This window comes from Flavobacterium sp., assembly GCF_039595935.1.
In the GTDB taxonomy this organism is placed as follows: Bacteria; Bacteroidota; Bacteroidia; order Flavobacteriales; family Flavobacteriaceae; genus Flavobacterium.
This window is the reverse complement of record NZ_JBCNKR010000004.1, coordinates 415,687-473,357: the sequence shown is the minus strand read 5'-3', so window position 1 is coordinate 473,357 and position 57,671 is coordinate 415,687. Positions and strand designations below refer to the sequence as shown.

General features: G+C 35.6%; 33 protein-coding genes (2 of these 33 only partly in view). 22 read left to right on the top strand and 11 right to left on the bottom strand.

Going from position 1 to position 57,671, the window contains the following annotated elements; translation table 11 throughout:
• From ABDW27_RS02315 to ABDW27_RS02245, 15 genes are all read left to right on the top strand, one after another.
• Nucleotides 1-455, top strand: partial view of a glycoside hydrolase family 140 protein gene (locus ABDW27_RS02315; RefSeq protein ID WP_343694443.1) — the 3' end only. Its footprint begins 943 nt before the window's first position; the window shows 455 of its 1,398 coding nt (coding positions 944-1,398); its start codon lies off the left edge, out of view; it ends in the stop codon at nucleotides 453-455.
• 173 nt (nucleotides 456-628) lie between these two features.
• Nucleotides 629-2,203 (top strand): glycoside hydrolase family 28 protein, encoded by a 1,575-nt coding sequence (locus ABDW27_RS02310; protein WP_343694442.1) that lies wholly within the window; start codon nucleotides 629-631, stop codon nucleotides 2,201-2,203.
• Nucleotides 2,204-2,470: 267 nt separating this feature from the next.
• Complete coding sequence (locus ABDW27_RS02305; protein WP_343694441.1) at nucleotides 2,471-3,388, top strand: glycoside hydrolase family 43 protein; 918 nt, start codon at nucleotides 2,471-2,473, stop codon at nucleotides 3,386-3,388.
• 85 nt (nucleotides 3,389-3,473) lie between these two features.
• Entirely contained in the window at nucleotides 3,474-5,339 is a 1,866-nt protein-coding gene (locus tag ABDW27_RS02300) for a six-hairpin glycosidase (RefSeq protein WP_343694440.1), read from the top strand.
• A 157-nt stretch (nucleotides 5,340-5,496) separates the two neighbouring features.
• Entirely contained in the window at nucleotides 5,497-8,277 is a 2,781-nt protein-coding gene (locus tag ABDW27_RS02295; protein ID WP_343694439.1) for a glycoside hydrolase family 78 protein, read from the top strand.
• Between the two features lie 300 nt (nucleotides 8,278-8,577).
• On the top strand, nucleotides 8,578-9,996 hold the full coding sequence (locus tag ABDW27_RS02290) for an acetylxylan esterase (RefSeq protein WP_343694438.1): 1,419 nt from the start codon (nucleotides 8,578-8,580) through the stop codon (nucleotides 9,994-9,996).
• Between the two features lie 268 nt (nucleotides 9,997-10,264).
• Complete coding sequence (locus ABDW27_RS02285) at nucleotides 10,265-12,715, top strand: glycoside hydrolase family 95 protein (protein WP_343694437.1); 2,451 nt, start codon at nucleotides 10,265-10,267, stop codon at nucleotides 12,713-12,715.
• 118 nt (nucleotides 12,716-12,833) lie between these two features.
• Entirely contained in the window at nucleotides 12,834-14,435 is a 1,602-nt protein-coding gene (locus ABDW27_RS02280; protein WP_343694436.1) for a glycosyl hydrolase family 65 protein, read from the top strand.
• A 172-nt stretch (nucleotides 14,436-14,607) separates the two neighbouring features.
• Nucleotides 14,608-17,358 carry a glycoside hydrolase family 78 protein gene (locus tag ABDW27_RS02275; RefSeq protein ID WP_343694435.1) on the top strand — a complete coding sequence of 917 codons (2,751 nt, stop codon included), beginning with the start codon at nucleotides 14,608-14,610 and terminating at the stop codon, nucleotides 17,356-17,358.
• A 143-nt stretch (nucleotides 17,359-17,501) separates the two neighbouring features.
• Nucleotides 17,502-18,647 (top strand): sialidase family protein, encoded by a 1,146-nt coding sequence (locus ABDW27_RS02270; RefSeq protein ID WP_343694434.1) that lies wholly within the window; start codon nucleotides 17,502-17,504, stop codon nucleotides 18,645-18,647.
• A 159-nt stretch (nucleotides 18,648-18,806) separates the two neighbouring features.
• On the top strand, nucleotides 18,807-19,691 hold the full coding sequence (locus tag ABDW27_RS02265; protein WP_343694433.1) for a TIM barrel protein: 885 nt from the start codon (nucleotides 18,807-18,809) through the stop codon (nucleotides 19,689-19,691).
• A 108-nt stretch (nucleotides 19,692-19,799) separates the two neighbouring features.
• Complete coding sequence (locus tag ABDW27_RS02260; protein WP_343694432.1) at nucleotides 19,800-22,529, top strand: glycoside hydrolase family 20 zincin-like fold domain-containing protein; 2,730 nt, start codon at nucleotides 19,800-19,802, stop codon at nucleotides 22,527-22,529.
• Between the two features lie 380 nt (nucleotides 22,530-22,909).
• Nucleotides 22,910-26,431: a malectin domain-containing carbohydrate-binding protein gene (locus ABDW27_RS02255; RefSeq protein WP_343694431.1), complete on the top strand. Its 3,522-nt coding sequence runs from the start codon at nucleotides 22,910-22,912 to the stop codon at nucleotides 26,429-26,431.
• A gap of 161 nt (nucleotides 26,432-26,592) precedes the next feature.
• Nucleotides 26,593-29,034 carry a sugar-binding domain-containing protein gene (locus ABDW27_RS02250; protein WP_343694430.1) on the top strand — a complete coding sequence of 814 codons (2,442 nt, stop codon included), beginning with the start codon at nucleotides 26,593-26,595 and terminating at the stop codon, nucleotides 29,032-29,034.
• Nucleotides 29,035-29,152: 118 nt separating this feature from the next.
• Nucleotides 29,153-29,794, top strand: a complete 642-nt coding sequence (locus tag ABDW27_RS02245; RefSeq protein ID WP_343694429.1) for a Pr6Pr family membrane protein — start codon at nucleotides 29,153-29,155, stop codon at nucleotides 29,792-29,794.
• Nucleotides 29,795-29,800: 6 nt separating this feature from the next.
• Here the strand turns inward: ABDW27_RS02245 and ABDW27_RS02240 are convergent, their stop codons facing one another.
• From ABDW27_RS02240 to ABDW27_RS02225, 4 genes are all read right to left on the bottom strand, one after another.
• Nucleotides 29,801-30,790, bottom strand: a complete 990-nt coding sequence (locus ABDW27_RS02240; RefSeq protein WP_343694428.1) for an FAD:protein FMN transferase — start codon at nucleotides 30,788-30,790, stop codon at nucleotides 29,801-29,803.
• Between the two features lie 199 nt (nucleotides 30,791-30,989).
• Nucleotides 30,990-33,173, bottom strand: a complete 2,184-nt coding sequence (locus ABDW27_RS02235; RefSeq protein ID WP_343694427.1) for a PepSY domain-containing protein — start codon at nucleotides 33,171-33,173, stop codon at nucleotides 30,990-30,992.
• A gap of 138 nt (nucleotides 33,174-33,311) precedes the next feature.
• Nucleotides 33,312-33,794 (bottom strand): DUF2271 domain-containing protein, encoded by a 483-nt coding sequence (locus ABDW27_RS02230; RefSeq protein ID WP_343694426.1) that lies wholly within the window; start codon nucleotides 33,792-33,794, stop codon nucleotides 33,312-33,314.
• Nucleotides 33,795-34,098: 304 nt separating this feature from the next.
• Nucleotides 34,099-35,583, bottom strand: a complete 1,485-nt coding sequence (locus ABDW27_RS02225; RefSeq protein WP_343694425.1) for an ankyrin repeat domain-containing protein — start codon at nucleotides 35,581-35,583, stop codon at nucleotides 34,099-34,101.
• Between the two features lie 736 nt (nucleotides 35,584-36,319).
• On the opposite strand from ABDW27_RS02225, the gene ABDW27_RS02220 reads away from it, so the two are divergent.
• From ABDW27_RS02220 to ABDW27_RS02205, 4 genes are all read left to right on the top strand, one after another.
• Nucleotides 36,320-37,294: a ribonucleotide-diphosphate reductase subunit beta gene (locus ABDW27_RS02220; protein WP_343694424.1), complete on the top strand. Its 975-nt coding sequence runs from the start codon at nucleotides 36,320-36,322 to the stop codon at nucleotides 37,292-37,294.
• A gap of 9 nt (nucleotides 37,295-37,303) precedes the next feature.
• Nucleotides 37,304-39,001 carry a ribonucleoside-diphosphate reductase subunit alpha gene (locus ABDW27_RS02215; RefSeq protein ID WP_343694423.1) on the top strand — a complete coding sequence of 566 codons (1,698 nt, stop codon included), beginning with the start codon at nucleotides 37,304-37,306 and terminating at the stop codon, nucleotides 38,999-39,001.
• Between the two features lie 166 nt (nucleotides 39,002-39,167).
• Nucleotides 39,168-40,769, top strand: coding sequence for a Na+/H+ antiporter (locus tag ABDW27_RS02210; protein WP_343694422.1), 1,602 nt, complete (start codon nucleotides 39,168-39,170; stop codon nucleotides 40,767-40,769).
• Nucleotides 40,770-40,878: 109 nt separating this feature from the next.
• Nucleotides 40,879-41,079, top strand: coding sequence for a hypothetical protein (locus tag ABDW27_RS02205; protein WP_343694421.1), 201 nt, complete (start codon nucleotides 40,879-40,881; stop codon nucleotides 41,077-41,079).
• A 72-nt stretch (nucleotides 41,080-41,151) separates the two neighbouring features.
• Here the strand turns inward: ABDW27_RS02205 and ABDW27_RS02200 are convergent, their stop codons facing one another.
• The 6 genes from ABDW27_RS02200 to ABDW27_RS02175 form a co-directional block, all read right to left on the bottom strand.
• Entirely contained in the window at nucleotides 41,152-42,006 is an 855-nt protein-coding gene (locus ABDW27_RS02200) for an outer membrane beta-barrel protein (protein ID WP_343694420.1), read from the bottom strand.
• 53 nt (nucleotides 42,007-42,059) lie between these two features.
• Nucleotides 42,060-50,912, bottom strand: a complete 8,853-nt coding sequence (locus ABDW27_RS02195) for a T9SS type A sorting domain-containing protein (protein WP_343694419.1) — start codon at nucleotides 50,910-50,912, stop codon at nucleotides 42,060-42,062.
• Nucleotides 50,913-50,926: 14 nt separating this feature from the next.
• Nucleotides 50,927-52,060, bottom strand: a complete 1,134-nt coding sequence (locus ABDW27_RS02190; RefSeq protein ID WP_343694418.1) for an ABC transporter substrate-binding protein — start codon at nucleotides 52,058-52,060, stop codon at nucleotides 50,927-50,929.
• Nucleotides 52,061-52,120: 60 nt separating this feature from the next.
• Nucleotides 52,121-52,714 carry a tail fiber protein gene (locus ABDW27_RS02185; RefSeq protein WP_343694417.1) on the bottom strand — a complete coding sequence of 198 codons (594 nt, stop codon included), beginning with the start codon at nucleotides 52,712-52,714 and terminating at the stop codon, nucleotides 52,121-52,123.
• Nucleotides 52,715-53,345: 631 nt separating this feature from the next.
• Complete coding sequence (locus ABDW27_RS02180) at nucleotides 53,346-53,603, bottom strand: hypothetical protein (protein WP_343694416.1); 258 nt, start codon at nucleotides 53,601-53,603, stop codon at nucleotides 53,346-53,348.
• Nucleotides 53,604-54,057: 454 nt separating this feature from the next.
• The gene (locus ABDW27_RS02175) at nucleotides 54,058-54,396 is read right to left on the bottom strand and encodes a helix-turn-helix domain-containing protein (RefSeq protein WP_343694415.1); all 339 of its coding nucleotides are present in this window, start codon (nucleotides 54,394-54,396) and stop codon (nucleotides 54,058-54,060) included.
• 278 nt (nucleotides 54,397-54,674) lie between these two features.
• On the opposite strand from ABDW27_RS02175, the gene ABDW27_RS02170 reads away from it, so the two are divergent.
• The 3 genes from ABDW27_RS02170 to ABDW27_RS02160 all read left to right on the top strand — a co-directional run bounded on the left by ABDW27_RS02170 (nucleotide 54,675) and on the right by ABDW27_RS02160 (nucleotide 56,945).
• Entirely contained in the window at nucleotides 54,675-55,166 is a 492-nt protein-coding gene (locus ABDW27_RS02170; RefSeq protein WP_343694414.1) for a GNAT family N-acetyltransferase, read from the top strand.
• Between the two features lie 2 nt (nucleotides 55,167-55,168).
• Nucleotides 55,169-55,654: a MarR family transcriptional regulator gene (locus ABDW27_RS02165; RefSeq protein ID WP_343694413.1), complete on the top strand. Its 486-nt coding sequence runs from the start codon at nucleotides 55,169-55,171 to the stop codon at nucleotides 55,652-55,654.
• Between the two features lie 319 nt (nucleotides 55,655-55,973).
• A complete protein-coding gene (locus ABDW27_RS02160) occupies nucleotides 55,974-56,945 on the top strand; it encodes a LysR substrate-binding domain-containing protein (protein ID WP_343694412.1) in 972 nt (323 codons plus the stop codon).
• Nucleotides 56,946-57,168: 223 nt separating this feature from the next.
• Here the strand turns inward: ABDW27_RS02160 and ABDW27_RS02155 are convergent, their stop codons facing one another.
• Nucleotides 57,169-57,671, bottom strand: partial view of an alpha/beta hydrolase gene (locus ABDW27_RS02155; RefSeq protein WP_343694411.1) — the 3' portion only. The gene runs 271 nt beyond the window's last position; only the last 503 of its 774 coding nucleotides appear in the window; the start codon falls outside the window, past its right edge; the stop codon is at nucleotides 57,169-57,171.

Here is a 57,671-nt window from a genome sequence, read left to right as displayed (position 1 = left end):
CAGGTGGAGCTGGATACACATATGGGCACAATGCCGTAATGCAAATGTTCAGAAAAGGCGATAAACCCGCTTACGGAAACAAAGAATTATGGACATCTGCAATAAATGCTCCTGGAGCAAAACAGATGGTTTATATTAAGAAATTAATGGAAGAGTTTCCGTTTTTAGAAGGAGTTCCAGATGTTTCTTTAGTGGTTAATCAAGGCGAGAAATACGATTATATTTCGGCCATAAGAGGAGAAAAATACGCTTTATTATATACTTACAACGGAAGAATAATAGAAGTAAAACTAGGAAAAATCGCTGGAGATAAATTCGAAGCAACTTGGTACAATCCGAGAAACGGAAAGAAAACAAAAATCGGAACATTTGATAACAAAGGAACTCAAAACTTTCAGCCAAAAGGAAAAAAAGAAGATGGTAATGACTGGGTTTTGATTTTGAGATCTATTTAAGTGATTAGTGAAAAGTAATTTATAAAAGATTTTGGGGTTACCCGCAATCTTGTCATCCTGAGGAACGAAGGATCCTCGCAAGTAACTCTACAAAGTTGCTCAAGCATGCGGAGCTACTAACGGAGATCCTTCGTTCCTCAGGATGACAAAAATGAGGATAAAATAATGCAATTATGAAAATTAAAAACATACTAATAATACTCTGCTTCATAATAGGTTTAAACACCACTTTTGCACAAGACGGTTGGATAAACATCCTAAAAGAAGGCGGAAACAACAAAGGAATAAAATGTACCCAAGCCATTCAGAATGCTATTGAAAAAGCATCTAAAAACGGTGGAGGAACTATCTTTTTCCCTGCTGGAGAATATTTAACGGGAGCTTTAACATTAAGAAGCAACATTACAATTCACTTAGATTCTGGAGCACTTTTAAAGTTCTCAGAAAACTTTGATGATTTTCTTCCTTATGTAGAAATGCGTTACGAAGGAATTGTAATGAAAAGTTTCCAGCCTTTATTTTATGCAAAAGACGCAGAAAATATCACCATAAAAGGAAGAGGCGTAATCGACGGACAAGGAAAAGCGTGGTGGAATGAAGTTTACCGAATCGAAACGGCAAAAGAACCGCTTCCTCCAACGAAATACCAAACTATGTGGGAAGAGCAAAACAAAGGGCTTTACACAGAACCATACTACAAAAGAACGGTAGATAAGAGATTTTTTAGACCCTCTTTCTTTCAGGCTTACAACTGCAAAAACATTTTGATTGAAGGTGTAACTTTTAAAAATTCGCCGTTCTGGACCATCAATCCAGAATTTTGTGATAATGTGACTGTAACTGGAATTTCTATTTTCAATCCGCATTCGCCAAATACAGACGGAATCAATCCTTCTTCTTGTACCAATGTTCATATTTCAAACTGCCATATTAGTGTTGGAGATGATTGCATCACGATTAAATCAGGAAGAGACGGCGACGGACGTAAATATGGAAAAGCAACAGAAAATGTAACGATAACAAACTGTACGATGTTAAGCGGTCACGGTGGAGTGGTTATCGGTAGCGAAATGTCGGGTGGAATCAAAAAAATCACGATTTCAAACTGTGTTTTTGACGGAACAGATCGCGGAATCCGTATTAAGTCGGCTCGTGGAAGAGGAGGAGTTGTAGAAGATATTCGTGTCGATAATATTGTCATGAAAAACATCAAAGAAGAAGCTATTGTTTTGAGTCTTTTCTACGATAAAGGAACTACGGTTGAACCAGTAACTGAGAAAACACCGATTTTCAGAAACATCCACATGAGCAACATCACGGCCTCAAACGTAAACAAAGCTGGACAGATTTTAGGTATTACCGAAATGCCAATTCAAAACATCACTTTCTCCAACATCAATATGGACGGAAAAGAAGGTTTTACCGTAAGCACGGCAACAGATGTTGAATTTCACGATGTAAAAGTGAACGCAACTGTAGGTTCGTCTTTCAAAATCTCAGATTCAAAAAATGTGATTTTAGACAACGTTGGATCTTCAACAGCGATAAAAGAAGTTCCAGTTATCAAATTAGATAATGTTTCAAATGCATTGATCAATAATAATTTTCCATTCAATCCAACCGATATTTTTATTGAGGCAAATGGAAAAGACACTAAAAATATTTTCCTGAAAAATAATGTGTTCAACAACGTAACAACAGCGATTAAAAAAGGAAAAGATTTAGATAAAAAAGCGATTACAGAATAGTTTGTTCCTGCAAGGTTTTCAAAAACTTGTAGGTATTTAATAATTATATTTAGAAGCAGAAATATCAGGCTTTTTTGGAAACAACATCCCGCTTTCCGTTACAATCTTTTGTACTGAACCCCAGTACAAAAGGATTTCCACTGCAATCGGGGCTAAAGAGAAAGACTAGGCTTGATCCTGCAAGGTTTTCAAAACCTTGTAGGTTTAGATTAAAAGTATAGAAATACCTACAAGGTTTTGAAAACCTTGCAGGAGAAAAAAGAAGAAATGAAAAAAATATTCATCATATTAACCCTTTCGCTTTTTGCTGTGAGTTATTCACAAAAAAAGAAAGATTTATATCTTTTTACGTCGTTTAGAGAACCCGCAACAGAAGGTTTATATTTGGCATACAGCGAAGACGGGTACAATTGGAAAGGATTGGAAGGCTCATTTTTAAAGCCAGAAATCGGAGCGAGTAAAATTATTCGTGATCCGTCAATCACAAAAGGAGCAGACGGAACCTATCACATGGTTTGGACAACCGACTGGAAAGGCGGAAATGGTTTTGGCTATTCAAGTTCAAAGGACTTAATTCATTGGTCAGAACAGCAATATATTCCGGTAATGAAAAACGAACCAGAAGTCGTAAACGTTTGGGCGCCTGAGATTTTTTATGATGATGTGAAAAAAGAATACATTATTATTTGGGCATCTACAATTCCGTTCCGATTTGAAAAAGGAGTGGAGGAAGAGAAAAACAACCACAGAATGTATTACGTAACGACAAAAGATTTCAAAACGTTTTCGGATACAAAATTATATTACGATCCAGGTTTCAGCGTAATTGACTGCGTGATTGTCAAAAAAGGAAAGAAAGAGTATGTTTTGGTTTTGAAAGACAACACAAGACCTATGCGAAACATAAAAGTAGCTTTCGGAAAATCGCCTTTAGGGCCGTTTCAAAAAAGTTCTGAGCCTCTGACAGAATATTTATCGGAAGGTCCAACGGTAGTGAAAGTCGGTAAAAATTGGCTTTTATATTATGATAATTACGGTTCAAAAAATTATAAAGCGTTAAGCACAACAGATTTTGTTCATTTTGAAGATGTATCTTCTAAAATTAGTCTTCCAGAAGGACACAAACACGGAACGATTACAACAATTTCAGCAGACGTTTTAAAAGGATTAATTGATAAAAAATAAAAATCAGCTAAATCTGCAAAATCTGCGAGAGTAATTTTTTTCTCCCGCAGATTTGCAGATCAAGCAGATAAAAATATAAATTGCAATGGTTATTTTCCAAAACATAAAAACCAACGTCATCACAACGGCCACAATTCTTCTGGCTTGCACCGCTCTAAATGCACAAAACGACACGGTACGTTACGTTGGTAAAACACTTTCAAACATCGATTATCATCATGGACAATTGAGTCCAGCAGTTGGAGTTCACGCCACACAAATCATGCGTGCCAGCCGTGAACATCCAGAAAAAGCAGATGGTTTTGGATGGACGTACAACCACCAGCCGATGATGGCGTATTGGAACAATACCTTTTATCTGCATTATTTAAGCGATCCTTCGGGAGAACATATTCCGCCAAGCCAGACTTTATTAATGACTTCTAAAGACGGTGTAACGTGGACAAAACCAGAAGTGATTTTCCCAATTTATCGTATTCCTGACGGATGGAAAAAAGAAGGCGTTGAAGGCGTTGCCAAAAATCTAGATGCGATTATGCACCAAAGAATGGGATTTTATACGTCAAAAGACAAACGACTTTTTGCTTTAGCGTATTACGGAATCGCAATGGATGAAAAAGACGATCCAAACGACGGAAAAGGTATTGGGCGTGTCATTCGTGAAATCAAGAAAGACGGAAGTTTCGGCGAAATCTATTTCATCAGATATAACAAAACATGGGATAAGTCGAAATCGAAATTCCCATTTTATACTGCATCAAAAGATAAAGGTTTGAAAAAAGCCTGCGAAGAAATTTTATCAGAACCATTGGTTTTACAACAATGGGTGGAAGAAGCCGATCGTGATGATGAATTAATTCCGTTACAGAAACCATACAAAGCATTTAGTTATTATCATTTACCAAACGGAAATGTAGTCGGGTTATGGAAACATGCTTTAACTTCGATCAGTAAAGATGGCGGAAAATCTTGGGATTATATGCCATTGCGCGCACCAGGATTTGTAAACAGCAATGCTAAAATCTGGGGACAAAAAACATCAGACAATCGTTATGCTACACTTTACAATCCGTCAGAATATCGCTGGCCTTTGGCGATTTCGACAAGTGACGACGGTTTAAATTACAAAGATTTATTATTGGTTCATGGAGAAGTAAGTCCGATGCGATATGGAGGAAACTACAAATCTGCAGGTCCTCAATACGTTCGTGGAATCACAGAAAAAAACGGAACTCCGCCAGACGGAAAAATCTGGGTAGGTTATAGTGTAAATAAAGAAGATATTTGGGTTGCTTCGATTCCTGTTCCAGTAACTTCAGTTGTAACCGAAAATGTAAATGACGTTTTCAATACTCTTCCTGATGGAGAAGAATTAAAATTATGGAATACGTATGATCTTTCTTGGGCATCAACCAAAATCGAAAAGAAAGCCGATGGTAAAAAATGGTTAACGTTAAGAGATCAGGATTATTTTGATTATTCTCGTGCCGAAAGAGTCATTCCTTTTGCTTCAAAAATGGAAGCCGTTTTCACCGTAAAACCAGAGCAAAATAATCATGGTTTATTACAAGTTGAATTCCAAAACAAACAAGGTTTGCCTTCTGTAAGATTAATTTTTGATTCGGATGGAGAATTAAAGGTGAAAAATGGTGCGCGTTTGAGTTCGGTTACAAAGTACGAAGCAAACAAAGCATATACAATCACAGTTAAATTAGATGCTAAAAACCGTCAGTACACTATAAAAGTAAACGATGGAAAAGAATCAACAAAGATATTCTATGCGCCAACAGATGGTTTTGAGCGAATTATGTTCCGCACAGGAGAGCAGAGACATTCACCAGATCCAGATACAGCGCCAGATACAGACGATTACGACGACCTGCCTCAAACCGGAAAATTAATCCCAGAAGCAGTATTCAATATCGAATCGTTGATAACTAAAAAGTTGTAAAGAAAAATAGCCACGAATTCACGAATTATTTTTATAATCGATACGTGTTTTTTGTCATAAATTAATCGAATTAAACTTTCGGTAAAAATTAGAGAAATAAAACGCAAAGAATAATTAGAGAAAATTCGTGTATTCGTGGCGAAAAAAAATATACAAAGTGAAGTTTTTTAAAAGCATATTATTATCCGTTTGTCTTCTAGGAACTGTAGTTTCTAATGCGCAAGTTCTGCCAGTACGTTTGACCACGGAAATGGCAGAAAACCCGTTAGCAGTGGTTCAAAATCAGCCAAGATTAAGCTGGCAATTGATTTCAAAAGAATCTGATGCCTCACAAGTCGCTTATTTGATTTTAGTAGCTTCATCAGAAGAAAAACTAAATAATGACGATGGAGATATTTGGAATTCGGGAAGAGTAAATTCCGATAAAAACCTGCATATTCTTTATAGCGGAAAACCATTAAAAAGCGAAACCAAATATTTCTGGAAAGTTAAAGTTTGGAATCAATCAGGAAAAGTTTCAAAATGGAGTAAAACTGCTTCATTCAGAACCGCTTCACTAGAATCAGATTTAAATCCAACTTGGATTGGTGCCATTACCAAAGCTGATAGTCATTTACCAGAAGGAAGAACGTATCATACAGCGACTTTCAACAGAGAAAAAAAGATGTCCTTTATCAATGCTTCCGATTCTTTGGCGCGCAGAAGTATTATGCTTCGTAAACCTTTCGAAATAGAGAAAACAGTCAAAGAAGCCGTTGTTTATATTTCTGGTTTAGGACATTACGAATTGACTATCAATGGGAAAAAAGTTGGAAATAGTCAATTTGCGCCTTTGTGGACCGATTATGATAAAACGGTTAATTACAATGTTTACGAATTAAGTCCAAAAGAATTTCAAAAAGGCGATAACGTAATTGGTGTTTTGTTAGGAAACGGAATGTACAATACACTTGCAGAAAGATATACGAAATTCTTCGTGAGTTTTGGTCCGCCGACTTTATTCTTTAAGATGAAAATCAAGTATAATGACGGTTCAGAAGAAATTATAAAGTCAGATGGATCTTGGAAATACAGCAAAAGTCCGATTACTTATAATAGCATTTTTGGAGGAGAAGATTACAATGCCAATTTAGAACAAAAAGACTGGAATCGTAAAGGTTTCAAAGATAGAGAGTGGAAAAAAGTAGTCGTTCAGGAAGCGCCAAAAGGAGTTCTTAGACCACAGACAGCACCTCCAGTTACGATTCAGAAACAATACGAGGTGAAAACCGTAAAAGAGCTGAAACCCAATTTCTATGTTTTTGATATGGGACAGAATCTTTCGGGATTTCCAACCATCAAAGTAAAAGGAAAAAGAGGGCAAACAATTCGTGTTTGGGTTGCTGAAGGATTAAATGAAGAAGGCACAATCGCGCAAGGAAGATCTGGAAAACCGTATTATTACGATTACACTTTAAAAGGTGATGGTGTGGAAGAATGGACACCAAAATTTAGTTTCTACGGTTATCAATATGTTCAGATAGAAAACATTAATTACAAAGAAGATAAGAATAAAGAGTTTCCAACTTTGGTTGATTTAAAATCGAATTTTATTTACAATTCGGCTGGAGAAGCGGGAAGTTTTGCTTGTTCGAACGAGATTTTCAACAAAACTCATGAACTGATAAATAACTCGATAAAAAGTAATTTCCAAAGTGTTTTTACCGATTGTCCGCAACGTGAAAAATTAGGCTGGTTGGAAGAAATTCAGTTGAATGGCCCAGGTTTGATGTTCAATTACAACTTGCAGAATTTCCTTCCTGCAACGATGCAGAATATTTCTGATTCACAACGTGATAACGGATTAATTCCCACAATCGTTCCAGAATATGTCATTTTTGGAGGTGATTTTACCGATTCTCCGGAATGGGGCGTAACAGGCGTAATTTTGCCTTGGATGTATTATGAATATTATGGAGATGCTTCATTATTAGAAAAATATTATCCAGTAATGAAAAAGTATGTTGATTATTTAGCAACCAAAGCGACAAACAATATCGTTTCACATGGATTAGGCGATTGGTACGATTACGGAACACATCCTGCAGGGTATTCTAAAAATAGTCCGATTGCGCTTTCTGCCACTTCGCACTATTATTATGGAGCGTATTTGACGGCTAAAGCAGGAAAATTATTGGGCAAAACTGAGGATTTTGAGAAATACAATACGTTGGCTTCAGAAATTAAAACAGCTTTCAACAAAGAGTTTTTCAACGAAGAAACCAAGAAATACGGTACCAATAGTCAGTTTAGCAACGCTGTTCCGATTTTTATGGATATTGTAGAAGCGCAATATAAAGATGCGGTAATGCAGAGCCTTTTAGCCGATATCAAAGAAAAAGGAGATCGTTTGACAACAGGTGATGTTGGAAATCGTTACTTATTTCAAACATTGGCAAGAAATGGCGAAAACGAAACGATGTATAGAATGCACAATCATTACGATGCGCCGGGTTATGGTTTTCAGATTAAATTTGGCTTGACCACTTTAACCGAACAATGGGATCCGAGGAAAGGAAATTCTTGGAATCACTTTATGTTAGGGCAAATTGAAGAATGGTTTTATCAGAGTTTAGCCGGAATTATGTCTGATCCTGAAAAACCTGGATTCAAACATTTCTTTATTCAGCCAGAAGTGGTTGGCGATATGACTTTCGCGAAAGCGGACTATCAATCCGTTTACGGAAAAATTGCTTCTTCTTGGGAAAAGAAAGACGGCAAATTTATTCTGACCGTTCAGATTCCGGTAAATACAACAGCAACAATTAAATTGCCAGTTGCTAAAAAATCAGAAATAAAAATCGATAATAAAAGAGTTGGAGCAGGTTTTAATGAAAAAGCGCAAAAGCCTGTTTTAGAATTAGGATCAGGAATTTATACAATAGAATGTACAATATAATGGAACACGGATGAAACGGATTCGCTATCGCGAAGACGCTGATTTATACGGATTTTTGATTTTATTATAAAATGTAAAATTGAATTGCCTCCAGTTTTAACTGGAGGTTAAAAAATAACACAGGTTACAGGGCTTTAGCCAAATAAATAAGTTAGGCTAAAGCCAATTGTAGAAATCAATAATGTTTTCCTCCAGTTAAAACTGGAGGCAATTAAAAAAAAATAAAAAAATCCGCTTTGATCTGCGTCTTCGCGATAGAGAATCCGTCTCATCAGCGTCCCAACACACAACAATATCAAAATGAAAAAAATAAAATACATCTTCTTAGTTTCCATTTTTGCTTTGACATTTGCCAATGCGCAAAGCACTTCCGATACGAATTTTAGAAAGCCAGTATCAGAAACGCTTAAAAAAATCGAGACTATTTTTAACGTAACCATCAACGATGACAGAGGTTTATTAAAGGGAAAAGAACTCGACTATGCCGACTGGAGAATTGAACCCGGAAATCTGCCACTTTCGCTGACTAATATTTTAGCGCCGTTTGAATTGATGTATTTTAAACAACCCGATGGAACCTACATCATACGCAAGTATGAAAACCATAAAGTTTCGGTAGATAAAGGAAAAGAACGCTTGTTTTACTTAGAAAGCCTTTATTCGACCAAAGAAGAATGGGAGAAACGCAAAACGGAGTTAAAAGCTTGTATGATTGCATCATTTGGATTAGAAAAGGCACCCCCAATGCCGAAGTCTAAACCACTTTTAACTCCAAAAAGAATTTACAAAGACTACAGTGTAGAAAATATTGCTTTGGAAATTCTTCCGGGAGTTTATGCCACAGGATCGATTTATAAACCGTATCCTTTCAATAAAAAATCGGCTGTAATTATTACGCCAGACGGGCATTTCGGCGACGGAAGATACAGAAAAGACGAGCAGTACCGTTGTGCCATGATGGCCAAAATCGGCGCAATTGTAGTTGGTTACGATTTATTTGCGTGGGGCGAATCGTTATTACAGTTTCCAGAAGAAACACATAGAAACAGCATTGCATCGACTGTACAGTTGCTGACAGGAATTCGTTTACTGGATTATTTATCAACCGTAAAAAATGCCGATATGTCAAGAGTTGGTGTTACAGGTGGTTCTGGCGGAGGATCGCACACGATGTTTTTAGCAGCGGTTGACGATCGTGTAAAAGTTTCGGCTCCGGTTGTAATGGTTTCGTCACATTTCTCAGGCGGTTGTCCTTGCGAAAGCGGACGTGGAATTCACTTGTGCGGAAACGGAACTAACAACGCCGAAATCTCTGCAATGATGGCGCCAAAACCACAATTGATTGTTTCTGACGGAAAAGACTGGACATTGGCGGTTCCGGAACTGGAATTTCCTTTTATCCAAAGAACATACGAATTGTACGGAAAGAAAGATTTAGTAGAGAATGCCCATTTTGCAAAAGAAGGACATGACTTCGGAATCTCAAAACGTATGGCTTTGTATCCGTTTATGGCGAAATATTTAAATTTAGATTTGGATAAAGTCAAGAACGACAAAGGCGAAATCGACGAATCGACTTGTGTGATTGAACCAAAAGAAAAGTTACTTGTTTTTGGAGATAAAGGCGAAAAATTGCCGAAAAATGCCCTGAAAGATATCAACAAATTATATGAAATGTTCGGAGAAAAAAATCTGAAAGTATATGAAGTTAAGAAATGATATTTGGGCGTGACCCAATTTGAAAAAGGGGGCACTTTTGTAACCGCTCATTTCGCCCCCTTTCTCAAATTGCGTCGGGCTATCCGCGCTACTTCGGTAGCCAGCTTCTATCCCTCACGCACTCTCGTCATTTAAGAACATTTAATTTTTGATTAGAAGTTTAAGAAATAAAGAAATATGAATTTAATAATTGATCTGTTGAAATCGTGGAATATACTCTTATGAGAATAACCAACAACAATTAACTATTAACCATCAACGATAAAGTATGAAGTTAAAAATTAAAATAACCGCAATCTGTTTTGGACTTTTTTCCTTAACAGCAACGGCTCAAAGCGACCTAAAATTATGGTACGATAAACCAGCTTCTATCTGGAACGAAGCTTTGCCTTTAGGTAACGGACGTTTGGGCGCAATGGTTTTTGGCGACCCAGCAGTAGAACGTTTGCAACTGAACGAAGAAACCATTTGGGCAGGATCTCCAAACAGCAATGCACACACTAAATCGATAAAAGCATTACCAATTGTTCGTCAGCTAATTTTTGACGGAAAATTTGATGAAGCGCAGGATCTAGCAACGCAGGATATCATGTCGCAAACCAATGATGGAATGCCATATCAAACTTTCGGAAGCGTTTATATTTCATTCAACGGACATCAAAAATATACCGATTATTACCGTGATTTAGACATCAGCAATGCTACGGCTAAAGTAAAATACAAAGTAAACGGCGTTGAATTTACAAGAGAAATTCTAACCGCATTTTCAGATCAGGTCATTGTGGTAAAACTTACTGCGAGTCAGCCTGGACAGATTACTTGTAACGTTTTCATGAATAGCCCGATTGATAAAACGGTAGCTTCGACAGAAGGAAACCAGATAATACTTTCGGGAGTTGGAACTAATTTTGAAGGCGTAAAAGGAAAAGTAAAATTTCAAGGCCGATTAACAGCTAAAAACAAAGGCGGGCAAATCGATGCCAGCAATGGCGTTTTAAGCATCAACAAAGCAGATGAAGTGATTTTATACATTTCGATTGCTACCAATTTCAAAAACTATCAGGATATTTCAGGTGATGAAATTGCGAAAAGCAAAGATTATTTAGCGAAAGCGGAAACAAAAGATTTTGAAACCATAAAGAAAGCCCACGTTGATTATTACCAAAAATTCTTCAACAGACTTGCCTTAGATTTAGGTTCAAACGAATTGACAAAGAAACCAACAAACGAAAGAATCAGGGATTTTTCGAAACAATTTGATCCGCAATTAGCTTCGTTGTATTTCCAGTTTGGGCGTTATCTTTTAATTTCGAGTTCACAACCAGGCGGACAGCCAGCCAATTTACAAGGAATTTGGAACGATATGGTAACACCACCCTGGGATAGTAAATACACGACAAACATCAATGCCGAAATGAATTACTGGCCGGCACAAGTAACCAATTTGCAGGAAATGCACGAGCCATTTGTGCAAATGGCAAAAGAGTTAGCTGTGACAGGCGCAGAAACGGCAAAAACAATGTACAATGCCAGCGGATGGGTTTTACACCACAATACCGATATTTGGCGTGTAACCGCTCCGGTAGATTCAGCTGCTTCAGGAATGTGGCCGACTGGTGGTGCTTGGGTTTGTCAGGATTTATGGGAAAGATATTTATATACTGGGGATAAAAAATATTTAGCAGAAATTTATCCAATCATGAAAGGCGCTGCCGATTTCTTTTTGGATTTTATGGTAATTGATCCAAATACAAAATATTTAGTGGTTGTGCCGTCAAGTTCTCCTGAAAATACACACGCAGGCGGAACTGGAAAAGCAACGATTGCATCGGGAACGACAATGGACAATCAGCTGGTTTTTGATTTGTTTGCGCATGTAATTGAGGCTTCGGCTTTGGTTTCGCCAGATGCTATTTATGTGAAAAAAGTAAGCGAGGCTTTGGCAAAAATGCCTCCAATGAAAGTGGGTAAACACAATCAGTTGCAGGAATGGCAGGACGATTGGGACAATCCAAAAGACAATCATAGACACGTTTCGCATTTGTACGGATTGTATCCAAGTAATCAGATTTCGCCAATTAAAACGCCTGAATTATTTGAAGCAGCAAAACAATCCCTGATTTACAGAACAGACGAATCTACAGGCTGGTCAATGGGGTGGAAAGTGAATTTATGGGCGAGATTATTAGACGGAAATCATGCGTATAAACTGATTCAGGATCAATTGCATTTGGTAACAGCAGATCAAAGAAAAGGTGGCGGAACGTATCCAAATATGTTAGATGCACATCAGCCATTTCAAATTGACGGTAACTTTGGATGTACTGCCGGTTTTGCCGAAATGCTGATGCAGAGTCAGGAAGATGCTATTCATTTATTGCCAGCTTTACCAACTGTCTGGAAAGACGGAAGCATAAAAGGTTTGGTTGCAAGAGGTGGTTTTGTAATTGATATGACCTGGAAAAATAATAAAGTTTCAACGCTTAAAATCTATTCAAAAATTGGTGGAAATTGCCGATTGAAAGTAGAGAACACTCTAAAAGGTTCTTCAATCAAAAAAACAAAAGGGAAAAATTTAAACCCGTTGTTTTATGATGTGGAAGTGAAGAAACCGATTATTTCTAATGAAGCAAAATTGCCTAAAGTTCAATTGCCAACATACAATATTTACGATGTGAATATGAAAGCAGGGCAGACGTATACTTTTACTGGGAATTAATTGCGATTAGTAAAACGTCCTATTTGTCATTCTGAGGAACGAAGAATCTTCGTTGCAAAATCGACAAAGATTGTGGAGTTACTTGCGAGGATTCTTCGTTCCTCAGAATGACAAAACGATGAGAAAAGAAAAAAAATCAGAATTTAAAAAGATGCTAAAAAATTTCAAACATAAAATAATAACACTTTCAATTGTAATTGCTTCTATAAGTAGCGGTTGCAAATCTGGTGCAGGACATTCTCAAAAAGGAAAAGCGGTTATTTTAAAAGAAAAAAACTTCAAACATTATGTTGATTATTTCAATACGATGGAAGATGAAAATTTGAAGTTTGCGATTCCAAATGACAGTGCTTGGGCGTGGATGGAAAATAATATTCCGTTGTTTGAATGTCCACAGCAGAATTTTGAGGAAATCTATTATTTCAGATGGTGGAGCGTTCGAAAACATATTAAGAATACACCACAAGGATTTGCGATCACAGAGTTTTTGGTAGACCGTTCGTATGCCGATAAATACAATATGATCAGTTGTGCTTTGGGACATCATATCAATGAATTCAGATGGGTTCATGATCCGAAATATATTGAGCAGGATGTGAAAATCTGGTATCGAGGAAATGATGGAAAACCAATGAATAAATTGTATAAATTCAGCAGTTGGACAGCCGATGCTTTATACAATCGTTATTTGGTGAATAAAGATGAAAAATTCTTATTGGATTTGTATCCAGACATGGTTACCGATTATACTGTTTGGGAAAAAGACCGTCAGCGTAAAGATGGATTGTTTTGGCAACATGATGTAAAAGACGGGATGGAAGAATCCTTAAGTGGCGGGCGAAAAGTGCAAAATGCAAGACCAACGATTAACAGTTATATGTACGGAAATGCTGTGGCGATTTCTAAAATGGCAGAAATGAAAGGCGATAAAGATGTTGAAGCAAAATTCAAAGCTAAAGCTGATGTTCTGCAAAAATTAGTGGAAACGAAATTATGGAATCAGAAAAGCGAATTTTTTGAGACCTTTACAGAAAAAGATACTTTGGCGCAGGTTCGAGAAGCCATCGGATTTATTCCGTGGTATTTTAATCTGCCGGAGCAAAATAAAGGTTTTGAAAAAGCTTGGGAGCAAATTAAAGATGAAAAAGGATTTTCGGCTCCGTTTGGTTTAACAACGGCGGAAAGAAGAAGTCCGCGTTTTAGAACACACGGAACAGGAACCTGCGAATGGGATGGTGCGATCTGGCCATTTGCAAGTTCGCAGACATTAACTGCTTTGGCGAATGTTCTGAATAATTACAATCAGAATTATGTAGCAAAACCTGATTATTTCAAACAAATGGAATTATACGTTCAGTCGCAATATTACAGAGGGAAACCTTATCTTGGTGAATATTTGGACGAAACAACGGGTTATTGGTTAATGGGCGACAGGGAAAGAAGCCGTTATTATAATCATTCAACTTTCAATGATTTAGTGATTACTGGCTTGGTTGGTTTACGTCCGAGAGCTGATGAAAAGATTGAAGTAAATCCGTTGATTCCACAAGAAAAATGGGATTGGTTTTGTTTGGATAATGTCCTGTATCACGGCAATATTATTACCATTCTTTGGGATAAAACTGGAGAAAAATATAAAAAAGGGAAAGGTTTTAGAATCTTTAAAAACGGAAAAGAAATTGCGGTTTCTGAGAGATTGGAGAAGTTGGTTTCTGAATAGATGTTTCAATGCTTCGGAGAAGCATAATATTTATAGCAAAATATACACCCAAAAGATAAAAAGCTCCAGCGGAGCGATACCTTTAGAAAATTATGTCGCCCCTCTGGGGCTTAAGGAAATACGATTATAAAATCTATAAATATATCGTCCCTCTGGGACTGAAAATAAAATCATGAAAAAGTTTTTTTTACATCTTACCTTAATAATTTTACTTTTCACCATTTCGGCGAAAGCCCAAAACAAAATCAGTGTAAGTGATTTAAAATGCGAAATGCTGACCAATCCGGAAGGAATTGATGTTTTACAGCCGAGATTGAGCTGGAAAATAAAAGCTGTTATTAATGATGTAAAACAAACTTCATATCAGATTACTGCTTCATCAAGTTTAGAGAAATTAAGTGCAGGAAACGGAGATTTATGGGATAGCGGAAAAGTTCAAAGTGACGCTTCTATCAATGTGATTTATAACGGAAAAAAACTAAAAGACCGACAAGATGTTTATTGGAAAGTAACGGTTTTTACGAATAAAGGCGAAGTTCAATCAAAAGAAACGGCACATTTCAGCATCGGAATTTTGACTTATGCAGATTGGAAATCGACACGTTGGATTGGTTATGAAAAATTGTCGAAAGATGACAGCATTTCGCAGTATTCAAAATTGTCAGCACGTTATCTGCGAAAAGAAATCAACCTGAAAAAACAAGTCAAAAGCGCCAAAGTTTATATTATGGGAATGGGCTTGTACGAGTTGTACATTAATGGAAATAAAATTGGTGATCAAGTTTTAGCACCTGTTCCTACCGATTATACCAAAAATATAAAATACAATGTTTTTGATGTGACTTCGCAATTGAAAGAAGGTAAAAACATGCTGGGAACGATTTTAGGAAACGGACGATTTTTTGCTATGCGCCAAGACTATAAACCCTATAAAATCAAGTCATTTGGTTTGCCGAAAATGGCTCTGCAATTATTTGTAGAATATACCGATGGAAGCAAAGACGTTATCAGAACTGATGATACTTGGAAACTAACAACCGACGGCCCGATTTTGGCTAACAATGAATACGATGGCGAAGAATATGACGCCCGCAAGGAAATGAAAGGCTGGAGCACGACCAATTTTGATGATAAAAACTGGATAAACGCCAGATACGTTCAAGAACCGGGAGGATTCTATGAAGGACAGATGTCGGCGAATATGAAGATTAAACGCGAAGTAAAACCGATTTCAATCAAACAAACGCCAAAAGGAACTTATATCTTGGATATGGGGCAAAATATGGTGGGCTGGTTACAGTTGAAAGTAAAAGGGAACGCTGGCGACAAAATCGCGATGAAATTTGCTGAATCGTTACAACCAGATGGTTCGTTGTATATTGCCAATCTTCGTGATGCGAAAACAACTGATATTTATACGTTAAAAGGCGAAGGCGAAGAAGTTTGGGAACCTCGTTTTATTTTTCACGGATTCAGATTTGTGGAAATCTCAGGATTTAAAACAAAACCAGCTTTAGAAAATTTTGTTGGAAAAGTCGTTTATGATGATATTCAGACCACAGGAACTTTCGATTCTTCAAACCCAATCATAAATCAGATTTTTAAGAATGCATGGTGGGGAATCAGCGGAAATTATAAAGGAATGCCAATTGATTGTCCGCAAAGAAATGAACGTCAGCCTTGGTTAGGAGATAGAACAACAGGAGCTTACGGAGAAAGTTTCTTATTTGATAATCAGACTTTATATGCGAAATGGTTAGACGATATTAAAAACTCACAAACTATTGATGGTGGAATTCCAGATGTGGCACCAGCTTTTTGGCGTTATTACGGCGATAATGTAACTTGGCCGGGAACGTATATTACAGTTGCAGATATGTTATATCAGCAATTTGGAGATACAAAAGTGGTAGAAAAACAATATCCATATATGAAAAAATGGATGGATTATATGGAAGAAAACTATTTGGTTGATGATATTATGACCAAAGACAAATATGGCGATTGGTGCGTTCCGCCAGAATCTTTGGAATTAATTCGTTCCAAAGATCCTTCTCGTTTAACGGATGGCGAATTGATTTCGAGTGCGTTTTATTATCAGCTTTTAAATATCATGAAAAAGTTTGCGGTAATCGCGAATGCACAAAATGACATTAAACATTATGATGAATTAGCTTCAAGAATTAAAAAAGCATTCAATGCTAAATATTTCAATGCATCAAAAAACAGCTACGCGAATAATACCGTAACGGCCAATTTATTGCCTTTGACTTTCGGAATGGTTCCAGAAGAATTAAAACAAAAGGTTTTCGAAAATCTGGTACATGAAGTTGAAGTGACTAAAAATGGTCACGTAAGTACAGGAGTAATCGGAACTCAGTTTTTAATGCGAACGCTGACTAATTTTGGTCGTGGCGATTTGGCTTTCAAACTGGCATCAAATAAAACATATCCAAGTTGGGGGTATATGGTCGAAAATGGCGCTACAACAATCTGGGAACTTTGGAATGGAAACACGGCAGATCCTGCAATGAATTCGCAAAATCACGTCATGCTTTTAGGCGATTTATTGATTTGGTATTACGAAAATATGGCAGGAATTAAAAGCAACCCTGAAACTCCTGGTTTTAAACAAATTATTATGAAACCAGATTTTAATGCAGGATTGACTTACGTAAATGCGTCATACGAATCAATTTACGGAACAATTAAAAGCGATTGGAAAAAAGATAAAAAAGCATTGGTTTGGAATATTACTATTCCGGCTAATACTTCTGCAATTGTGTATCTTCCTGCCACTAATGTTTCAGCCATTTCAATCAATAAACAGAAGCTGGATAAGACTTCTTACACTTATTCGGTAGAAAAAAATCAAACAATTGTCACACTTTCGTCAGGAAATTTTGCTATTAGCGTTAAATAATCTGCATTTTTAATAATTCGGGACAGTACAGGATACATTGTTAATTTTTTGGTGTTATTTTTACACTTATTAAATATTTTTACCTAAAAAAATGTTAGGTATGTATTTATAGTCAGAAAAAATAATTCATAATTTAATTAAGAATGAAGATAACAAAATTAGCATTTGTCTTGTTTGGACTTTTCCTTTTAGGAAGTTGTAAATCGGCTTTAGAGAAAAAGACTTGGAAAGAAGGAATTTTAGTAGATCAGTTTATTTACGATAAAGCGCCTTATCCGTCTTGCCACGCCGTTACAATTGTCGAAGCTACAAATGGTGATTTAGTTGCCTCATGGTTTGGAGGAACTCACGAAAGACATCCTGATGTTTGCATTTACGTAGCTATCAAACCCAAAGAAAGTGATACTTGGAATGAAGGTGTAAAAGTTGCAGATGGTGTCATGAAAGAAGGCCCAAGATTACCAACTTGGAACCCTGTTTTATATCAGATTCCAGGTGGCGATTTAATGTTATTCTACAAAATAGGACCAAAACCATCAGAATGGTGGGGCGTAATCAGAACTTCATCTGATGGCGGAAAAACTTGGTCTGAGGCTCAAAAAATGCCAGATGGTTTCTTAGGACCAATCAAAAATAAACCAGTTTTATTAAGCAACGGAACTCTATTATGTCCGTCAAGTATCGAAGGTGATGGTTGGAGATTACGCATGGAATCTACTCCAGATTTCGGAAAAACTTGGGTAATGGGAGACACGCTTCCAAGAGGAAAACAAAAAATCAATGCGATTCAGCCAAGTATTTTGTTTCATAAGGACGGAAGTATTCAGGCAATTGGAAGAACCAGAAACAGAGCAATTTTCAGTACATTTTCAAAAGACAACGGAAAAACTTGGTCGGACGTAGAGTTAATCGGATTACCAAATAACAACTCAGGAACAGATGCTGTTACACTTAAAGACGGCAGGCATTTACTGGTTTACAATCACGTTTTGCCTCCAGGAAAAGAAGCAAAAGGACCAAGAACGCCTTTGAATGTTTCGGTTTCTAAAGATGGAATTCATTGGAATGCCGCTTTGGTTTTAGAAGATTCAAAAATCAGTCAATATTCTTATCCTTCAATGATTCAAAGTTCAGACGGTATGGTTCATATTGTTTACACTTGGAGAAGAGAAAAACTGAAATATGTAAAAGTTGATCCAAGTAAATTAGTGGCACTTCCAATTAAAAACGGAATCTGGCCAGGTGAAGAAGGAAAAGTTGTTACAGCAGTAAAAGCGGAAGAAGAGTAAAATAAATTGAACAATTAAGAGATTAAGAAAGTTAAGTTGCTGTATCTATTTATTCTTTTAAAAAGAACATTAAGCTTAATTTTCTTCATCTTCTAATGATAATTATTAAAAGTATTGAAGCTTAATTTCCTTAATGCCTTAATGGTAAAACCAATTAACATGAAGCTAAATAAAAACTTAATTGTTGCAATACTTATTCTTGTAGCAACAACATTCAATAGCTGTGCAACAGCTCAGTCTTCAAACAAAAAACAAAAATATAAAGTTGCGGTTTGCGACTGGATGATTTTGAAAAGACAAAAATTAGGTGCTTTTGGGTTAGCATCTGAAATCAAAGCAGACGGGATCGAACTCGATATGGGAGGTTTAGGAAACCGCCCAACTTTTGACAGCAAATTGGGCGACCCAGTCGAAAGACAAAAATTCTTAGATAAATCAAAAGAAACTGGCGTTGGAATCAGTTCGATTGCGATGTCTGGATTTTATGCACAATCTTTTGCTACGAGAGAAATCACGCCCATGATTACGGATTGTATTCAGGCGATGAAAAACATGAAAGTAAAAGTGGCATATCTTCCATTAGGAACTCAGACCGATTTAGTTAAAAATCCGGAATTGCGTCCAGAAGTAATTAAAAGATTACAATGGGCAGGAAAAGAAGTCGGGAAAATTGGTGGTGTAATTGCAATTGAAACTTCTTTGGACGCGACAGAAGAGAAAAAACTTTTAGACGAAGTCGGTTCAAAATACATTAAAAGTTCATTCAATTTTGCGAATGCTTTAGACAATAAAAGAGATATTTCGTCAGAATTAAAAATCTTAGGCAAGAAATATCTAGCGCAGATCCATGCTTCAAATACTGATCAATTTTGGTTAGAAAACGACCCCGCGATTGACATGCTTAAAATCAAAGCAACATTAGATGAAATGAAATGGAGCGGATGGCTGATTGTAGAGCGTTCTCGTGATGTAATACAAGTTCATAATGTAAAAGCTAATTACGGAGCAAATGTGACGTATTTAAAACGCATTTTCCAAAACTAAAATCAAAAAAATATCTGCTAAATCTGCTAGATCTGCGGGAAAAAAATACTCTCGCAGATTTAGCAGATCAAGCAGATTAATTCATTTTCAAGAATAAATCATATTACCATGAAATATTTACAATTACTTTTTTTATGTTTTTTCATTTCTTTCGCGACAGCGCAGAACATCACAGTTGTAAGTGATGCCAATTCGCCGAGAGTAAAATTTGGAGCAGAGAAATTATCAGAAACGCTTACAGCAAAAGGTTTCAGCGTAACTTCTTCTGATAAATTCAAAAAATCAAAAGATAAAGTAATTGTAATAGGAGAAAAAGGAACCGATTTCTGGAAACAGACTGCTAAAAGCGCTAAAATTGACGACAGCAAATTAACTAAGAAAGAAGGTTTTCAGATTCGTACTCAAAATAATGTAATTTATATTGAAGGAACAGATGCTTCAGGAGCTTTGTATGGAGCATTAGAATTAACAGATAAAATTAAAGCTTCAGGAAAACTTCCTTCAGAAATTAGTATTGATGACAGTCCGGAAATGGTTTTGAGAGGCGCTTGTATCGGAATGCAGAAACCAGTTTATCTTCCTGGGCGTGATGTTTACGAATATCCGTATACACCAGAAACTTTTCCTTGGTTTTATGATAAAGCTTTGTGGGTGAAATATTTAGATATGCTGGTAGAAAACCGCATGAACTCATTGTATTTATGGAATGGACATCCTTTTGCTTCTTTAGTGAAACTAAAAGAATATCCTTTTGCTGTAGAAGTAAGCGATGAAGATTTTAAAAAAAATGAAGAAATCTATAAATTCTTAACGGTTGAAGCCAATAAAAGAGGAATTTGGGTAATTCAGATGTTCTATAATATTCTTGTTTCTAAACCTTTTGCAGAGCATTACAACATTAAAACTCAGGATCGTTCAAGACCAATAACGCCTTTATTATCTGATTACACCAGAAAATCTATCGCCGCTTTCATAGAAAAATACCCAAACGTTGGTTTAATGGTTTGTTTGGGAGAAGCAATCAATACCGTTGATGATGACGTAGAATGGTTTACCAAAACCATTATTCCGGGTGTTCGTGACGGTTTACAGGCATTAGGAAAAACAGAAGAACCGCCAATTATCCTTCGTTCTCACGATACAGACGGGCCTTTGGTAATGGAAAAATCACTTCCGTTATACAAAAACCTTTACACAGAAAGTAAATATACTGGTGAATCTTTAACAACTTATACTCCGGGCGGACCATGGGGAGAAACGCACAAACAGTTGAGCGCTCTTAAATCAATTCATATTGAGAACGTTCATATTTTGGCAAACTTAGAACCTTTCAGATATGGTTCGCCAGATTTTATTCAGAAAACGGTAAAAGCGATGCACAGTGTTCACGGAGCAAATGCACTGCATTTATATCCACAGGCTTCGTATTGGGATTGGCCATATTCAGCAGATAAAACGAAATCAGGAGAACGTTTATTAGAAATGGATCGTGACTGGATTTGGTACAAAGCTTGGGCGAGATATGCTTGGGATAGCCAAAGAGATCGTAACGAAGAAGTTAAATTCTGGGATAAAGATTTAGCAACGAAATTCGGAACAACTCAAGAAGCAGCAAATAACATTCTAAAAGCATACGAAGAAACAGGTGAAATTGCTCCAAAAACCTTAAGACGTTTCGGAATCACAGAAGGAAATCGCCAAACTTTATTGTTAGGAATGTTCGAAAGTCAGTTGGTAAATCCGTCTAAATGGCGTGTTTATCCAGGATTCCACGAATCTTGCGGACCAGCGGGAGAATTGCTTTTAGAATATGCTAAAAAAGAATGGAACAAAGAACCGCATTCAGGTGAACTTCCAACGCAGATTATTGCTGAAATTACAGAACACGGAAGATTAGCAGTTGAAGCAATTGATAAAGCTGAAGCGAGCGTAACCAAAGACAAAGAAGAATTTGCACGTCTTAAAAATGATATGCATGCTTATAAGGCTTTCGCCGATTTCTTTTCAGAAAAAGTAAAAGCAGCTTTATTGGTTTTAAGATACAGTTATTCAAACGATATCAGCGATTTAGACAAAGCAATGCCTCATTTAGAGAAAAGCATCGAGCATTACGAATTATTGGTTAACTTGACAAAAGATACTTATTATTATGCGAATAGTATGCAGACCGCTCAACGCCGAATTCCGATTGGAGGAGACGATGGAAACAACAAAACTTGGGCTGAATTGTTACCTCATTACGAACGTGAGTTGGCTAATTTTAAAAGAAATTTAGAAAAGCTAAAAGCATCAAAAGATGGTAAAATTGAAACCAAAGAAGGAAAACCTTGGAAAACAGCTGAAGTAACTTTCATCGACGAAAAACCGGGAACTTATTTAGTTAAAACTGGAACAAAAGTGTACGGAACAGATATTTCTGAATTAACTAAAATCGCTCCAGAACTTCAAAATCTCAAAGGATTCTCGTTCGTAGAAAACGATCAAAACGAAAAAGGAACACATTCAAAGTTTAGAAATACAAAAGCTGTTAAATTAGTTGTGGGGTATTTCAATTCAGATCAAAAAAGATTTTTGTTACCACCAAGTTTAGAAACTGATGCAGCAGGAAATGCTCACGGTCAGGCCGAAGTGATTTTGGCAAGTGCTATTAATTTAAAAGAGCTTCCACGTGTAAATATTCATACATACACTTTCCAACCGGGCGAGAATAAATTAGACTTAGGAAAAGGAAAAGTATTGATTTTAGGTTTTATCGACGCAGATCAAACCATAACGCCACGTGATGTTGGATATATTGATGCAGGAGAAAAAGCAGCGATAGACTGGTTGTTTTATTAAGAATAATTTGGGCGTGCCCCTCCGGGTCGGGCTTTCGGCTATATCTTTTATTCCGCTCCGCTACATAAAAGGATACCGCCTCAATCCCTCACGCGAACTCGTTGTTAATTTAGACCTAACATGTTTTTAAAATCTGTTAGTTTTAATTGAAAATATAAACACAATCTTGTCATCCCCGAGGAACGAGGGATCTCCGCAAGTAACTCCGCATAGTTTGTCATTTCGAGGAACGAGAAATCACACTAGAAATTCCGTCTCGAAATTTCGTCAATCTTTGTCGAGTTACTAGTGTGATTTCTCCTTACGTCGAAATGACAAAAAGTTGAGTGAAATAAAAACTTTAATAACCTTATATTACTTATATGGTTTAATAAGAAAATATGAATAGAATAGTTTTTTTTATTTTTTGTTTTTTCTCAAGTCTTTGCTCTGTTTGGAGTCAGAGCAAAGATTCAGGGAAGTTTCGTAAAGAGATTTCGCTGAATTCATCTTGGGAAACCATAATGTTGGAAAATCTTCCGGTGCAGGAAGAGAGGTTTGTAGACCATCCAAAAACTGATTCTGATTGGCAGAAGGTTAGTGTGCCTCACAATTGGGATCAGTATTATGGTTTTAGAAGAACAAAACATGGAAATTTACACGGCACTGCTTGGTACAAAAAGACACTAAAACTCGATAAGAAAGACAGCTTAAAACAGCATTTTCTTTATTTCGAAGGTGTAAGTTCGTACGCTACTGTTTGGGTAAATGGCAAAAAAGTTGGAGAACACAAAGGCGGACGCACGACTTTTACATTAGACATTACAAAAGCCGTTTCTTTTGACAAAGAAAATATCATTTTAGTAAAAGCTTCACATCCGTCATTTATAGCCGATTTACCTTGGGTTTGCGGTGGCTGTTCTGGCGAATGGGGATTTTCGGAAGGTTCTCAGCCAATGGGTATTTTCAGGCCAGTTTCTTTAATAATTACAAACGATGTCAGAATTCAGCCTTTTGGCGTTCATATCTGGAATGATAAATCAGTTTCTAAGCGAAAGGCTATTCTTCATACAACTACAGAAATCAAGAATTACGGCACTTCACAAAGAAATTTAACAATTGAAAATATTCTTCTAGATGCTTCAGGAAAGAAAGTTGCTATTATAAAAATCGATAACAAAATCAATTCTGGAGAAACAAAAGAAATAGCGCAGATACTTCCTGAGATTCAAAATCCGAAATTATGGTCGCCATCTAATCCGTATTTGTATAAATTGGTTACTTCAATTTACGAAAATGGAAAAGTAATTGATCAATTAACAACGACGTACGGAATTCGTTGGGTGAGCTGGCCGGTTAGCCGTGACGGAAAAGATAATCGTTTTTTCATAAATGACGAACTGGTTTTTATAAATGGCGTTTGTGAATACGAACATTTAATTGGAAAAAGTCATTCGTTTTCAGATGAAATGATTCATTCCAGAATTGGGCAAATCAAAGCAGGCGGATTTAATGCTTTTAGAGAAGCACATCAGCCTCATAATTTATTATATCAAAAAGAATTGGACGAAAACGGAATTTTATTTTGGAGTCAGTTTTCTGCACATATTTGGTATGATACGCCAGAATTCAAAGAAAACTTTAAAACATTATTAAGAGAATGGATTAAAGAACGCAGAAACAGTCCGTCTGTAGTAATGTGGGGATTGCAGAACGAAAGTACGATTCCAAAAGAATTTGCTGAAGAATGCACGCAGACTATCCGCGAAATGGATCCGTTATCAGCTTCGCAAAGAATTGTAACGACTTGTAATGGTGGAGAAGGAACCGATTGGAATGTGGTTCAAAACTGGTCGGGAACTTACGGTGGAGATCCGTTGAAGTATCATTTAGAAATGACAACGCAGTTATTAAACGGAGAATATGGCGCGTGGCGTTCAGCCGATTTACATACCGAGGGCGAGTTTGATCAAAAAGGGACTTTAAGCGAAAACCGTTTTTCTCAATTAATGGAAATTAAAGTTAGAGAAGCCGAATCGGTAAAAGATAAAATTGCGGGACAATTCAACTGGCTTTTTGCTTCGCACGAAAATCCGGGAAGAGTGCAGAATGGCGAAGGATTTAGAGATATTGACAAAGTTGGTCCAGTAAATTACAAAGGACTTTTTACGATTTGGGGTGAACCTTTGGATGCTTTTTATATGTATCGGGCGAATTATGTTTCGAACAAAACCAATCCGATGGTTTATATCGTTTCGCACACTTGGCCAAGCCGTTGGGAAAAACCGGGAATCCAAAACGGAATCGATATTTATTCCAATTGTGATGAAGTGGAATTGTTTAATGACGTCAATAAAGTTTCACTTGGAAAATTAAAAAATCCGGGAATCGGACAGCATTTTCAATTCAATAATGTCAATATTCAGTATAATGTTTTATATGCCGTTGGTTATGTAAACGGAAAAGTAGTTGCAAAAGATTATATTGTTTTAAATAATTTGCCTAAAGCACCCAATTTTGAAACTTTAGTTGCGGATAAAAACGATATTTTAAAACCGAATAAAAGTTACAATTATCTTTATAGAGTTAACTGCGGAGGTTCTGAATTGACAGATAGTTCAGGAAATATTTGGTCGACAGACAGGCATAAAAGCGGACAAAATACTTGGGGTTCATTATCATGGACCGATAATTTTGAGAAACTTCCAGACTTTTTTGCCAGCCAAAGAAAAACTTTCGATCCAATAAACGGCACAAAAGATCCTGAGTTGTTTCAAAGTTTTAGATATGGTGTTGATAAATTGCGTTACGAATTTCCTGCTCCAGACGGCGAATATTTAGTAGAACTTTATTTCACAGAACCTTGGTACGGAACTGGAGGCGGAATGGATTGCAAAGGCTGGCGTTTGTTTGATGTTGCCATTAATGAAAATGTAGTTTTAAAAGATTTTGATATTTGGTCAGAAGCAGGACATGACAACGCTTTAAAGAAAACGTTCGTAGTAAAAAGCGTAAACGGAAAAATTGTAATTTCATTTCCAAATGTAAAAGCTTCGCAGGCGATTATTTCTGCGATTGCGATTGCTACGAAAGATAAAAACAGTAAACCTGTTACAGAATCTCCAAGCAATATTCAGCATGTGAGTTTAGATTCTAAAGACTTTAAAATAGCTTCTTGGTTAGATATTAATTCGAAGCAATATGTTGATTCAGAAGTGAGTTTTACCGAATTGCCTTCAGAAGTTTTTGGAGCAGATTATTTACAGTTTTCAATTAATTCAAAAAATAAAGGTTCATTTACAGCAAAAGAAGAATCGACGATTTATGTTTTAGTTGACAGTAAAATAAAAACAGTAAACGGACTTTTGGATTATAAAAAGATAGAGGAAAAAGCGAAAAACAGCAACGGAATTTTATTTGAGGTTTTTACTAAAAAAGTAAATAAAGGCGAGAAGGTTCTTTTTGATAATGGAGAAACAATCTCTACCATTGTGGTCGTTCCAACTTACGACATGGGCGAAAAAGACGATTCGAGACCTGTCGTAATCATCGAAGCTGAAAAAACAAAAACAACTGGAGCGGGAATCGAAAAAGGAAATTTCAAAAAAGCGGATTATATTGAGTTCACTAAAAAGACAAATAATAGCATCGAGTTTGAAGTAAAACCGGGCGTTGCGGGAATTTATTTAATGCGTTTCCGTTTTATGAATCGAAACGAAACACCTTTAAAAGTGAAGTTCAAAATGGAAGATGCGTACGGAATTTTAATGCGAAATGATACGATTGAATTTTTCCCATCGCCTGAAAAATGGAAGATTTTAAATACAACTTCGGGAGGATATATTAATGCAGGAACGTATAAAATTACGTTGGAAGGCGATGATTTGAAGGGGTTAATGTTGGATAATTTCGAATTTCAGTAAATAAAAATAATCTCGCAAAGACGCAGAGTCGCAAAGGAAATTAAACCATATAAGCAATATAAGATAATTTAAGTTTTGTTTTAAATGAACTTATATTGCTTATATGGTTCAGAAAAAAAAACTTTGCGCTTTTGCGTCTTTGCGAGAGAAAAAATAAAAATATGGTTAAGAAAATTACGCTTGCATTTGCAATCATGCTTTCAGTTTCAATTTTTGCACAAAAACAAGTCAGAATTGTAGAAGACTTCAACAAAAACTGGAACTTTAAATTAGGAGATTATCCTGAAGCAATAAATGCCAAATTCAATGTTTCTGATTGGAGAACGCTACAATTACCGCACGATTGGAGTATCGAAGGCGCTTTTGATAAAGATGCTAAAACCAAACAAGCACAGGGATTTTTACCGGCTGGAAAAGGCTGGTATCGTAAAACATTTACTATTCCTGCGAATTGGAAAAACAAAACAGTCTCAATTGAATTTGATGGTGTTTTTAAGAATAGTGAAGTTTTTATCAATGGAAAATCAGTAGGCATTCGTCCAAATGGTTATATTTCTTTTGGATATGATTTGTCTCAATATTTGAGCTTTGGAAAAGAAAATGTTATTGCTTTAAAAGTAGATAATGATTCTCAGCCTAATTCGAGATGGTACACGGGTTCTGGGATTTATAGAAATGTAAGATTAATTGCGAGCGAAAAACTGCACGTTGGAAAATGGGGAACTTTTGTTACTACGCCAGAAGTTTCAGCAGAAAAATCAAAAATACATTTAGAAGTTACCATTGATAATGATAATGTTTCTGTTAAAGAATTTAAGCTCGTTACTTCGATTGTAAATGCAGAAAATAAAGAAGTTGCCAATTTTACTTCAATAGAAAAAATCGGAGCTAAAACGTCTGAGAAAAAGATTCATAATTTAGAAATAAAACAGCAAAAATTATGGAATACAGAAAATCCGTATTTGTATAAAGTTATTACTAAAGTTTACGAGAAATCGAAATTGGTTGATAATTATGAAACACCGCTTGGATTTAGATATTTTAATTTCGATTCAGAAAAAGGTTTTTCATTAAATGGTGTTCCAACCAAGATTTACGGAGTTTGTCTGCATCATGATAATGGTGCTTTAGGAGCGGTAGAAAACATTCATGCCGTTAGAAGAAAACTGACTTTGATGAAAGAAATGGGAGCAAACGCTATTAGAATGTCTCATAATCCACATTCTTTGGAAATGATGCAATTGTGTGACGAAATGGGATTCATTGTTCAGGACGAAGCTTTTGACGTTTGGAAAAAGAAAAAAGTAACCAACGATTACCACAAAGATTGGGATGCTTGGCACAAACAAGATTTAGAAGATTTTATCAAAAGAGATCGCAATCATCCGTCGGTGATGATGTGGAGTATAGGGAACGAAATCAGAGAACAGTTTGATTCGACTGGAATTGCGATTACAAGAGAATTGGCGAAAATTGTAAAATCTTTAGACGTAACGCGTCCTGTAACTTCTGCTTTGACCGAAAATGTAATCGAGAAGAATTTTATTTACCAATCTGGAGCTTTAGATCTTTTAGGTTTCAATTACAAACATGAAGATTATAAAGATTTTCCAACTAAATTTAAAGGACAGAAAATATTAGCTTCAGAAAGTGTTTCAGCTTTAGAAACGCGCGGACATTATGATCAATCGGATAATATTAAAGCTTGGCCAACAAAACACGGTGCTCCGTTTGACGGAAATGCAGATTGGACCGTTTCGGCTTACGATCAGGTAAAATCATATTGGGGCGCTACACACGAAGAAAACTGGAAAACAATTAAAAGTCAGGATTTCATGGCGGGAACTTTTATCTGGACAGGTTTTGATTATATCGGAGAACCTGATCCGTATCCATATCCTGCAAGAAGTTCGTATTTCGGAATCGTCGATTTAGCTGGACTTCCAAAAGATGTGTATTATATGTACCAAAGCGAATGGTCGAAGAAAACAGTTCTGCATATTTTACCGCATTGGAACTGGACAAAAGATCAGGAAATTAATGTTTGGGCGTATTACAATAATGCCGATGAAGTAGAATTATTCTTAAACGGAAAATCGCTTGGCAAAAAATCAAAACAAAATGATGATTTGCATATTGAATGGAAAGTGAAGTTTGAGCCAGGAACTTTAAAAGCCGTTTCCAGAAAGAACGGAAAAGTGGTTTTAGAAAAAGAAATTCATACAGCAGGACAAGCTTCTAAAATAGATTTAAAAGGGGATAAAACGTCTATCAAAAATGATACTTACGATTTGGTTTACATTACGGTTTCAATGCTTGACAAAGACGGAAACTTAGTGCCAAACGCCATGGATTTAATCAATTTTGAAGTAACAGGTGGAGGAAAATTAGTCGGAGTTGATAATGGATATCAAGCCAATTTAGAGTCGTTTAAAGCAAATTCTTGTAAGTTGTTTAATGGAAAATGTGTTGTGATTATTCAATCGAATGGAAAGAAAGACAATGTTCAGTTGAAAGCGACGACTTCTAATTTACAGCCTTCTGCAATTGAAGTTAAAGTGAATCAAATCTCACAAAGTCACAGATCCACAAAGATTTTTTAAACCATATAAGTTATATAAGTAATTTAAGTTTTCGCTTAATTGAACTTATATAACTTATATGGTTTACTTATTTTTTTAAATAAAATTTTTACTTTAGTATTCTGACTTTAAGTAAAATATGGAAAAAGAAAATATCACGAAAAGACAAATTTTGCCGGCTATAATTTTTGCTTTAGAATTATACGCATTGCCAATGCAGTTTTATTTATTATTAAACGGATCAGCATTTTCGTTTTTCAGCGCTGCAGTTCGCTTTTTTAGTTTCTTTACCATTACAACAAACACTATTGTTTTCATTTGTACTGCAGTATTGCTATTTGGCAGAAAATTCAAAATCAATTCTTTTTTCTCAAAATGTACCACCATTACGGCTGTTACAGTTTATATTCTGATTGTTGGAATTGTTTTTAATTTACTGCTTCGTTCTATAGTAAATTTAGAAGGACAGCATCGTATTGTAAGTGAAATTTTCCATAGCATTGTGCCTGTTTTATTTTTTATTTACTGGCTGTTTTTTATCAGCCCCGAAAAAATCTCTTATAGGATTATTTTGCTTTGGCTGATTTATCCGGTTATCTATATAATTTTTACGTTATTTCACGGAATCGCAACTAATTTTTATCCGTATCCTTTTATCGATGTTACTAAATTAGGTTTTAAAACAGCCATTAGAAACGGTCTTTTTGTTTTAATAGCATTTGTGATTTTATCAATTATACTGATTTTGATTTCGAAAATGAGAGCTAAAAAAGCACATTGATTTTAGTTATAACTTATAAATAAAATTTTTAGACTTAATCACTTTTCCATTATCAGTAATCATTACACAGCTATATTCAGTAAATTTTTGAAGTAAAAGCAAACCTTCTTTTTGGCCTAAAACCATTAAGGAAGTGCTTAATCCGTTCGCAGTTTCAGCGTTGGGACCAAAAACCGTAACGCTGCATAAACCGGTTGCAGGATATCCGGTTGCGGGATTTATGATGTGCGAATATCGTTTTCCGTTAAAAACAACAAATTTTTCATAACTGCCGGATGTTGTCACAGCTCCTTGATTTAGTGGAACAACTGCCAAAATTTTTTCAGGTTTAAACGGATTTGTAATTCCTATTTTCCAAGGCTGTCCGTTAGGTTGTTTTCCCCAGGTACTCATATCTCCGGAACCGTTTATAATTCCGGCTTGAATTCCTTTTGTAATCATCATGGTACGACATTTATCGGTTGCGTAACCTTCGCCCAGAGCGCCAAAACCAATTTTCATTCCTTTTAATTTTAGAAAAATTGTCGATTGAACGCTGTCGAGAATGATATTTTTATAGCCTACTTTTTCAACCGATTTTTTTATGGCTTCCGCCGAAGGCATTTCGGTCATTGATCCGTCAAACTTCCAGATTCTGTCCATTGCGGCAAAACTTATGTCAAAACCACCTTTTGTTATTTCAGATAATTTTATGGCTCTTTGAGTAAGTTCAAAAACTTCACTATCGACTTTTATCGGTTTAATTCCGGCATTTTGGTTTACTTGAGAAACTTGAGAATCCGGTTTCCAGTCTGAAATTAAATTTTCAATTCGGATAATTTCTGTAATGATTTCATTAATACTTTGTTCGGCAGTTAGTGAATCTTGGGCAACAATGTTAATATCAAAACGTCCGCCCATAAGCAGGGTAGTTCTTTTTCGTAATATTTGCGAATGTGCTGATAAACAAAAGCTAATTACAAAAACAAATAAAATTTTATAGGACAATTTATGCATAAAATTTTTTTTAAGGAATTTAATAAAAATTCATCGAGACAATAAGTGAAACCCCGATGGGTTTTATTTTGGAACGAATAAATGATGGCTACCGATATACAATCCCTACGGGATTTATAAATTCCAAAATCAAAATTCCAATCCAAAATCTCCAATCTAAAATCTACAATCTAAAATCTACAATCTACAATCTAAAATTCTAATAACAATCGGTTAATAATTGTCCATTCTCTTTATAATCCAGAAGGCATTTTGTTCCGTTTTCAATACATAATTCATTAAGGATTGTTTCAACATCTTTTTGCATTGCGAGAGAACCACAAATCATAATAACACCATCATTTTTCAATAAATCAATAAAAAAGGCAGTATCTCTTCGTATCAAATCCATTACATAAATGCGTTGTTCTTCTCGGGATAAGGCCACGTTAAAATTCTCAAGATGCTCTTTCTGAATCATGATTCGGGCAAACTTTTTATAAGCAGAAAGGGTAGGGGTTTCCATTCTAAAACCACTGTAAAGATGAATTTCCTTTTTAAGCTTATTTTGTTCAATCATTCCCAGAAAAGGCGCAATTCCGGTTCCATTAGAAATAAAAGCCACTTTTGAAGCTTTCTTCGGAAAATGAAAAGCTTTATTATTGATAATTCTGGCTTTAATTGTGTCTCCAATTTCTAAATTATTTAAAAAACCTGAACCCAATCCTTTTGGATGTAGTTTTACAACCAGTTGGACATTTCCTGAATGATTTCCAATGGAATAAAGTCTTTCTCTCGAATCATTCGCGGGATAAATAGCCAGCAAATCGCCCGAAGCAAATTTAGTTCTGCTATTGGCACGTAATGTTAAAATAAAAGTATGTTCAGTATCCGAAATTGGCGTTTTATCCAATACCATTAATTTCTGTAAACCTTTCGGAACATGATTGTATAAAGATGGAGTAGTGGCAAGCGGAATTTCAGCTTTATCACTCCATAATTTTACCCATTCGACAAACTCAACTGCCGATTTATCATTCACGGTTTGTAATTTTAAAAAACGTTCTGCCCAGCTTTGTTTTGCTAAAAGTTTATCAATTTTAATGGCAAATCCGCAGAAATCCGGATACGATTTAGAACCAAAACCAACTACAGAAAACTTAATTTTTTGTTCCTGATTTTGTTTCTGCAAAAGCGCTTTAAACTTTTTTGCATTAGAAGGAGCATCGCCTAAACCATGCGTAGATGAAAAAACGATAATATGTTCTGCTTTTGGATAAACCGAAAAACTATTCAATTCAGCAATAAAAGTTTTTTTACCGTGGTCGATTAGTTGTTTTGAAATAGCATTGGCAAACCGAAAAGAACTTCCATTTTCAGAGCCCACTAAAAGAATATGAGTACTTTCATTAGCTTTAAATTTATTTTTAATTCGGCTAGATCTCCTTTTTAAAGTAATCGCAAAACCAGAATAAATGAAGAAAAGAATATTAAGGCAGGCAATAGCCAAAATTACAGCCCAGATTCCGTTTATTCTTCCTGTATGAAGATCAAGACTTAAAGCGGAAAGCTGAACGGTAAAAGGCGAACGTTTTTCTGAAATTATTGTGCCATCAACCTGATTTACTTCAATTTCACGATCTTTAAGTTCTATGATATAATATTCTTCAGGATCATCAGTAAATGGAAATTCGATTTTTTTTACGTCAGAAAGAAGCGTTGTTTTAAATACCGATGTTTTTTTGGCTTCTGCCGAAAGCTCTGTTTTTACAGGTTTTGCTTTTTCTTCGCCTATAAAAAAGTTGAATCTTTCCAGTGATAAATAAGTTCCGGTAAGCGCAATAACGAAAATTGGAATTAAAGCCAAACGTCCTAAAAGAACATGATAATATTGAGTAAAATACTCTTTTATAACTTTTGAAAAGAAATTACGGATGCCTCTTTGTCTTTTTAAAACCAGAACAAATCCGGAAATCGAAATCAATAATAAACAAAATGAAATTACGCCCACAAAAAAACGCCCGGTTTCATGCAGAAAAAGCGAACGATGAAAACTTGTAACCCATTGAATAAATTCACTTTTTTTGACTGGTTTTCCTAATGCTTTTCCGGTTTTTGGATCGATGTAGGCATTAATGTCGTTTCCGTCATCATCCATTGCCTGAAGCATTACAAACTGATTGTAATCGACATTTAATTCTGTTATTTCAGAATAGTTTTTCTTTAAAACGGGCAGTGTTTCTCCTAAAGTAATTTTGTCAAAATTTTCAACTTTGTAAGGAAGTGTTTTTTCCTGTGCGGCATCAATTGCCAGAATGATTCCGGTTACAGATGCTAAAAGCAGAAATATAGAAGAAAACAAGGCTAAAGCCAAATGTGCATAACGCCAAAAAGAAAGAGTCATTGAATGTATTCTTGTATTGTAATTAAATGTTTAAAGCTTTGTCAAAGTTATATAAACTCTGACAAAGCCTGATTTCAATTTTAGGCAGAAAAATAAAATTCCTGCTTATTGTTAAGTTAAGAAAAGGTTTAACAAAAATTATATTTTGTTAAGTCTTACATATTTGATGTAACCTTTACCATCTGTTTTGTCTGCAAGACCTTCTGTTGTAAGTGGAATTTCAAGATCGCTTACATAATATTTCTGATCTTCTACTGCTGATTCAAAACGTAATTTGTAACCTTTGTTTATTTTAGAATCTTCGATTTCGATTGTTGTTACGCTGCGATCGCCTCCCGTTACCGAAGCTCCTGTTTTTGCGCTGATGTCATCATTTTTTTGAGCGTGGAATTTGTTCCATTCTTTTAATGATTTATACCATTTTTTGTCATCGCCCATTACATAAAGTGTTTTTTCGTATGCTCCAGACGGATTAATTAGCGAAACCACGATGTATGCACCTTCTCCCATATAATTTGACATTTGAAGCATGCATTTGTATTTGCTCGATTGCGCATTTGATTGAAAAGAAGCCAGGCATATAAGAGCAGCTATAAGAGCTGTTTTGAATATTGATTTCATTTTTATGAAGTTATGAGTTATGAGTTATCAGTTATAATGGGTTTATTGTTAATTATTAATTTAAATATGCCGTAAGGCATTAAATATCGGTAGCCAAGAAATTAGGATTCATTTGCGTGCCGTAGGTACGCTATGTTTTTTTGTGTACCTAAAGCACACTAAATTCATCATCATTTTATTTTTCTACCGATATTTTGTGCCTTACGGCATATCTTACATTTTGCAATAAATTTTATGAGTTAAAAAATAAAATTTTGAGTAAGCCAACAACTCATAACTTATAATTCATAACTCATAACTTTTATTATTTAAGAAAGTCAATTGACACGTTGTTTTTGGTCAGCAGTTCATTTTCTTTGGCTAAAGCATAAGCGCTTTCATCAAATTCTGTATTGATATCTTTTTTTGCTCCAATAGAAATAAGATATTTTAAAACCGCATCGTCTTTTGCGATCATGGCAGCTCTGTGCAAAGCTGTTAAACCATCTTTATTTTTAGCGTTTACATCTACTTTTAAATCGTTGATTTTTTTAAGCAATGCAATATCATTTTTGGTAACTGCCAGGTGAAACAAAGTGTTTCCGTCTTTTTGAGTCGCTGCTAAATTTAATCCTTTATCCTGAAGTAATTTTACTTTTGCATCAAACGGGTCAGAAGTTTCTTTTCCGGCTGGTTTGTACGACTGAACTAAATAAATTCCTAAATTGTTTCCATCTTTATCTTTTACATTTACATCAGCACCTTTTGTTAAAAGTAATGAAACGGCATCCGGAGTTCCAGATTTTACAGCATTTGTTAAAGCTGATTCTCCTTTTAAGTTTTGAGCATTACTATTTTTAGTTACAGGGAGCAAAAGTTCCAATACCGAAATATCTTTTGCAGAAGCAGCAGCCATTAAAGGCGTATTTCCTTCTTTATCAGCTTTATTAGCATCGACATCTTTGCTTAAAAAGTATTTCACAATTTCTGCCTGATTTGGTTTTCCTGCTAAAATATGTAGTACGTTTTGTCCGGCTTTATTTTGTGCTGTTGGTTTTAGTTTTACTTCTTCAACCAAATATTTATAAGTTTCAATAGTATTAGTTTCTCTACGGCTTCCCTGGGCAGCGGTAAAAAGGGCATTATCATTTGGTTTTACTCCTTTTTCAAGAAGTTTTTTCAAAAGAGCAATATTTCCAGATCTTGCGGCGTATGTAAAAGCAGTATTTCCGTCATTATCAACATCTTTAATAGATAAACCTTTTGTAGTAAAATAATCAGCGGCTTTTAAATCTTTGTCAGAAGGAATTGCTAATAAAAGCAGATTTGCTCCGTTGGCATATTTTTTCTTAGGATCGATTCCCGCTTTAAAAAAAGCATCATACAAAGCTGGATTAGATTGCCCGTTTGAAGCAGCAAAATCTACCGGTGTAGTTCCGTGACTGTCCTCAAAGTTTACATCAGAACCTTTACTTATTAAGTATTCTACCAATTCAGTATTTCCTCTGTAAGCAGCCCAGTGTAAATAAATACGGTTGTCGTGTGTTAATTTTGTAATTGAATTTCCAGGCTGATCTAGTAAAAATTTAATAGTTTCGTTTGGAGCATCATTATTTATTGCTAGTGTAGCAACATCAAATGCATTTATGTTGGCTTCTGCAGGATTATTTCCTTTTGCAATTTCAGCTTTTACGGTTTCAATTGTTGGAGAAGTTTTCCAGAACGATTGTTCTAATAATGAATTTTTTTGCTGCCCGCTAACAAAGAATGTTGCGGTTAATGCTAAAGAAATAAAAAGATTCTTTTTCATATTTTTTATGTTGTCAATTGGAATTTTAACTCCAAAAATTATAGATGAAATTAACAGCTATTTAGAATAAATTAAAATAAGAGCAAATGTAAAGATTAATATTTTTAAATCAAGTTTTATTGTGATCAAAAGTTTAATCTTAATTAAATTTTAATTGAATTTCTGTTTTTCAGCTATCAAAATTTAGTATCTCTATTTTCAATAAAATGTAAGACATGAGTTTTATAATTTGGTTTAATAATTGTTTAACTTTTTTTAACGAATTTAAAACTAAATAATTGTTTGTTAACTGTTTATGTTTTTGATTGGTCGAACATTTTTAAGTTTTCAGGATCTCTTTTTTGTCATAATGAAACTCATTTTATGAGGAAATCTGACGTTTATTTTTGATGAGCTTTTATCGAAAATAGACTAAAAATTGATTTTACCTGTTGATAACTGTTTTTTTAATTTGCTGTCATAATTTCATTTTTTGTGTTGATAATTCTATTTAGATTCAGTTTAAATAACTGATAATTCGGGAAGTACGCAAAATTATGTGCCTGTTAATAAATTGTATTTTTAATGATTTTTAACCTCGTTTTTTCCTGTTGATAATTGTTCGGATTTTTAACATCAAAACCTAGACTAAAGAACATCGAGGGGTTAATTTTGTATGTATAGAAAACGTAGCAATTTCCGTCCCCAAATCCTGCAGTTTTTTATCCTTACTTAGTCACCGTTAAATACTATATATATGTCTATATTTGATAAAAGAGTCAATTATAAACCTTTTGAATACCCGGAGGTTTTACAATTTACAGAAGCGATAAATAAAGCGTATTGGGTACATACTGAAGTTGATTTTACTGCTGATACTCAGGATTTTCATGCTCATTTGACCTTAGCAGAAAAAACAGCAGTAAAGAATAGTCTGCTGGCAATTGCACAAATCGAGGTAGCCGTAAAAAGTTTTTGGGGAAACATCTATGAGCATTTTCCAAAACCTGAATTTAATGGTTTAGGAACTACGTTTGCGGAGTGCGAATTCAGACATTCTGAGGCTTATTCACGCCTTTTAGAAGTATTAGGATATAATGACGAATTTGAAAAACTACTTGACGTTCCGGTTATTCGCCGTCGTGTAGATTATCTTTCGAATGTTTTAAAAGATACCCGTTCTCAGGATAATCGTAAATACATGGTTTCGCTGATCTTGTTCAGTATTCTTATCGAAAATGTTTCACTTTTCAGTCAATTTGCTATTCTGCTTTCTTTTACAAGATTTAAAGGATATATGAAAAATGTGAGCAACATTATTGCATGGACTTCTATTGATGAGCAGATTCATGCTAATGGCGGAATTTTCATTATCAATAAAATCAGAGAAGAATTTCCGGATTATTTTGATGCTGATACTCTTGAATTGGTAAGAGAAACGGTTAAGGATTCTATTGCTGTTGAATCAGATATTTTAGACTGGATATTTGAAGAAGGTGAAATCGAAAGTATTAAAAAAGGTGATTTAGTGAATTTTATGAAATTTAGAATTGACGAAAGCTTAAAACAAATTGGAATTCCAACCATTTTCAATGTTAATATGGAAGATTATAAAGCTCTTGCCTGGTTTGAAGAAGAAGTTTTTGCCAACAGCTTAGATGATTTCTTTGCAAAAAGACCTGTAGAATATACAAAACACGACAAAAGTATTACGGCAAACGATCTTTTCTAAAACAACAATATGAGTACAATTGATATAAATGAAGTAAATAATCTTCCACAAAATGAAGCAGGAACAAAAATGTGGTGGAAGAACTCTGAAAGTGAACAAATTTTAAATCGCGGTTACCTTTTAAAAGGAGAAACGGTTGAAGGTGCAATTGACAGAATTTGTACGGCAGCTGCCAGAAGATTATACAAACCCGAGTTAAAAGAATCTTTTGTAGAAATGATCGAGCGCGGCTGGATGAGTATAAGTTCTCCGGTTTGGGCTAATATGGGAACCGAAAGAGGTTTGCCAATTTCTTGTTTTAACGTACACGTTCCGGATAAAATTGAAGGAATTACACATAAATTAGGAGAAGTGATCATGCAGACCAAAATAGGCGGTGGAACTTCTGGTTATTTTGGAGAATTGCGTGAGCGTGGAAGTGCGGTAACGGATAACGGAAAGAGTAGTGGAGCGGTAAGTTTTATGAAACTTTTTGATACGGCTATGGACACTATTTCGCAAGGTGGAGTTCGCCGCGGCGCTTTTGCAGCGTATCTGGATATTGATCATCCGGATATTGAGGAGTTTTTGAAAATTAAAAGTATTGGAAACCCTATTCAGAATTTGTTTACCGGAATCTGCGTGCCTGATTACTGGATGCAGGAAATGATTGATGGTGATATTGATAAAAGACAAATTTGGGCAAAAGTTTTAGAAAGTCGTCAGCAAAAAGGATTACCGTATATCTTTTTCAGCGATAATGTCAATAAAAACAAACCTCAGGTTTACAAAGATCAAAATCTTCGTATTAATGCCAGTAACTTGTGCAGCGAGATTATGCTTCCGTCAACTCAGGATGAATCCTTTATTTGCTGTTTATCTTCGATGAACCTTGAACTTTATGATGAATGGAAAGATACTGAAGCTGTAAAACTGGCGATCTTTTTCCTTGATGCGGTATTACAGGAATTTATTGAAAAAACAGAAGGAAATTATTATTTATCTGCAGCAAATAAATTTGCAAAAAGACACCGTGCATTAGGCTTAGGAGTTTTAGGATGGCATTCGTATCTTCAAAAAAATATGATTCCGTTTGAAGGAATGGAAGCGAAATTGAAAACAACTGAAATTTTCAAACACATAAGTGATAAAGCCGATAAAGCAACGCAGGATTTAGCCAGAATTTATGGTGAACCTGAATTGCTGAAAGGTTACGGAAGACGTAATACAACCACAATGGCTATTGCACCAACAACATCGTCATCGGCAATTTTAGGTCAGACTTCTCCGGGAATTGAACCTTTTAGCAGTAATTATTATAAAGCTGGTTTGAGCAAAGGAAATTTTATGCGTAAAAATAAATACCTGAAAAAACTGCTCGAAGATAAAGGTTTAGATAATGAAGAAATCTGGAGAGGAATTATGTTAAACGGCGGAAGTGTTCAGCATATTGAACAATTAACGCAGGAGGAAAAAGATGTTTTTAAAACATTTAAAGAAATCAGCCAGCTGGAAATTGTACAGCAGGCAGCCATTCGTCAGAAATTTGTAGATCAGGGACAAAGTTTAAATCTTAATATTCCGGCCGAGTTACCAATTAAAGAGGTAAACCGATTAATGATAGAAGCGTGGCAATTAGGTGTAAAAAGTTTGTATTACCAAAGAAGCCAGAGTGTTTCTAAAGAATTGGTTACAAGTTTAGTTACCTGCAGCAGCTGCGAATCATAAAAAAGATAAAGCCGAATCTCAATTAAGATTCGGCTTTTTTATTATTTCTTAAAATTTTCAAATAGATTTAGTCAGATTCTTTTTAGTGAGAATTTAATTTAGTTCTCATAAAATCTTAATTTTACCCAATAAATTATCATCCAAAACAAATAAATACCTGCAGTAAATGGAAAATATTACCGTAATTATAATGTTACTTTTTGGCGTAGCCTTTCTTAGTTTAGTAAGTAAAAGATATAATTTTCCAATTCCTATTGTATTGGTAATGTGCGGTGTTATTATTAGCGTTGTGCCGGGACTTCCGGTTATAGAGCTAAGTCCTGAAATTGTTTTTATTATTTTTCTTCCGCCTCTTTTATATCACGCAGCATGGCATACAAGCTGGTCAGAATTTAAACAAACAATTCGTCCGATAACTTTAGCCGCTGTTGGTTTGGTTTTTTTTACTACAGGACTGGTTGCTGTTGTAGCGCACTGGCTAATAGATGATATTTCCTGGCCGTTAGCTTTTTTATTAGGTGCCATTGTTTCACCTCCTGATGCGGTTTCTGCAACCGCTATTACAAAAGGTTTAGGTTTACATCCAAGATTAATTGCTATTCTTGAAGGAGAAAGTCTGGTGAATGATGCCAGCGGTCTTGTGGCCTATAAATATGCATTAACAGCTATTACTGCCGGAAATTTCGTTTTATGGCAGGCTGGATTAAACTTTGTTTTAATGTCAATTTTGGGTATTGCCATAGGTTTGACTGTTGGTTTTATCATGTATTATATCCATAAAAGATTTGTTTGTGATGACATTATCGAGGTAACGCTTACTTTATTGACTCCGTTTTCTTCGTATTTAATTGCCGAACATTTTCATGGTTCAGGGGTTTTGGCAGTGGTAACTACAGGATTATTTTTAGCAGCAAGATCGGGTACTATTTTTTCTCATGAAAGCCGAATTATGTCCAACACGATTTGGGATGTTTTAAATAATATTCTCAACGGTTTAATCTTCATTTTGATCGGATTACAGTTGAGACAGATTATTGAAGGAATTAGTAATTATTCCGGAAATTCATTATTTATTTGGGGGGCTGTAATTAGTATTGTAGTGATTTTAGTTCGTTTTTTATGGGTAATTCCGGCTACGATGATTCCGAGATTTATCAGCAAAAAAATCAGAATGAAAGAAGAGTTTGATTATCGTAATATGATCATTTTTGGCTGGTCTGGAATGCGTGGGGTAGTTTCTATGGCAGCTGCTTTGGCACTTCCGTTAATGTTGAATAAAACTGAAGAATTTCCGCTTCGTAATCTTATTATTTATTTAGTTTTTTGTGTGATCCTTTCGACTTTGGTAATTCAGGGACTGACGCTTCCGTGGCTTATTAAAAAACTTAAAATTGAACGTTATTCGATTTTGGCAGAAGAATATAATGTTCGAAATGTTATTGTTTCAGAAACTATTGCCCATATCGAAGATAATTTTTCATTGCTGGATGATGAACTTTTGCATAATATTAAAAGCAAATATGAAGTAAAATTTAATCGTTTGCAGAAAACTGAACTTCCGGCGAATTTCTTTGGAAATGGTAAATTATTAGGAAATGAAATTTTTAATGATTTTACCAAAATTCAGATTGATCTTTTAAACGTTGAACGCGCTAAGCTGGAAGTTATGCATAAAAAAGGTTCTGTTAATGAAGAGATTTTCCGTAAAATAGAAAAAGAACTGGATCTTGAAGAAACCCGACTTTGGATGGAAATGTATGAAGAATAAATTGTTTAATTTTTATAAATGATTGTCAAAATTATATAAGTGTATTGATTTACAGTTTTTTAAATTTATAAATATTAAAATGATTACAAACCCGTAAAACAATATAATTATGAAAACGATATTAAAAATCAAAATTGGAATGTTGATCCTGCTGGTAGGACTGGCATTTTCATGTAAGAAGAATGAAACTACAATTGAACAAACCTCTATAGATTCTACAGAAGCGATTATTGATACTGTAGGTCCGGAAATTGATACAACCGTTACAGATACGGTGCAGACGATTAAAACGGACTCTGTGACGAAATAGAGAAATATTAACTTGATATAAAAAAAGAGCTGTTTAATAACAGCTCTTTTTCATTTTGTAATTGTGGTGTAATTAACGAATTGCAAATCTTAATTTTAGACCATATGAAACCAGTCTTACATTACTGCTAAGTGGTGTATCAAATATGGTATTATATCCTAATTGTACAGGCTGCTCTGGATTGTATTGAACCAAATGAGCGTTATCTCCTGATTTGTCATAGATATTATTTAAGCCGTAATCAAAATATACTCCAATATAGATTGAATTTCTATTGCCCAGTTCTTGTTTTAAACCAGTTTCAAAAGTTGCAGAATACGAAACTTCGGTATTTAGATCTTGTTTGCCTGTTACTAAATTATTAGTACTTGCAAAACCTGCAAATGCCGGACTAAACAATTCAACATTGTATTGTGGGTAATAACCACTCGTTGTTAAATTCTGAAAAGTTGTCTGGTAACTTCCACTTGATGCAAAACCAATTTTTGCACCTGCTGCGACATATAATTTTGAAGTACCCGGTGTTTCAAACTGAATGTTGATTGGCACGTTGATATAAGCCAGTTTTTGCTCTTCTCTTGGATTAGTAGCTCGGTACCTGAATTGGAAATTTTCATTTTCTGCATCCGTTGCTGCGTAAGCTCCATACAGGTAATTGAAACTTAAATCAGAATTGTAGGTTTGATATTCAACTCCAACTCCAAGACTTAAATTATCATTCAGATAATAGGAGTAACGTAGACCAGCGCTGACCCCATTTCCGGGAGTGGTTTTTCCGGCAGAATTAGAATCTACATATGAAAAAGGTCCTCCCAATGAAATAGAAAATTCCTGCTTATTATCCTGGCCATAACCATTAATGCATACCGCAAATAGTGCCGTAAAAAGGGCTAGCGATGTAATATAGCTGTTAATATTTTTTTTCATCTTAATGTTATATTATGCCAGTACTATTTTTATCTAGTACTGGCAGGGTTTATTTATTTTACAATTACTTTGAAAGATTTTTTAATGTTTGGAGTTTCAAGAACTACCAGATACATATTGCTTTCAGTTGTTTGAGGTAATTGTATTTCGGTTTTAGCTGTAGATGATTGTACAGTTTTAACCAATTGACCTGTAACAGAGTAAAGACTTATCTGCATTTTCTCTAATTCTTCAGTAGGAAAATCAGCTTCAACAGTAATTACTTTTCCTACCTGAATTGGGTTAGGGTAAAGTTTGGCTTGCAGCGAATTTGTCAATGTGACTTTTGAAGCACAAGTATGAAGTACTTTTCCATCTTTAGTTGTCAATTTCACCATGTAATCAGCCGTTGGGTCTAGTAAATCCGTAAGATTGTTTCCTGCAGAAAAATATTGACCAGTTCCTATTGATTGTCCGTTTTTAAACCATTCGTAAGCAACAAACTCATAACCACCATTTGTTTGTGGATTGTTGTTTACCAGAAGTACGTTATTGAATTTCTGTTTAACAATGTCAAAGAAATTAAATGGTTTTTCAACTGTAATTGAATACGTTTCTGATAACGTTCCGTCTTGAGAAGTTATTGTTACATTCTGAGTATAAATTCCCGGTTTAGGAGTCTGGATTGTAAAGTTTGCAGATGGAGTAATTACCGCACCTGATTCGTTTACAACAGAAACACTTGGATTAGTATCGCCGCATGGTAATGTATAGTTAATTACTTTTCCAGGATTGTTGAAAACAGTTGATCCTAAAGTAATGCTCTTAACATCAATATTGTTGTTTAGAATTACCAATACTTGTGAAACATCACTTGCAGGAAGGTAATTGTTATCTCCAGCCTGATGAGCTGTAATTGTTATTTGTCCGGCTCTTAACATATTTACTGTACCACTTGCAGAAACTGTAGCAGGAGCTAGAGGAGAAGTGTAAGTTGATGTATAAGTTACCGCTAAATTTGAACTTGAAGCTGCAGTTAAATTGAAACTGTTGTTTGCGCCTAGTGTTTTAGCAGGAATTGGGTCAAAAGTAATAACCTGTGCAGCTTTATTAATAACAAGATTTGCTGTAAGTGTAATTCCTGAACAATTTGTGCTGGCAGCTGGAGTAATTGTAGCGGTTACTACATAAGTTCCGGCATTTGTAGACACGTTATTAGCAGAATAAGTTACACTTGCTCCCGTTGGAAGATTAGCAACCTGAAGAGAATGCGCATTTCCATCGTATGTAAATGAAGCATCAGCAAATGTTACAGCGTTAAGCGGAGAAGCTGTTACTTTTACAGTTTGTTGTTGTGTAGTAACGTTTCCGTTTCCGTCATCATATTTCCATGTAATTACATAAGTCCCTACTGCGTTATAGCTTAAAGGATCTGTTGTAGTTCCGTTTATAGTTCCTGCACAATTATCTGTTGCAGTTGGAATAGCGATTTCTGACGCTAAAACTGAACAAGAATTTGTAATTTCAGGAAGCACAGCTACAGTTGGTACCGGAGCAGTTACGTCTGGAGTTGTAATGATATTTATTGTTTCAGTTATTGTGCATCCATTTGCATCTGTAATAGTTACAGTATATGTATTTGGACTTAATCCTGATGCTGTTGCAGCAGTTCCTCCTGTTGGAGACCATGCATAAGTATAAGGAGCAGTTCCTCCAGTTACAATTACTGAAGCAGTTCCGTCATTTGCACCATTGCAAGAAACATCCGTTTTAGCAGTTGTTGCTGCAAGAATTGTTGGTTGAGTAATAACTACAGTTTGTGTAACCATACATCCATTTGCATCTGTAATAGTTACAGTGTATGTTCCTGCAGAAAGGCCAGTTGCTGTTGCAGCAGTTCCTCCAAATGGAGCCCAAGAATAAGTATAAGCACCTGTTCCTCCAACAGCTGTTACAGTTGCAGTTCCGTTTGACCCTCCATTACAAGAAACATCAGTTGTTGTGATTGATGCCGTAATTGCAGAAGGCTGAATAATTGTAATTGATTCAGTAACAGAGCATCCATTAGCATCTGTAATAGTTGCTGTGTAATTTCCGGCAGCAAGACCATTTGCAGTTGCAGCAGTTCCTCCAGATGAAGACCATGCATACGTATATGGAGCAGTTCCTCCAACAGCTGTTACAGTTGCAGTTCCGTTTGTACCTCCATTACAAGAAACATCCGTTTGAGTTGATGTTACTGAAAGGACAGAAGGTTGATTAATGGTAACTGTTTGTGTAGTTGAACATCCGTTAGCATCTGTAATTGTTGCCGTATAAGTTCCGGCACTTAATCCAGTTGCAGTTGCAGCAGTTCCACCAGATGGAGACCATGCATAGGTATATGGAGCAGTTCCGCCAGTTACATTTACAGTAGCAGTTCCGTTTGAACCTCCATTACAAGAAACATTTATACTTGAAGAAGTTGCAGTTAGAATTGTAGGTTCAGTAATTGTAACAGATTCTGTAGCAGTACATCCGTTAGCATCAGTAACCGTTACTGTGTAAGTTCCGGCAATTAAACCAGAAGCAGTTGCAGCAGTTCCACCAGAAGGAGACCAAACATAAGTATAAGGAGCAGTTCCTCCAGCAGCTGTTACAGTTGCAGTTCCGTTAGATCCTCCATTGCAAGAAACATCCGTTTTAGCAGTTGTTGCTGCAAGAGTTGTTGGTTGAGAAATAGTAACAGTTTGAGTAGCAATACAAGAGTTAGCATCTGTAATAGTTACCGTGTAAGTTCCTGCTGAAAGTCCAGTAGCCGTTGCAGCAGTTCCACCAAATGGAGCCCAAGAATACGTATATCCAGGAGTTCCGCCAGTTACTGTAACAGTAGCTGTTCCATTTGCGCCTCCATTACAAGAAACATCAGTTTGTGATGCTGTTGTAGAAAGAGCTGTTGGTTCAGTAATCGTAAAAGTTTCTGTAGCAATACATCCGTTAGCATCTGTAATTGTAGCAGTATAAGTTCCTGCAGTCAATCCAGTTGCTGTTGCAGAAGTTCCCCCGTATGGAGCCCAAGAATATGTATATCCAGGAGTTCCGCCAGATACAGATACCGTTGCAGTACCGTTTGCTCCACCATTACAAGAAACATTTGTTTGAGATAAAGTTACAGCAAGAGCAGATGGTTCAGTAATTGTTGTTGTTTGAGTTGTTGTACATCCATTAGCATCGGTAATTGTTACTGTGTAAGTTCCAGGACTTAAACCTGAAGCTGTTGCAGCAGTTCCACCTGATGGAGCCCAAGAATAAGTATAAGGTGCAGTACCTCCGGTTGGAGTTACTGTAGTAGACCCATTATTTAGTCCATTGCAAGTAACATCAGTTTGAGCAGTTATTGCAGCAGTAAGAACAGCCGGCTCTATAATAGTAACAGTTGTAATTGCCTGACATCCGTTGGCATCTGTTACGATAGCAGTGAATACTCCATCAGTAAGCCCAGTTGCAGTTGTAGCAGTTCCTCCATAAGGAGCCCAAGAATATGTATAAGGTGCAACCCCTCCTGCTGCAGTTACAGTTGCAGTTCCATTAGAACCGCCATTACAAGAAATATTTGTATGAGATGCAGTTGCAGTAAGTTCAGTAGGTTCTGTAATAGTAAAACTTTGTGTTTGTGTACAACCATTTGCATCTGTTACTGTTACAGTGTATATTCCGGCAGCAAGACCATTTATTATTGGAGTAGTTTCTCCATTAGGTGCCCAAGAATAAGTATAACCTCCAGTTCCCCCAGTCACCGTAACACTAGCACTTCCGTTAGATCCTCCATTACAAGAAACATTTGTTTGAGGGTTTGGAGTTACAACAAGTGCTGCTGGTTCAGAAATCGTAAAGTTTTTTACAATAGAACATCCGTTAGAAGCTGTAATAGTTACTGAATAGTTACCAGCAGTAAGGTTAGTAGCTGTATCAGTATTTCCACCAGATGGAGACCATACATAAGTAAATGGTCCAGGAGCACCGCTAGGAATTACAGCTGCAGATCCTGTTGCACCACCATTACATAAAACATCGGTTTGTGAAGTAGAAGCCACTAAAGTATTGGTTGTGCCAATTGTAAAGTTTCTTGTGATTGTACAACCATTGGCATCAGTTATTACTACACTATTTGCACCTGCTGTTAGCCCTGTTGCAGTTGCAGTTGTAGCGTTAGATGGTGTCCAAAGGTATGAATATGGCGCTGTACCACCATTTACGATAACTGTAGCTTCACCACCAGTTGAACAAGTTGCATCAACCTGACTTTGTGAAGCCGTTAAGGTAGTTGGTTCAGTAATAGTAAAGTTTTGTGTTATACTACATCCATTAGCGTCTGTAATTGTTGCTGTATAAGCTCCAACAGTTAAACCTGTTGCAGTTGCCGCAGTTCCTCCAGAAGGTGACCAGACATAAGTATATGGAGCAGTTCCTCCAGAAGGAGTTACAGTAGCAGTTCCTGTTGCACTACCATTACAAAGAACATTAGTTTGTGATGGAGTTACAGACAATACTGCTGGCTCGTTAATTGTAAAACTTTGGGTAGTCTGACAGTTGTTAGCATCTGTAACTACTACAGTAAAAGTTCCCGCAGCAAGACCAGAAGCAGTTGCAGCATTCCCTCCATACGGTGACCAAGAATAAGTATAGCCAGGAGTTCCTCCCGTAACACTTACAGTTGCAGAACCGTTAGATCCGCTGTTGCAAGAAACATCAGTTTGAGAACCATTACTTGCCACTAAAGCAGTTGGTTCAGAAATTGTGAAGCCTTGAGTAGCTTGACAACCATTTGCATCAGTAATAGTAACAGTAAAAGCTCCTGCTGCTAACCCAAATGCAGTTGCAGAAGTACCTCCGTAAGGAGCCCAAGAATAAGTATAGCCTGGTGTACCTCCAAAAACATTTACAGTTGCAGATCCGTTAGCTCCTCCATTACAAGACGTATTGTTTTGTGCGCCTGCAGTAGCAGTAAGAGGCGCAGCTGGTTCTGTAATTGTAAAACTTTGAGTTGTCTGACAGCTATTTGCATCAGTAACTGTAACTGTATATGTTCCAGTTGAAAGCCCGTTTGCAGTAGCGGCTGTTCCCCCAGAAGGAGCCCATGAATAGGTGTATGCTCCAGTCCCGCCAGTTGCTGTTACTGTAGCTGATCCTGTGTTACCACCAAAACAAGCTATGTTAGTTTGTGCTACTGGTATAGCAGTTAAAACGGAAGGTTCAGTAATCGTAAATGATTGGCTAATCTGACAGCTATTGGCATCAGTTGCTGTAACAGTATATGTTCCTGCAGCTAAACCACTTGCAGTAGCAGCAGTTCCACCAGTTGGAGACCAAGAATAAGTATAAGCTCCAGTTCCTCCGGTTATAACAACACTTGCAGATCCATTAGTTCCACTATTACACGAAACATTAGTTTGCGAAGGTGTAGCAGTAAGAACAGTAGGTTCTGTAATAGTAAAACTTTGTGTCGCCTGACAGTTATTGGCGTCAGTAACAGTAACAGTATAAGTTCCAGCTGTAAGGCCATTTGCAGTTGCAGCAGTTCCTCCTGTTGGAGCCCAAGAATAAGTATAACCAGGAGTTCCTCCAGTTACGGTTACTGTAGCTGTTCCATTTGCTCCAGAGTTACAGCTTACATTGTTTATAGTTCCCTGAGAAGCCACTAGTACTGGTGGTTCAGTTATTGTAAAGTTTAAGATTTTTTCACATAAAATAGCATCCTTTATACTAACAGTATAATTTCCAGGTGCTAAATTGGTAATAGAAGAAGTTGTAGCGCTATTTGACCAAAGATAAGTATAAGATCCAATTCCACCAGATGGTGTTACTGATAATGAACCATTGGCAGCTCCATTACAAGCAATGTCTACTTGTGTTGAAGTTGCAGATATATCCGAAACTTGTAATGTTACAGCATTTGTAACAGCTAAAGGAGTGCAATTTCCAGATGCTACTAAACGATATTGATAATTGTTTAAAGCAGCAGTTGCCCCAGTTATAGTTAATGTAGCTGAAGTAGCGCCAGAATAAACTCCACCGTTTGGAATGTTAGAAAAACCGGAACCATCATCTACCTGCCATTGATACCCAGTAGCATTTGCAGCAGTAGCTGAGAAAGTTGTATTAGAACCTGAACAAATAGAACTTGAACTTGGCTGCGCTGTAATAACTGGCGCCATGTTAACAGTTAAAGCAGCATTATTTGAAGTTGCATCAGGACTGCATAATCCTGTAGCAATTATTCTATAAAGGTATCCACTTAATCCTGCGGTTGCTCCAGTTATAGTTAATGTAGCTGAAGTAGCACCAGAATAAACTCCACCGTTTGGAATGTTAGAAAAACCAGAACCATCATCTACCTGCCATTGATATCCAGTTGCATTTGCAGCAGTAGCTGAGAAAGTTGTATTGGCACCAGCACAAATTGTACTTGCAGATGGCTGAGCAGTAATAGCCGGAGCCATGTTAACAGTCAATGCTGCACTATTTGAAGTTGCAGCAGGAGTACAAGAACCAGTTGCGACAACTCTATATATATATCCATTTAATCCAGCAGTTGCACCAGTTATAGTTAATGTAGCTGAAGTAGCGCCAGAATAAACTCCACCGTTTGGAATGTTAGAAAAACCAGAACCATCATCTACCTGCCATTGATATCCAGTTGCATTTGCAGCAGTAGCTGAGAAAGTTGTATTAGCACCAGCACAAATTGTACTTGCAGATGGCTGAGCAGTAATAGCCGGAGCCATGTTTACAGTCAATGTTGCACTATTTGAAGTTGCAGCAGGTGTACAAGAACCTGTTGCAACAAGTCTATATATGTACCCATTTAATCCAGCAGTTGCTCCAGTTATAGTTAATGTTGCTGTTGTAGCACCAGAATATGTGGCATTGTTTGCAATGCTAGAAAAGCCAGCACCCTGATCTACCTGCCACTGATATCCGGTAGCATTTGCAGCGGTAGCAGAGAAAGTGGTATTTGCTCCTGCACAAATTGTACTTGCAGATGGCTGAGCAGTAATTGCTGGTGCCATATTGACCGTTAAGGCTGCATTGTTTGAAGTAGCTGATGGACATGTACCTGTTGCAATAACTCTGTATATGTATCCACTTAATCCAGCAGTTGCTCCAGTTATAGTTAATGTTGCAGTTGTAGCACCAGAATATGTGGCATTGTTTGCAATATTATTGAAACCTGCACCCTGATCTACCTGCCACTGATACCCTGTAGCATTTGATGCAGTAGATGTAAAAGTAGTATTAGCCCCTGCACAAATAGTACTTGCAGATGGCTGTGCTGTAAAAGCTATAGAATTCATGCTGCCTGTAACAGCGACATTTTTTGTAGCTATTCCAGTAGAAGAAACTGTAATATTCCCAGAAGGTGTTCCCGTAGCAGAAGCCGCTAAGCGAGCATATATAGTTTTAGTTGTTACAACACCGCCTGAATTAGGAAAAGAAATGTTGTTAGTGTAAGGACCAGCAGCTGATGTAGCTATTTCAAAACCAGTTGGAGCCAATACATCCAATGATGAGGTTAAACCACCTCCACTTATTGTAAAACTTTGTTCTGTTGAAGCTCCGCCACAGCTTGTAAAAGCACTTAGTGACGTTGTTGATACGATAGATCCTGCAGGTTCTGTAATAGTAACAGTTTGAGTTGCATTACATCCTCCAAGGCCATTAGGAGTACTATCAGTAATTGTTACTGTATAAGTACCTGCACTAAGACCTGAAGCTGTCGCAGCTGTTCCTCCAGATGGAGACCAAGAATAAAAATAAGGAGTAGTTCCACCCGTAACACCAATGGTTGCAGAACCATTATTAGCACCGTATGTACTCACATTACTTTGTGATGATATTGAAGGTGATATAGCCGTTGGAACGGTTAATGTTGCAGAATTCGAATTTACAGAGGAAGCTCCTGCAGCCACACATCGATAACTATAACCATTCATTGTAGAAGTAGCCCCAGTTATAGTTAGAGTAGTAGTAGTTACTCCTGAGTATGGCGCACCGTTCGTTAAATTATTAAATCCAGAACCTTGATCCACCTGCCATTGATATCCAGTAGCATTAGTTGCTGCTACTGAAAATGAAGTATTAGCACCAGAGCAAATAGTTTTACTAGTTGGCTGCGTTGTAAATGCCGGTGGTGTTGTAGATATACTTGGAGTAGGATAATTTGCTGCTGTAATAGCAAAGTTAGTAGGACTCATTGTATTTGTATCTATTGACCAGTTTGCAGGATTATTTATAAGACTTAATAAAGTAGTTACATTACCCGTTAAAGTTCCATTATATTTAGCATTTGGATATTCCGGACCTGGTGCCGGATATAAAGAAATACAATTTGTACCATTAGTTAATCCTGATGGTAATGCACTTGAATTCCCACCAGTTGTACCAGGCAGGTTCCATGTAGTTGTTGGGTCATAATCCGCTGAATTATAATCACCATGTATTGCCGCTATAAATGTTGGAGAATTTGGTGAAACAGGCTGAGCACCAGCTGATGACTGATATGCTAAAATCTGATCACCACCGCTAAGATTAAATCCTGAAAAACCAGGAGCAAAGCCAATACCACTTGTACCAGTAATTGTAAAACTATCGATTCCTGTTTCCATTACCGAAACAATAGTTCCTACTGTGGTCAAAGAAGGTACTGTCCATTGAAGATGTGCTTCAGCACTTGAAATATTCCATGTTGTACCATTCCATCCACGTTCACTAAAGTAAACAACTGTTCCGGCAGGTATATCTTTTAGAACAATAAAAGAAAATCCATCTTGAGGAGCGGTATTATAACCTATGAAGGCTATATCACCCGGACTCAGTTGAGCATTTGCTTTTTGCTGCACCAAAAAGGTGCACAGAAGCATAATAAATAAGAGTAATTTTTTTTTCATAACATACGTTTTAGTTAATGACATAGATAGGCATTTTGCCAGCCGCCTAGTTTATCAGGTTTTGCAGATAAAGTGAAAGCCTTAATAAAATGTCCATCATTAATCAATGTTTCTATTTTTCTAAAGCTTATATTGTTAAGAGAATCTAAATTTAATTCGTAGATATGATGATTAAATACGGTTCTGTTTGTTTCCTTATCAAAAGAAATTGTCCCTCTTGGACCAGCAATATTTAATTTGTTTATTTCTTCAATTAAAGAATTAAAACTAAGGTTAGTAGTTTTTTGAATTATGGTCTTTAATATCAGTCCGTTTTCATATCCTAAAATCGAAAATACAGATGGATTATCTGAATAAGCATTTAGATATTCGGAGGTGAAATCTAATGTTTCAGTATCATTTTGCATCCATGAGCTTACTACATAAAGATTGTGTGGATTGGTTTTGTAGTTTTCTAAAATTTTATCATTGATAAAAAAAGGAGTTACATAAAAAGGATATTTTTGTGTAATCTTATTTTGACTTACAAAACCAGCATTTTCTTCGGCATATAAACCGCTATAAAATGCAAAAACGGCATCAGGTTCTTGATTATTAATAATCTTATCCATGTATAAAGCTTCATCTTCTCTTGGTACAAAAGGAGTAATATAATGTCCCGAAAAATGATTTTCTTCTTTAAAAGCATATTCAATTGCTGACAGCATTCCATAGCCAGAATCATAGAAAGAAGTCGAAGTAGCAATTTTTTTATATTTTTTTTCGGTTAAATAATTTCCTAAATGATAACAAGATTCAGTTAAACCAAATGAATTGATATAAACTCCCTTTGGAGTTACAGTTTCATAAGGTAATGTTGCTCCCAGATCTGCAGTTAATAGTATAATATCATTATTTGAAGCATATTGATAAACTTCAGATACATTATTATGACCAAAAAAACCTATAATAATTGATACATCTTCCTGAAAATTTAATTTCTGAATTTTTTCAATTATCACTTTTTCGTCGGCACCAATACCAATACTTTCCACCAAAAATTTTACTTTGAGATTATTTAATTTTAAACCTCGCACAAAATCTTTATCTAGTGCAGGATATTGCTGAGACTTAGGAATTAAAATTCCTATCTTGATGTCGTTATCCATAAAATGAGATTAAAAAAAACAGAGGTAAAATTTTTTCACCCCTGTTTTTATAATTTGATATTAGTTTCGTGAAGGGAAAATTCCTTCCATAGCAATACAATAATTAATACCCAAATATGGATCTCTAATACTAAATGCCTGAGAGCCTCCTGCAATAGCTGTAGTACCTGATATAGCTGAAGTTATACCTCCAACTTTAGTTGTATTTGCTGTTGGCTCGCTATATATAGCTGGTGTAGCTCCTGCTGCCGCTAAAAAATTAGTGCCATTATCAGTTTCATTAGAATTTGTTCCACCAGTGTAAGCAAGTGCATTAGTAGCTACACTTACCTGACCAGCAGCAGTTCCAGGAACAAGCTGGTGATTGTGCATTGGCATATTGTTTATTGTTAATGTAGTGTTTTCAGTTCCACCAACTTGTCCGTAAACAACAGGGCTTAAGCCAGGTCCCTGACCAACACCAATCATAGCGCGTCCTCTTAAATCAGGCAAAGCAAATGTAGTTTGTCCATTTCCACCGTAAGTAGTACCAAGTAATGAAAAAAGAGCAGTGTTTTGAGCTATTGATATTAATTGGCCGCTGCAAGTTTGCCAGCCCCTTGGATTAAAAGTAAATCCAAAAGCCATAATTGCTCCTAAAAATGGTTGATCCATAATTTTTAAATTTAATTGGTTAATGTTAGTTTTTTTTAGATTTATTAACGAATAATCAGACTTTATAACAATCTGATATATTTTATAACGATGCTAAATTACTGTATGTTAAGGTTTTAAAAACAGGTGTTTTTACGTGATTTTAGTAAACAAAAATTATCTGCTTTAATTTATCGTAATGACCAGTTCTTAATTCTAGGCTTAAAATTAGATTTCTGCTGGCTTAGCAAGGAAAAATATGTCACAGAACAGATTTTTCATGTCATGAAATCGCTATTTATTGTAAAGGCGTGTAGAGGTAATTTTAAAAAGATTTTTACTTTGTAAGAATTAAATTATTATAGCATTTAACTAATAATTTAAGATTGTAAGCGCACTTTTTCTGTAAAGGATATACTAAAGATAAATAAAAGCTTACAAATAAGAACTAATTTGTAATAAGATTTTTTCTAAAAAAATAAAAATGCACTGTTTATAGAAGGTTGAATTGCAGCAAAAAACAAAAAGAACTGTCAGGAACTATATACTCTTTACTTATTACTTTTTTAAGTAAAGAAAAGTTCCTGACAGTTCTTTTTTTGAGGGTTTTATTAGAAAAAACTAATAAAAGTATTTAGAATTTTGAAGTGATTTAAGATTCACAAATCAAAGCAGAATGTTCTTCTATTATAGTATGAACACTTTTAATGAAAATTTCGGTGTTTTTTATTTCTTCTTTAATGTAGATGTCATAATCGCTTAAATTAAACTGTTCCAGCATATCTTTTTTAAGATACTTTATCATCGATTCAATACTTCTGTCATTATTGTTTTTTCTTTTCAGTTCACGCTGTTTACTTTCGAGATATGATAAAGTCTTTTTTAATCTTTGAATGCTTAATTTATCCACGCTTCAGTCTTTTAAAATTAATAGAAAATAAATGATTAACTAAATCTCTAATCTTTCGTACGTACGATGAAAATGAGAATCTAGTTTTAATAATTTTCCAGAGTTTTAAAATTTTTCTCTTAGAAACAATTTAACTTTTTGAAAATCTTTTGTTTATGAAAAAAGAGGGGGCGATTTTTTTTCAATATTTTTTTCAGTCAAATAAGTAGGTTGCTTATTGCTAAAATAAGAGCAAATATGTTAAAGAACAAACATATAATACGAATGTTTTAAGAAATTTTCAAAGAAAACGTTATAGTAAGGAATTGTGAAACAAATCGATTATGTAAAATATCTGAGCAATTCAAGTTGTATTAAAATGAGAATTAAAAATTAAAAATTAAAAATCAGCCTTAAACCTTAAATCTTAAACCTTAAATCTTAAACCTGAAACCTGAAACCTGAAATAAAAACTTTAAACCACTCTATTCTTAATATGATTTCGATGCGAAATTCCCCATTTGATCATTTCATTTATAATGGGACCGAAAGATTGGCAATATGAAGTCGATTCATAAAGAATAGGAATTTTAGCATCCGGATCTTCAGTTCTTTTTACCAGATTATTAAGCTCCATATCTTTCAATTCTTTAGACAACATTCGCGCTGTGATTCCCGGAATACTTTCTTTAATTTCCTTAAAACGATTATTTCCGTTGCAAATTGAATTTATAATAGGCAGTTTCCATTTTCCGCCCAAAACATAAAGAGTGTCCTGAAGCGCCTGAAATTCTTCTTTTTGATTTCTTTCCATATTTTTTAAACCATATAAGTTATATGTAATTTAAGTTTTTGTGGAGATTTTAAAGATTAAGCGAAAATAAGCTGATCAAAAATCTGCCAAAATCTGCTGAATCAGCGAGAAACAAAATCATCTTAATCAATATAATCTGTGGCTATAAAAAGACTTTGTCTCATAACATCTTCGAGGCATGATAAAAGCAAAAATATTAAAAGAAATCATAAAACTGAAAAAATGTTTTTATTTATGTATTTAACTACGTAGTTTTGTAAAATAATTTTTTTAAATCTATGAAACCAATAATTAAACCTGTCGAAAACGAATATTCTCATGCCATAGTTGATCTTGTACTAACCATTCAGCAAAAAGAATTTAATGTGCCTATTACCATTGAAGATCAGCCGGATTTGTTTAATATTACTAGTTTTTATTATGCTGACGGCGGCGGATTTTGGGGAGCTTTTATCAATGATGAATTAGTTGGAACTATTGCTTTAGTTAAGTTTGCAGATAATGCGGCAGCGATTAGAAAAATGTTTGTAAAGAAAGAATTTCGTGGAAAAGAATTCTCAATTGCTCAAAAATTATTAGAGACTTTAATTACTTACAGCAAAGAAAACGGAATCGATGACTTATATTTGGGAACGATTACGATATTAGAAGCCGCATTGCGTTTCTACGAAAAAAATAATTTTGTCCGAATTCAGAAAGACGAGCTGCCAAAAGCCTTTCCATTAATGGCACCAGATAATGTATTCTGTCATTTAAACTTAAAAAAGTAAAGATGAATATTATAGACGAATCAGGAATATTAGCCATTTCGACACGATTGCAGCGTTTAAGCGAGCAGTTGAGAAAAGATGGCGCTTTATTTTACAAATCATACGGAATTGATTTTGAACCCAAATGGTTTCCGGTAATGTATACTTTGCATCATAAAGAAGTTTTAAGCGTAGTAGAAATTGCAAACGAAATAGGTTATACGCATCCGTCAACTATAAGTTTGTTGAAAGAATTAGAAAAACAAAAACTGATTCGCTCTAAAAAAGATAAAATCGACGAACGAAAAAGACTTATTCAGCTTACTGCAAAAGGACAGGAAGTAATAGAACAAATGAAACCCGTTTGGGACGTTATGAAAAAAGCCTTAGGAGATATTGCCGACAATCAAAACAATCTTCTTCAGGCAATTAATGAAGCCGAAAATAAAATCATGCATCAGAGCTTTTTACAGCGTGCTTTGCAATTAAAAAGTGAAGGAAATGTATAAAAAAATGAAAAAGCGATCTTGTTATAGATCGCTTTTTTGATTAAAATATTAAGTGGAACATCAAACGATATTCTAGAATGATAAACTCAATATGCTCCAAAAACAAATACCATTTGAATTTACGCCCATTCTTTAATACCATTTCATTTATGTACGATAAAGTTTATAATTTTGGTTTTGAAAGTATTGTTAAAGTTTTACAAATATTTTCGTTTCTATAACTTTGACAAAGTTCAAAACTTTGTCAAAGTTTATTCTCAAACAAAAAAAGAAAAAAAACTTAGTACCTTAGCATCTCAGCACCTTAGAAACTTTACCCATGACCATTCAGCAGTTAAAATATATTGTTGCCCTAGACGATGAACGCCATTTTGCAAGAGCCGCCGAAGTCTGTATGGTAACACAGCCTGGTTTAACAATTCAGTTAAAAAATCTCGAAGAAGAAATCGGAATCAAGATTTTTGACCGAAATAAAGTGCCTTTAACGCCAACAATTCTCGGAACAGAAATTATAAACAAAGCCAGAAAAATTCTTCGTGAAGCAGATGAAATTAGAGATTTTGTAGTTAATGAAAAAAATCTTCTGGAAGGAGAATTAAAGCTGGGAATTATCTCGACTTTATCGCCATATCTCATTCCGTTGTTTATTAATGCAATGAAAGAGGCCGCTCCAAAAGTACATTTTGTTATTAAGGAAGGTTATACCGGACATTTAATGAGAGACTTAGAAATTGGTGCAATTGATGTTGCCATTATGGCGACGCCAACCGGAAATCCAAATTTAATTGAGCATGTTATTTTTAAAGAACCATTTGTAGCGTATTTGAATGAATCGCATCCAATGGCAAATCAGGATTTTTACGAACTTCAGCCCGGTGATAAAACCGAACTGCTGCTGCTTCACCACGAATATTGCTACAACGCTCAGCTTCTGGACATTTGCGGATTAAAATCATCAGATAAAATAAAAGAACAATTTACCTACGATATCAATTCGATAGAAACCTTAAAAAACCTCGTTCGTGCCCATTTAGGATTTGCGATTATTCCGCAGCTTTCTATTTTAAACGAAGCAAAATCGCCGCTTTTTAAACCTTTTAAAGAACCAATTCCCGTAAGAGAAATAAGTCTGGTAGTTTCAGATTCTTTTTCGAAAAAATTATTACTCGAAAAAATGAACGAAGCGATCTGGAACTGTCTTCCGGAATCACTCAAAAAAGATTTCAGCTATAAAAAAATCCGTTGGAACGATTCGCCTTATTTTATAAAAGCAATAAGTAAGGTTTCTTAAAGTATAAATTCCAAATAAAAAAATCCAAATTCCAATTTTGTTAATACTTGGAATTTGGATTTTTTTTATTAGAATTTGTAGCATTTTGTCATTCCGAGGAACGAGGAATCTTCGCAAGAAACTCCATATAGAATGTCGCCAATCTTTGTAGAGTTACTCGCGAAGATTTCTCCTCCTTCGAAATGACAAGATTATAATGAATTTATAATTAACAATTAATAATTTATAATTTCTTAGATGCTGCAATAATTACATCAGCAACTTTTGCAGGCTGAGAAATAAAAACCACATGGCTTCCTTTTATTTCAGTAATTTTTGTGTTAGAACGTTTGTACATTGCATACTGAATACTTGGAACAATACTTTTATCTTCAGTAGCTACAATTCCGTAAGAAGGTTTAGTTCTCCATGCTGCTTTTGTAATTGGTGTTCCAAAACCCTGTGCGTGGAAAGCACCTTGCGAAGCAAACATAAAATCAGCATCTTCTTTGCTTAAATCACCTGCAAAACCAGCATGAAATTTAGCTTTGTCATAATAAGCAATTCCTTTATCATCTGGAGGCAATACACCATTTTCTGGAGCAGGAGGCGCAGTTTGTAACCATTGAATAGAGTTCTCGCCGCTGTCAGGCTGTAAAGCTGCAACATAAACTAAAGCTGCCACTTTTGGATGATTTCCAGCTTCAGTAATTACAGTTCCACCCCAAGAATGTCCAACCAAAATTG

Coding starts and splice junctions, on each gene's coding strand:
- ABDW27_RS02160 (WP_343694412.1), top strand. CDS start 55,974: ATGACCATTCAGCAGTTAAAATATATTGTTGCCCTAGACGATGAACGC.
- ABDW27_RS02300 (WP_343694440.1), top strand. CDS start 3,474: ATGGTTATTTTCCAAAACATAAAAACCAACGTCATCACAACGGCCACA.
- ABDW27_RS02195 (WP_343694419.1), bottom strand. CDS start 50,912: ATGAAAAAAAAATTACTCTTATTTATTATGCTTCTGTGCACCTTTTTG.
- ABDW27_RS02245 (WP_343694429.1), top strand. CDS start 29,153: ATGGAAAAAGAAAATATCACGAAAAGACAAATTTTGCCGGCTATAATT.
- ABDW27_RS02175 (WP_343694415.1), bottom strand. CDS start 54,396: ATGGAAAGAAATCAAAAAGAAGAATTTCAGGCGCTTCAGGACACTCTT.
- ABDW27_RS02260 (WP_343694432.1), top strand. CDS start 19,800: ATGAAATATTTACAATTACTTTTTTTATGTTTTTTCATTTCTTTCGCG.
- ABDW27_RS02185 (WP_343694417.1), bottom strand. CDS start 52,714: ATGGATCAACCATTTTTAGGAGCAATTATGGCTTTTGGATTTACTTTT.
- ABDW27_RS02215 (WP_343694423.1), top strand. CDS start 37,304: ATGAGTACAATTGATATAAATGAAGTAAATAATCTTCCACAAAATGAA.
- ABDW27_RS02200 (WP_343694420.1), bottom strand. CDS start 42,006: ATGAAAAAAAATATTAACAGCTATATTACATCGCTAGCCCTTTTTACG.
- ABDW27_RS02275 (WP_343694435.1), top strand. CDS start 14,608: ATGAAAAAGTTTTTTTTACATCTTACCTTAATAATTTTACTTTTCACC.
- ABDW27_RS02285 (WP_343694437.1), top strand. CDS start 10,265: ATGAAGTTAAAAATTAAAATAACCGCAATCTGTTTTGGACTTTTTTCC.
- ABDW27_RS02305 (WP_343694441.1), top strand. CDS start 2,471: ATGAAAAAAATATTCATCATATTAACCCTTTCGCTTTTTGCTGTGAGT.
- ABDW27_RS02250 (WP_343694430.1), top strand. CDS start 26,593: ATGGTTAAGAAAATTACGCTTGCATTTGCAATCATGCTTTCAGTTTCA.
- ABDW27_RS02240 (WP_343694428.1), bottom strand. CDS start 30,790: ATGCATAAATTGTCCTATAAAATTTTATTTGTTTTTGTAATTAGCTTT.
- ABDW27_RS02220 (WP_343694424.1), top strand. CDS start 36,320: ATGTCTATATTTGATAAAAGAGTCAATTATAAACCTTTTGAATACCCG.
- ABDW27_RS02210 (WP_343694422.1), top strand. CDS start 39,168: ATGGAAAATATTACCGTAATTATAATGTTACTTTTTGGCGTAGCCTTT.
- ABDW27_RS02265 (WP_343694433.1), top strand. CDS start 18,807: ATGAAGCTAAATAAAAACTTAATTGTTGCAATACTTATTCTTGTAGCA.
- ABDW27_RS02255 (WP_343694431.1), top strand. CDS start 22,910: ATGAATAGAATAGTTTTTTTTATTTTTTGTTTTTTCTCAAGTCTTTGC.
- ABDW27_RS02310 (WP_343694442.1), top strand. CDS start 629: ATGAAAATTAAAAACATACTAATAATACTCTGCTTCATAATAGGTTTA.
- ABDW27_RS02235 (WP_343694427.1), bottom strand. CDS start 33,173: ATGACTCTTTCTTTTTGGCGTTATGCACATTTGGCTTTAGCCTTGTTT.
- ABDW27_RS02170 (WP_343694414.1), top strand. CDS start 54,675: ATGAAACCAATAATTAAACCTGTCGAAAACGAATATTCTCATGCCATA.
- ABDW27_RS02205 (WP_343694421.1), top strand. CDS start 40,879: ATGAAAACGATATTAAAAATCAAAATTGGAATGTTGATCCTGCTGGTA.
- ABDW27_RS02190 (WP_343694418.1), bottom strand. CDS start 52,060: ATGGATAACGACATCAAGATAGGAATTTTAATTCCTAAGTCTCAGCAA.
- ABDW27_RS02225 (WP_343694425.1), bottom strand. CDS start 35,583: ATGAAAAAGAATCTTTTTATTTCTTTAGCATTAACCGCAACATTCTTT.
- ABDW27_RS02230 (WP_343694426.1), bottom strand. CDS start 33,794: ATGAAATCAATATTCAAAACAGCTCTTATAGCTGCTCTTATATGCCTG.
- ABDW27_RS02290 (WP_343694438.1), top strand. CDS start 8,578: ATGAAAAAAATAAAATACATCTTCTTAGTTTCCATTTTTGCTTTGACA.
- ABDW27_RS02270 (WP_343694434.1), top strand. CDS start 17,502: ATGAAGATAACAAAATTAGCATTTGTCTTGTTTGGACTTTTCCTTTTA.
- ABDW27_RS02280 (WP_343694436.1), top strand. CDS start 12,834: ATGAGAAAAGAAAAAAAATCAGAATTTAAAAAGATGCTAAAAAATTTC.
- ABDW27_RS02165 (WP_343694413.1), top strand. CDS start 55,169: ATGAATATTATAGACGAATCAGGAATATTAGCCATTTCGACACGATTG.